At 67.0% G+C, this 54,158-nt stretch carries 58 protein-coding genes, 2 tRNA genes and 7 pseudogenes (2 of these 67 running past the window's edge); 12 read left to right on the top strand and 55 right to left on the bottom strand.

Translation table 11 applies throughout. The features are described 5' to 3' along the window. On the bottom strand, window positions 1-988 hold the 5' portion of the coding sequence (pyk, locus tag ACFJIX_RS04440) for a pyruvate kinase (protein ID WP_377158043.1). 443 nt of this gene lie to the left of the window's left edge; only the first 988 of its 1,431 coding nucleotides appear in the window; it begins with the start codon at window positions 986-988; its stop codon lies off the left edge, out of view. A 322-nt stretch (window positions 989-1,310) separates the two neighbouring features. Beyond that, window positions 1,311-3,629 (bottom strand): NADP-dependent malic enzyme, encoded by a 2,319-nt coding sequence (locus ACFJIX_RS04445; protein WP_377158045.1) that lies wholly within the window; start codon window positions 3,627-3,629, stop codon window positions 1,311-1,313. Between the two features lie 387 nt (window positions 3,630-4,016). Here ACFJIX_RS04445 and pstS point away from each other — a divergent pair, with 387 nt between their 5' ends. Continuing rightward, window positions 4,017-5,069, top strand: a complete 1,053-nt coding sequence (gene pstS / locus ACFJIX_RS04450) for a phosphate ABC transporter substrate-binding protein PstS (protein WP_377158046.1) — start codon at window positions 4,017-4,019, stop codon at window positions 5,067-5,069. 47 nt (window positions 5,070-5,116) lie between these two features. Here pstS and ACFJIX_RS04455 read toward each other — a convergent pair whose 3' ends face one another. The 9 genes and pseudogenes from ACFJIX_RS04455 to def form a co-directional block, all read right to left on the bottom strand. Beyond that, window positions 5,117-6,637 (bottom strand): M48 family metallopeptidase, encoded by a 1,521-nt coding sequence (locus ACFJIX_RS04455; RefSeq protein WP_377158047.1) that lies wholly within the window; start codon window positions 6,635-6,637, stop codon window positions 5,117-5,119. 93 nt (window positions 6,638-6,730) lie between these two features. Continuing rightward, a complete protein-coding gene (locus ACFJIX_RS04460) occupies window positions 6,731-7,936 on the bottom strand; it encodes a phosphoglycerate kinase (RefSeq protein WP_377158049.1) in 1,206 nt (401 codons plus the stop codon). Between the two features lie 176 nt (window positions 7,937-8,112). Further along, window positions 8,113-8,442, bottom strand: a complete 330-nt coding sequence (locus ACFJIX_RS04465) for an AzlD domain-containing protein (RefSeq protein WP_377161605.1) — start codon at window positions 8,440-8,442, stop codon at window positions 8,113-8,115. 87 nt (window positions 8,443-8,529) lie between these two features. Further along, a pseudogene (locus ACFJIX_RS04470) lies at window positions 8,530-9,213 on the bottom strand (AzlC family ABC transporter permease); the annotation flags it as partial. A 101-nt stretch (window positions 9,214-9,314) separates the two neighbouring features. Next, window positions 9,315-10,094 (bottom strand): head GIN domain-containing protein, encoded by a 780-nt coding sequence (locus ACFJIX_RS04475; protein WP_377158051.1) that lies wholly within the window; start codon window positions 10,092-10,094, stop codon window positions 9,315-9,317. A gap of 135 nt (window positions 10,095-10,229) precedes the next feature. Beyond that, window positions 10,230-10,658, bottom strand: coding sequence for a hypothetical protein (locus ACFJIX_RS04480; protein WP_377158053.1), 429 nt, complete (start codon window positions 10,656-10,658; stop codon window positions 10,230-10,232). 173 nt (window positions 10,659-10,831) lie between these two features. Further along, window positions 10,832-11,677, bottom strand: a complete 846-nt coding sequence (gene htpX / locus ACFJIX_RS04485; protein ID WP_377158055.1) for a zinc metalloprotease HtpX — start codon at window positions 11,675-11,677, stop codon at window positions 10,832-10,834. Between the two features lie 143 nt (window positions 11,678-11,820). After that, complete coding sequence (fmt, locus tag ACFJIX_RS04490) at window positions 11,821-12,777, bottom strand: methionyl-tRNA formyltransferase (protein WP_377161607.1); 957 nt, start codon at window positions 12,775-12,777, stop codon at window positions 11,821-11,823. 11 nt (window positions 12,778-12,788) lie between these two features. Then, the gene (gene def / locus ACFJIX_RS04495) at window positions 12,789-13,301 is read right to left on the bottom strand and encodes a peptide deformylase (RefSeq protein ID WP_377158056.1); all 513 of its coding nucleotides are present in this window, start codon (window positions 13,299-13,301) and stop codon (window positions 12,789-12,791) included. A 257-nt stretch (window positions 13,302-13,558) separates the two neighbouring features. Between def and ACFJIX_RS04500 the strand changes: the two genes are divergently transcribed. The 3 genes from ACFJIX_RS04500 to ACFJIX_RS04510 all read left to right on the top strand — a co-directional run bounded on the left by ACFJIX_RS04500 (window position 13,559) and on the right by ACFJIX_RS04510 (window position 16,427). Continuing rightward, window positions 13,559-14,689 (top strand): LysM peptidoglycan-binding domain-containing protein, encoded by a 1,131-nt coding sequence (locus ACFJIX_RS04500; protein WP_377158058.1) that lies wholly within the window; start codon window positions 13,559-13,561, stop codon window positions 14,687-14,689. Window positions 14,690-14,744: 55 nt separating this feature from the next. After that, window positions 14,745-15,863, top strand: a complete 1,119-nt coding sequence (dprA, locus tag ACFJIX_RS04505) for a DNA-processing protein DprA (protein ID WP_377158060.1) — start codon at window positions 14,745-14,747, stop codon at window positions 15,861-15,863. A gap of 111 nt (window positions 15,864-15,974) precedes the next feature. Further along, entirely contained in the window at window positions 15,975-16,427 is a 453-nt protein-coding gene (locus ACFJIX_RS04510) for a DUF494 family protein (RefSeq protein WP_377158062.1), read from the top strand. An 89-nt stretch (window positions 16,428-16,516) separates the two neighbouring features. Here the strand turns inward: ACFJIX_RS04510 and ACFJIX_RS04515 are convergent, their stop codons facing one another. From ACFJIX_RS04515 to yajC, 4 genes and pseudogenes are all read right to left on the bottom strand, one after another. Beyond that, window positions 16,517-18,895, bottom strand: a complete 2,379-nt coding sequence (locus ACFJIX_RS04515; protein ID WP_377158063.1) for a DUF1631 family protein — start codon at window positions 18,893-18,895, stop codon at window positions 16,517-16,519. 33 nt (window positions 18,896-18,928) lie between these two features. Continuing rightward, window positions 18,929-19,964 (bottom strand): annotated as a pseudogene (gene secF / locus ACFJIX_RS04520) (protein translocase subunit SecF). A 36-nt stretch (window positions 19,965-20,000) separates the two neighbouring features. Then, a pseudogene (gene secD, locus ACFJIX_RS04525) lies at window positions 20,001-21,909 on the bottom strand (protein translocase subunit SecD). 155 nt (window positions 21,910-22,064) lie between these two features. After that, window positions 22,065-22,394 carry a preprotein translocase subunit YajC gene (gene yajC, locus ACFJIX_RS04530; RefSeq protein WP_067278751.1) on the bottom strand — a complete coding sequence of 110 codons (330 nt, stop codon included), beginning with the start codon at window positions 22,392-22,394 and terminating at the stop codon, window positions 22,065-22,067. A 217-nt stretch (window positions 22,395-22,611) separates the two neighbouring features. Here yajC and ACFJIX_RS04535 point away from each other — a divergent pair, with 217 nt between their 5' ends. Continuing rightward, window positions 22,612-23,277 carry a GntR family transcriptional regulator gene (locus ACFJIX_RS04535; RefSeq protein ID WP_377158065.1) on the top strand — a complete coding sequence of 222 codons (666 nt, stop codon included), beginning with the start codon at window positions 22,612-22,614 and terminating at the stop codon, window positions 23,275-23,277. Between the two features lie 176 nt (window positions 23,278-23,453). On the opposite strand, the gene ACFJIX_RS04540 is transcribed toward ACFJIX_RS04535, so the two are convergent. Together ACFJIX_RS04540 and ACFJIX_RS04545 are read right to left on the bottom strand one after the other, a co-directional pair. Continuing rightward, window positions 23,454-24,044 (bottom strand): hypothetical protein, encoded by a 591-nt coding sequence (locus ACFJIX_RS04540; protein ID WP_377158067.1) that lies wholly within the window; start codon window positions 24,042-24,044, stop codon window positions 23,454-23,456. A 122-nt stretch (window positions 24,045-24,166) separates the two neighbouring features. After that, window positions 24,167-25,126 (bottom strand): DMT family transporter, encoded by a 960-nt coding sequence (locus ACFJIX_RS04545; RefSeq protein ID WP_377158069.1) that lies wholly within the window; start codon window positions 25,124-25,126, stop codon window positions 24,167-24,169. 99 nt (window positions 25,127-25,225) lie between these two features. Here ACFJIX_RS04545 and ACFJIX_RS04550 point away from each other — a divergent pair, with 99 nt between their 5' ends. The 3 genes and pseudogenes from ACFJIX_RS04550 (at window position 25,226) to ACFJIX_RS04560 (ending at window position 27,730) form a co-directional block, all read left to right on the top strand. Further along, the gene (locus tag ACFJIX_RS04550; RefSeq protein ID WP_377158071.1) at window positions 25,226-26,122 is read left to right on the top strand and encodes a LysR family transcriptional regulator; all 897 of its coding nucleotides are present in this window, start codon (window positions 25,226-25,228) and stop codon (window positions 26,120-26,122) included. Further along, a pseudogene (locus ACFJIX_RS04555) lies at window positions 26,122-27,122 on the top strand (glycine betaine ABC transporter substrate-binding protein). Before ACFJIX_RS04550 ends, ACFJIX_RS04555 begins: the two are co-directional and overlap by 1 nt. Then, window positions 27,119-27,730, top strand: coding sequence for an ABC transporter permease (locus tag ACFJIX_RS04560; RefSeq protein ID WP_377158072.1), 612 nt, complete (start codon window positions 27,119-27,121; stop codon window positions 27,728-27,730). The pseudogene ACFJIX_RS04555 and the gene ACFJIX_RS04560 overlap by 4 nt, the downstream one beginning before the upstream one ends. Window positions 27,731-27,764: 34 nt before the next feature. Here the strand turns inward: ACFJIX_RS04560 and ACFJIX_RS04565 are convergent, their stop codons facing one another. From ACFJIX_RS04565 to ACFJIX_RS04585, 5 genes and pseudogenes are all read right to left on the bottom strand, one after another. Continuing rightward, on the bottom strand, window positions 27,765-28,883 hold the full coding sequence (locus ACFJIX_RS04565; protein WP_377158074.1) for an HDOD domain-containing protein: 1,119 nt from the start codon (window positions 28,881-28,883) through the stop codon (window positions 27,765-27,767). Window positions 28,884-29,008: 125 nt separating this feature from the next. Further along, window positions 29,009-29,740, bottom strand: coding sequence for an ABC transporter ATP-binding protein (locus ACFJIX_RS04570; RefSeq protein ID WP_377158075.1), 732 nt, complete (start codon window positions 29,738-29,740; stop codon window positions 29,009-29,011). 1 nt (window position 29,741) lies between these two features. Continuing rightward, the gene (locus ACFJIX_RS04575) at window positions 29,742-31,568 is read right to left on the bottom strand and encodes an ATP-binding cassette domain-containing protein (protein ID WP_377161609.1); all 1,827 of its coding nucleotides are present in this window, start codon (window positions 31,566-31,568) and stop codon (window positions 29,742-29,744) included. A 25-nt stretch (window positions 31,569-31,593) separates the two neighbouring features. After that, a pseudogene (locus ACFJIX_RS04580) lies at window positions 31,594-32,629 on the bottom strand (branched-chain amino acid ABC transporter permease). A gap of 246 nt (window positions 32,630-32,875) precedes the next feature. Beyond that, on the bottom strand, window positions 32,876-33,433 hold the full coding sequence (locus tag ACFJIX_RS04585; RefSeq protein ID WP_377158077.1) for a GAF domain-containing protein: 558 nt from the start codon (window positions 33,431-33,433) through the stop codon (window positions 32,876-32,878). A 315-nt stretch (window positions 33,434-33,748) separates the two neighbouring features. On the opposite strand from ACFJIX_RS04585, the pseudogene ACFJIX_RS04590 reads away from it, so the two are divergent. Beyond that, window positions 33,749-33,986, top strand: a pseudogene (locus ACFJIX_RS04590) (hypothetical protein). A 21-nt stretch (window positions 33,987-34,007) separates the two neighbouring features. On the opposite strand, the gene ACFJIX_RS04595 reads toward ACFJIX_RS04590, so the two are convergent. Continuing rightward, a complete protein-coding gene (locus ACFJIX_RS04595) occupies window positions 34,008-34,679 on the bottom strand; it encodes a thymidine kinase (protein ID WP_377158078.1) in 672 nt (223 codons plus the stop codon). 425 nt (window positions 34,680-35,104) lie between these two features. On the opposite strand from ACFJIX_RS04595, the gene ACFJIX_RS04600 reads away from it, so the two are divergent. From ACFJIX_RS04600 to selD, 3 genes are read left to right on the top strand one after another with little or no spacing between them, the layout of a single operon-like run. Then, window positions 35,105-35,989: a ProQ/FINO family protein gene (locus ACFJIX_RS04600; RefSeq protein ID WP_377158080.1), complete on the top strand. Its 885-nt coding sequence runs from the start codon at window positions 35,105-35,107 to the stop codon at window positions 35,987-35,989. Window positions 35,990-35,997: 8 nt separating this feature from the next. Continuing rightward, on the top strand, window positions 35,998-36,621 hold the full coding sequence (locus ACFJIX_RS04605; RefSeq protein ID WP_377158082.1) for a tRNA-uridine aminocarboxypropyltransferase: 624 nt from the start codon (window positions 35,998-36,000) through the stop codon (window positions 36,619-36,621). 26 nt (window positions 36,622-36,647) lie between these two features. Next, entirely contained in the window at window positions 36,648-37,724 is a 1,077-nt protein-coding gene (gene selD / locus ACFJIX_RS04610) for a selenide, water dikinase SelD (protein WP_377158084.1), read from the top strand. Window positions 37,725-37,809: 85 nt separating this feature from the next. Here the strand turns inward: selD and ACFJIX_RS04615 are convergent. The 32 genes and pseudogenes from ACFJIX_RS04615 to rplD all read right to left on the bottom strand — a co-directional run. After that, window positions 37,810-37,886 (bottom strand) — tRNA-Met (locus tag ACFJIX_RS04615). A gap of 119 nt (window positions 37,887-38,005) precedes the next feature. Beyond that, window positions 38,006-38,082 (bottom strand) — tRNA-Met (locus ACFJIX_RS04620). Between the two features lie 67 nt (window positions 38,083-38,149). Further along, window positions 38,150-38,503, bottom strand: coding sequence for a thioredoxin family protein (locus ACFJIX_RS04625; protein WP_377158085.1), 354 nt, complete (start codon window positions 38,501-38,503; stop codon window positions 38,150-38,152). Further along, window positions 38,472-40,046, bottom strand: a complete 1,575-nt coding sequence (dsbD, locus tag ACFJIX_RS04630; RefSeq protein ID WP_377158087.1) for a protein-disulfide reductase DsbD — start codon at window positions 40,044-40,046, stop codon at window positions 38,472-38,474. Before dsbD ends, ACFJIX_RS04625 begins: the two co-directional genes overlap by 32 nt. A 195-nt stretch (window positions 40,047-40,241) precedes the next feature. Next, the gene (rplQ, locus tag ACFJIX_RS04635; protein WP_377158088.1) at window positions 40,242-40,631 is read right to left on the bottom strand and encodes a 50S ribosomal protein L17; all 390 of its coding nucleotides are present in this window, start codon (window positions 40,629-40,631) and stop codon (window positions 40,242-40,244) included. Window positions 40,632-40,723: 92 nt separating this feature from the next. Then, a complete protein-coding gene (locus ACFJIX_RS04640) occupies window positions 40,724-41,716 on the bottom strand; it encodes a DNA-directed RNA polymerase subunit alpha (protein WP_067278809.1) in 993 nt (330 codons plus the stop codon). Between the two features lie 141 nt (window positions 41,717-41,857). Continuing rightward, window positions 41,858-42,481, bottom strand: a complete 624-nt coding sequence (gene rpsD, locus ACFJIX_RS04645) for a 30S ribosomal protein S4 (protein ID WP_377158090.1) — start codon at window positions 42,479-42,481, stop codon at window positions 41,858-41,860. 260 nt (window positions 42,482-42,741) lie between these two features. Next, window positions 42,742-43,146 carry a 30S ribosomal protein S11 gene (rpsK, locus tag ACFJIX_RS04650; protein WP_056194196.1) on the bottom strand — a complete coding sequence of 135 codons (405 nt, stop codon included), beginning with the start codon at window positions 43,144-43,146 and terminating at the stop codon, window positions 42,742-42,744. A gap of 26 nt (window positions 43,147-43,172) precedes the next feature. Continuing rightward, window positions 43,173-43,538 (bottom strand): 30S ribosomal protein S13, encoded by a 366-nt coding sequence (rpsM, locus tag ACFJIX_RS04655; RefSeq protein WP_088404620.1) that lies wholly within the window; start codon window positions 43,536-43,538, stop codon window positions 43,173-43,175. Between the two features lie 36 nt (window positions 43,539-43,574). After that, complete coding sequence (gene rpmJ / locus ACFJIX_RS04660; protein ID WP_058933616.1) at window positions 43,575-43,688, bottom strand: 50S ribosomal protein L36; 114 nt, start codon at window positions 43,686-43,688, stop codon at window positions 43,575-43,577. Between the two features lie 62 nt (window positions 43,689-43,750). Then, window positions 43,751-43,969: a translation initiation factor IF-1 gene (gene infA, locus ACFJIX_RS04665; RefSeq protein ID WP_088404619.1), complete on the bottom strand. Its 219-nt coding sequence runs from the start codon at window positions 43,967-43,969 to the stop codon at window positions 43,751-43,753. Window positions 43,970-44,020: 51 nt separating this feature from the next. Beyond that, window positions 44,021-45,331, bottom strand: a complete 1,311-nt coding sequence (gene secY / locus ACFJIX_RS04670; protein WP_088404618.1) for a preprotein translocase subunit SecY — start codon at window positions 45,329-45,331, stop codon at window positions 44,021-44,023. A gap of 26 nt (window positions 45,332-45,357) precedes the next feature. Beyond that, window positions 45,358-45,789, bottom strand: coding sequence for a 50S ribosomal protein L15 (gene rplO / locus ACFJIX_RS04675; RefSeq protein WP_297524281.1), 432 nt, complete (start codon window positions 45,787-45,789; stop codon window positions 45,358-45,360). A 25-nt stretch (window positions 45,790-45,814) separates the two neighbouring features. Further along, entirely contained in the window at window positions 45,815-45,997 is a 183-nt protein-coding gene (rpmD, locus tag ACFJIX_RS04680; protein ID WP_088385516.1) for a 50S ribosomal protein L30, read from the bottom strand. A 16-nt stretch (window positions 45,998-46,013) separates the two neighbouring features. Continuing rightward, the gene (gene rpsE / locus ACFJIX_RS04685) at window positions 46,014-46,532 is read right to left on the bottom strand and encodes a 30S ribosomal protein S5 (protein ID WP_067278825.1); all 519 of its coding nucleotides are present in this window, start codon (window positions 46,530-46,532) and stop codon (window positions 46,014-46,016) included. A gap of 18 nt (window positions 46,533-46,550) precedes the next feature. Next, complete coding sequence (rplR, locus tag ACFJIX_RS04690) at window positions 46,551-46,910, bottom strand: 50S ribosomal protein L18 (protein WP_377158095.1); 360 nt, start codon at window positions 46,908-46,910, stop codon at window positions 46,551-46,553. An 11-nt stretch (window positions 46,911-46,921) separates the two neighbouring features. Next, on the bottom strand, window positions 46,922-47,455 hold the full coding sequence (gene rplF / locus ACFJIX_RS04695; RefSeq protein ID WP_377158097.1) for a 50S ribosomal protein L6: 534 nt from the start codon (window positions 47,453-47,455) through the stop codon (window positions 46,922-46,924). A gap of 18 nt (window positions 47,456-47,473) precedes the next feature. After that, a pseudogene (gene rpsH / locus ACFJIX_RS04700) lies at window positions 47,474-47,868 on the bottom strand (30S ribosomal protein S8). 23 nt (window positions 47,869-47,891) lie between these two features. Then, window positions 47,892-48,197, bottom strand: coding sequence for a 30S ribosomal protein S14 (rpsN, locus tag ACFJIX_RS04705; RefSeq protein WP_067065192.1), 306 nt, complete (start codon window positions 48,195-48,197; stop codon window positions 47,892-47,894). Between the two features lie 8 nt (window positions 48,198-48,205). Next, window positions 48,206-48,745 (bottom strand): 50S ribosomal protein L5, encoded by a 540-nt coding sequence (gene rplE / locus ACFJIX_RS04710; protein WP_067278833.1) that lies wholly within the window; start codon window positions 48,743-48,745, stop codon window positions 48,206-48,208. A gap of 10 nt (window positions 48,746-48,755) precedes the next feature. Next, window positions 48,756-49,073, bottom strand: a complete 318-nt coding sequence (gene rplX, locus ACFJIX_RS04715) for a 50S ribosomal protein L24 (protein ID WP_067278835.1) — start codon at window positions 49,071-49,073, stop codon at window positions 48,756-48,758. A 25-nt stretch (window positions 49,074-49,098) separates the two neighbouring features. Further along, window positions 49,099-49,467, bottom strand: a complete 369-nt coding sequence (gene rplN, locus ACFJIX_RS04720; RefSeq protein WP_058933605.1) for a 50S ribosomal protein L14 — start codon at window positions 49,465-49,467, stop codon at window positions 49,099-49,101. Between the two features lie 258 nt (window positions 49,468-49,725). Beyond that, window positions 49,726-50,235: a peroxiredoxin gene (locus ACFJIX_RS04725; RefSeq protein ID WP_377158100.1), complete on the bottom strand. Its 510-nt coding sequence runs from the start codon at window positions 50,233-50,235 to the stop codon at window positions 49,726-49,728. Window positions 50,236-50,397: 162 nt separating this feature from the next. Beyond that, window positions 50,398-50,667, bottom strand: coding sequence for a 30S ribosomal protein S17 (rpsQ, locus tag ACFJIX_RS04730; protein WP_067278841.1), 270 nt, complete (start codon window positions 50,665-50,667; stop codon window positions 50,398-50,400). Next, complete coding sequence (gene rpmC, locus ACFJIX_RS04735; protein ID WP_088404614.1) at window positions 50,664-50,861, bottom strand: 50S ribosomal protein L29; 198 nt, start codon at window positions 50,859-50,861, stop codon at window positions 50,664-50,666. Before rpmC ends, rpsQ begins: the two co-directional genes overlap by 4 nt. Before the next feature lie 14 nt (window positions 50,862-50,875). Then, window positions 50,876-51,292 carry a 50S ribosomal protein L16 gene (gene rplP / locus ACFJIX_RS04740; protein WP_297524278.1) on the bottom strand — a complete coding sequence of 139 codons (417 nt, stop codon included), beginning with the start codon at window positions 51,290-51,292 and terminating at the stop codon, window positions 50,876-50,878. Window positions 51,293-51,304: 12 nt separating this feature from the next. After that, window positions 51,305-52,114, bottom strand: coding sequence for a 30S ribosomal protein S3 (gene rpsC, locus ACFJIX_RS04745; protein ID WP_377158101.1), 810 nt, complete (start codon window positions 52,112-52,114; stop codon window positions 51,305-51,307). A 15-nt stretch (window positions 52,115-52,129) separates the two neighbouring features. Next, window positions 52,130-52,459, bottom strand: a complete 330-nt coding sequence (gene rplV, locus ACFJIX_RS04750; protein ID WP_067283213.1) for a 50S ribosomal protein L22 — start codon at window positions 52,457-52,459, stop codon at window positions 52,130-52,132. Between the two features lie 11 nt (window positions 52,460-52,470). After that, window positions 52,471-52,749: a 30S ribosomal protein S19 gene (gene rpsS, locus ACFJIX_RS04755; RefSeq protein WP_058933599.1), complete on the bottom strand. Its 279-nt coding sequence runs from the start codon at window positions 52,747-52,749 to the stop codon at window positions 52,471-52,473. Window positions 52,750-52,762: 13 nt separating this feature from the next. Beyond that, window positions 52,763-53,587 carry a 50S ribosomal protein L2 gene (gene rplB / locus ACFJIX_RS04760; RefSeq protein ID WP_377158102.1) on the bottom strand — a complete coding sequence of 275 codons (825 nt, stop codon included), beginning with the start codon at window positions 53,585-53,587 and terminating at the stop codon, window positions 52,763-52,765. Beyond that, complete coding sequence (gene rplW / locus ACFJIX_RS04765; RefSeq protein ID WP_377158104.1) at window positions 53,587-53,901, bottom strand: 50S ribosomal protein L23; 315 nt, start codon at window positions 53,899-53,901, stop codon at window positions 53,587-53,589. Before rplW ends, rplB begins: the two co-directional genes overlap by 1 nt. Continuing rightward, window positions 53,898-54,158, bottom strand: partial view of a 50S ribosomal protein L4 gene (gene rplD / locus ACFJIX_RS04770; RefSeq protein ID WP_377158106.1) — the 3' portion only. The gene runs 360 nt beyond the window's last position; 261 of the gene's 621 nt are visible here — the last part of the coding sequence; the start codon falls outside the window, past its right edge; the stop codon is at window positions 53,898-53,900. The genes rplW and rplD overlap by 4 nt, the downstream gene beginning before the upstream one ends.

Genomic DNA, 54,158 nt, shown 5'->3' on the forward strand with positions numbered 1-54,158 from the left:
GCTGGATGGTCTCGACGGGGAAGCGGCCGGCGGCCGTCTCGGCGCTCAGCATCACGGCATCGGTGCCGTCGAGCACGGCGTTGGCGACGTCGGACACCTCGGCGCGGGTCGGCACCGGGTTCACGATCATCGACTCCATCATCTGCGTCGCGGTGATGCAGACCTTGTCGAGCTCCAGCGCCATCTTGATCATGCGCTTCTGCAGCGCGGGCACGGCGGCGTTGCCGACTTCCACGGCCAGGTCGCCGCGGGCGACCATGATGCCGTCGGAGGCCTTCAGGATCGCTTCCAGGTGCGGGATCGCTTCGTAGCGCTCGATCTTGGCGATCATCCCCGGCTTGTGGCGGAAGGGCTCGCCGGCGACGTTGGCCAGCTGGCGGGCCATTTCCATGTCGGTGGCGTTCTTGGGGAAGCTCACCGCCAGGTACTCGCACTGGAAGGACATCGCGGTCTTGATGTCCTCCATGTCCTTGCCGGTCAGCGCAGGCGCCGTCAGGCCGCCGCCCTGCTTGTTGATGCCCTTGTTGTTGGACAGCTCGCCGCCCTGCTTGACGACGGTGTGCACCTGCGAGCCGCGCACCGCCTCGACCGTCAGCACCAGCAGGCCGTCGTTGAGCAGCAGCGTGTCGCCGGGCTTCACGTCGCGCGGCAGCTCCTTGTAGTCCAGGCCCACGACCATCTCGTTGCCAGGCTCGGTGCGGTCAGCGTCGAGCACGAAGGGCGTGCCGTTCACCAGCTCGATCTTGCCGTTCTCGAACTTGCCGACACGGATCTTCGGACCCTGCAGGTCGGCCATGATCGCGACCTGCCGGCCAGCCCGCGCCGCCACCTCGCGCACCATGCGGGCACGGTCGATGTGATCCTGCGCCTTGCCGTGCGAGAAGTTCAGCCGCACCACGTCGACGCCGGCCTGGATCATTTTTTCCAGGACCTCGGGAGACGACGAAGCAGGACCGAGGGTGGCGACGATCTTGGTGGCACGGGACATGTCTTGTCTCTGTCTGAAATTTAGTTACAGCGGTCGATTATGAGCCGCAAGAACGACGTCGGAACAGTTTCCACGAGTTACGACACAGTTTCCAACGGCATCGGTCGCTCAGACCGAGCCTCGGTCGCTGAGACCGAGCCTCGGTGGCATGACCACCCCCGGCGACTCGGTACTCGCGAGGGGGCGCCCAACTCGGTCCGCTCACCTTCGGCTCGCTGCCCTCAGACAGTCTGCGCCCAGTCAGTCATGGAAGCGCGCTCCGCGCGCCCTCGCTCGGCCTCCTCGCCGGGGGTGGCCATGCCACCTCCATGCAAGGATCAGATCAGGCCTTCGCGGCCTTGACGTCGGCCACCGCCAGCGCCGTCATGTTGACGATGCGGCGCACCGTGGCCGACGGGGTCAGGATGTGCACCGGACGCTTGGCGCCCAGCAGGATCGGACCCACCGTGACGCCCTGGCCGCCGACAACCTTCAGCACGTTGAACAGGATGTTCGCGGCGTCGAGCGTCGGCAGCACCAGCAGGTTGGCGGAGCCGGAGAGCGTCGATTCGGGCAGGAAGTTGTTGCGCACGTCCTCGGACAGCGCCGCGTCGCCGTGCATTTCGCCGTCGCATTCGATGTTCGGGTAGGCGGCGGCGAACAGGTCGCGGGCGCGACGCATCTTGACCGCCGACGCGCGCTTGCTGCTGCCGAACATCGAGTGCGACAGGAACGCCACCTTCGGCGGCAGGCCGAAGCGCTGCAGTTCCTCGGCGGCCTGCCAGGCGATGTCGGCAAGCTGCTCGGCGGTCGGATCCTCGTTGACGAAGGTGTCGGCGATGAAGAGCGTGCGCTGCTCCAGCATCAGCGCGTTCATCGTCGCGAAGTTGGAAACCTCCGGCTTCAGGCCGATCAGGTTCTGGATGTGCTCCAGGTGCGAGTCGAAGCGACCCACCGTGCCGCAGATCATGGCGTCGGCATCGCCGAGCTGGATCGCGAGTGCGCCGATCGTCGTGTTGGAGCGGCGCACCGCCGACTTGGCCATCTCCGGCGTGAAGCCGTTGCGGCCCATGACCTGGTGGTAGGCCTCCCAGTACTGGCGGAAGCGGTGGTCGTTCTCAGGGTCGATCACCAGGGCATCCTCGCCCAGCTTGATCCGCAGGCCGGCGCGCTTCAGGCGCATCGCGATGACTTCGGGGCGGCCGATCAGCGTGGGCTTGGCCAGGCCTTCGTCGAGCGCCACCTGCACGGCGCGCAGCACGCGTTCATCCTCGCCCTCGGCGTAGATGACGCGGGCCGGATGGGCCTTCGCCTCGGCGAAGACCGGGCGCATGAACATGCCGGTCTGGTAGACGAAGCGCGAGAGCTGCTCGCGGTAGGCGGCCATGTCCTTGATCGGACGCGTGGCGACGCCGGACTCCTCGGCCGCCTTGGCCACCGCCGGCGCGATGCGCAGGATCAGCCGGCTGTCGAAGGGCTTGGGGATGATGTAGTCGGGACCGAAGGCCAGGTCTTGCCCCGCGTAGGCGGCGGCGACCTCCGGCGGCGTCTCGGCCTTGGCCAGCTCGGCGATCTCGCGCACGCAGGCGAGCTTCATCGCCTCGGTGATCTTGGTCGCGCCACAGTCCAGCGCGCCGCGGAAGATGTACGGGAAGCACAGGACGTTGTTGACCTGGTTCGGATAGTCCGAGCGGCCGGTCGCGACGATGCAATCGGGGCGCGCTTCCTTCGCGAGCTCGGGACGGATCTCCGGCTCGGGGTTGGCCAGCGCCAGGATGATGGGCTGACGCGCCATGGTCTTGACCATCTCGGCGGTCAGCACGCCGGCGGCCGAGCAGCCCAGGAACACGTCCGCGTCCTTGACGACGTCGGCCAGCGTGCGCGCCGACGTGATCTGGCAGTAGCGGCGCTTGGACTCGTCGAGCTTGCCGGCGTCGGCGCGCTCGCTCTGGACCACGCCCTTGGAGTCGACGACGAAGACGTTCTCGCGCTTCACGCCCAGGCCGACCATCACGTCCAGGCAGGCGATGGCCGCGGCGCCGGCGCCCGACACCGCCACCTTCACCGCGCCGATGTCCTTGCCGACGAGCTCCAGGCCGTTCAGCAGCGCCGCGCTCGAGATGATCGCGGTGCCGTGCTGGTCGTCGTGGAAAACGGGGATGTTCATCCGCGCGCTCAGCTGCTTCTCGATGTAGAAGCACTCGGGCGCCTTGATGTCCTCGAGGTTGATGCCGCCCAGCGTGGGCTCCATCGCCGCGATGATCTCGACCAGCTTGTCCGGGTCGCGCTCGGCGAGCTCGATGTCGAAGACGTCGATGCCGGCAAACTTCTTGAACAGGCAGCCCTTGCCTTCCATCACCGGCTTGGCGGCCAGCGGGCCGATGTCGCCCAGGCCCAGCACCGCGGTGCCGTTGGTGATGACGCCCACCAGGTTGCCACGGGAGGTGAAGTCCGCGGCCAGCGACGGGTCGCGCTCGATGTCGAGGCAGGGATAGGCGACGCCCGGCGAGTAGGCCAGCGACAGGTCGCGCTGGTTCGCGAGCGGCTTGGTCGGCGTGACGGCGATCTTGCCGCGCGTCGGGAAGCGGTGGTAGTCCCGCGCCGCCTCGCGCAGTGCGGCCTCGGCCGGGCTCAGGTCGAGGTCGTCGTTCTTGTCGGTCATGCAAATCTCCGTCGCGATGAATGAGGCCCGGCGCCCTGTCGTCGTCGGTCTTCGCGGCGCGACATCGCGCCTTCGTAACCGCCCGGTAATGGGGCCTGGGGGGCGCAAAGCTTAATCCTCCGGCTCCGGCGGCGCGATGAATTCAGCTTTAACTCCCATGCAAAGATGGCAATCGCCGATGCGCGCAATGGAATCGGCATCGGGATTTGCCCGCAAGTGGGAACAATCTCCCCGGATCCGCCCGCAAGTGCCGCCACCGGGCATCGATCACGGCGTGCGAAGAACGTGCTCACTAGAATGCGCCCCGCTGTCGACTACCTCTTCCGAGCTTCCGCCGTGCCTGCCTCCCGTCCCGCCTTTGTTCGTCCCGCCCTTCCGCGTCGTGCCTTGCTGCGACTGACCGCCGCCCTCCCCGTCACCCTCGCCTTCGGCGCACCGCGGGTCCTGTTCGCGCAGACCGTTGCGCTGGCGGGGGCCGGGGCCTCGTTCCCCTCGCTGGTCTACGGCCGTTGGGCCTCGGCCTACGAGAAGGCCAAGGGTCAGGCCGTGAGCTACAAGCCGACCGGCTCGGGCGACGGCGTCAAGCAGATCACCGCGCGCGGCGTGGCCTTCGGCGGCAGCGACTCGCCACTGACCGCGGAGGAACTGGCCAAGCGCAAGCTCGTGCAGATCCCGATGCTGGTCGGCGGCATCGTGCCGGTGGTCAACCTGCCGGGCGTGCCGGAGGGCCGCCTGCAACTCACCGGAGACCTGCTCGCCGAGCTGATGATGGGCCGCGTCGCGAAGTGGAACGACGGCCGCATCGCCGCGCTGAATCCGGGTGTCGCGTTGCCGGCGCTGCCGGTCAAGCGCATCGTGCGGGCCGACAAGTCCGGCACGACCGAGGGCTACACGCGCTACCTGGCCGCCGTGTCGACGGCCTTCGCGAAAGACATCGGCGTGAACGCGCAGCCGAAGTGGCCCGGCGACGTCGAAGCCGCCGAAGGCAACGACGGCATGGCCAAGGCGCTGAAGGCGGCGCCCGGCACGATCGCGTACGTCAGCTACGACCGCGTGCAGCGCGACAAGCTGAACGGCGTGCGCCTGCGCAATGCCGCCGGCCAGTGGGTGGCGGCGGGCGAGAGCGGCTTCAAGTCGGCGATCGCCAACAGCGATCTCTCGCGCAAGGGCGACGACCTGGCTTCGCTGATGGACCGCGACGGCGCGGAGAGCTGGCCCATCACGATGACCAGCTTCATCCTGATCGACGCGACGCCCGCGACCAGCGCCGGCGCGGCGCCGGTGATGAGCTTCCTGTACTGGTGCTTCATGCACGGCGACGACCTGACACGCGGCACCGGCTTCGCGCCGCTGCCAGTGGCACTGCAGTCGAAGCTGGCCGCACGCTTCGCGGCCGTCAAGCCGGCCGACGGGAAGCTGCCGGCGTATCTGGGGATCTGAAGCCTCAACCCTTCAGGCGCGGCGTCACATCGACACGCGCCTGCAATTCAGGCGGCAGTCCCTCGGTCATGTAGCTGAAGCGCGGCATCCAGTCGCGTCCTGCGGGCAGCACGAATCCCATCGTCAATGCCAAGGTCGTCGCGACCTGCTCGAGAGTGAGCTTCATCGCGATCATCCGCTCGGGATCGACGCGCAACACGACGGCCACGGTCGGCGGCTCGACCGGCACGTCGAAGAGCCACGCCTGCACGATGGCCGGGTTGACCGACACCGCCCGACGGAGCGCCTCGATCTGCGACGGCGCGAGATCGCAAGGCCGAACCTGTCCGTGCTCGATCGCCGCCTGGGCCGCGGCCCGCCGGCGATGGAGACGACGCCAGGCTGCGTCGTCCGACGGCTCCGGCAACTCCGGCAGTTGCGGCAGCACGGGCCGGCTGTCCCGCGTCGAGCCCGACCAGCGCCTCGTGCGCCATCGCCCAGCTCAAGCGCTCGCCGACGCCCGCCCACGGCCCTCGAGCCTGGCAGAGTTCCGGCCAGACGCCGTCCAGCCATTGGGCGGCGGCGCTCTCTTCCCAGGCGGGAGGCCGCAACTCGATCGACTCTCCGACCACGCCGAGCGCCTCCATCCGTTGGCGGTGCGGCGGATGGCTTCCCTGCGGCTGGCGATGGCGCAGCGCTTCGGCGATTTCCTCTGGCGTCGGCGGATGCGCCAGCAGCTCCTGCGCTGCTTGGTCCGCCCACTGCGCGGGTGGCTCTGCGCTCGCGCGCAGCGCATCCACGTCCAGCGAGGTGGGCGCCTCGCCCTGGCGCATCACGGCAATCTCGATCAACAGCAGCGCACGCGCCAACGCCTCCGGCGACGCCCACTGCGCCGCGAGCGCGTCGGCTTCAAATTCGCAGCGTCGTGAATGCGCCTCGGAGGCGCGACTGAACCACGGAAGGAAGAGCTCCGCGAAGTTCGCGCCGGCGCGATCCCACGGGCTGCTGTCGTCCTCGTCCTCGCGAACGCTCGCGGCCCAGGCGGTCCAGGCCGCACGCGTGCGATAGAGCCAGTGCCCGAGCCGCCCATGCCGGCGCGAGAAGTGCCCCAGCTCATGCGCAATGACCGCCTCCGCCGCGGCGGTGTCCAGCAGGCGCAGCAGCGGCAGGCCGAGAATCAGCACGCGCCGGGTCGGCCGCAGCGAAACGCCGCGATGTTCCTCCAGCGCGCCCGCGTTGATGCTGTTGTCGATCGCGATGGCATGGAGACGCGGAGCCCCGATGGCATCGGTCATCTCGTCGACGCGGGCGTAGAGCCGCGGCGCCTGCTCGCGCGTCAGGCGGTGCGGCGACCCGTGCCAGCTCGGCTGCGCCAGCCAGGCCATCAGCACGAATGCCAAGACGCCAGCGCCCCAGAAGAGCCAGTTGTCGAACACGGCGGCCGGCGCCAGGGTCACCAGCGCCGCCGGCACCAGCAGCATCAGCTGGTGGAAGAACGAGGCCGCCAGCGCGATCAGCGCCAGCCAGACCGGCGCGATGCCGGTCTCCGCACCGCGCACCGCAGGCGTCGTGCCGTCGATGTCGCTCATGATCCTCCTCCCTCTGCGCCCGTGTCCTGCGTGGGACCGGGTCGAAGAAAAGGGCGCTCGACGGCGCCCTCGATGTTCAGCCGCCGCGCGGCTTCAGCCCTGCGCGCGCTTGGCCAGGATCTCGAACGCGGGCAGCGTCTTGCCTTCCAGCACTTCGAGGAAGGCGCCGCCACCCGTGGAGATGTAGCCCACCTGGTCTTCGATGCCGTACTTGGCGATCGCCGCGAGCGTGTCGCCGCCGCCGGCGATCGAGAACGCGTCCGACGCCGCGATGGCGCGGGCGATGGTCTCGGTGCCGTGGGCGAAGGCGTCGAACTCGAACACGCCGACCGGGCCGTTCCACACGACCGTGCCGGCCGCCTTCAGTTGCTCGGCCAGCAGGGCCGCCGTCTTCGGGCCGATGTCCAGGATCAGGTCGTCGTCGGCGACGTCGGTCGCGGCCTTCACCGTGGCCGGCGCATCGGCGGCGAAGGTCTTGGCCGTCACCACGTCCACCGGGATCGGCACCGCGGCGCCGCGCGCCTTCATCGACTCGATCACGGCCTTGGCTTCGCCGACCAGGTCGGGCTCGGCCAGCGACTTGCCGATCTTCAGGCCGGCCGCCAGCAGGAAGGTGTTGGCGATGCCGCCGCCGACGATCAGGCCGTCGACGTTCTTCGACAGCGACTGCAGGATGGTCAGCTTGGTCGACACCTTGGAGCCCGCCACGATCGCCACCAGCGGACGCTTCGGATTGGCCAGCGCCTTGCTGATCGCGTCGATCTCGGCCGCCAGCAGCGGGCCGGCGCAGGCGATCTTCGCGAACTGTGCGATGCCGTAGGTCGAGGCCTCCGCGCGATGCGCGGTGCCGAAGGCGTCGTGCACGAAGATGTCGCACAGCGCAGCCATCTTCTTGGCCAGCTCTTCGCTGTTCTTCTTCTCGCCCTTGTTGACGCGGCAGTTCTCGAGCAGCACGACCTGACCCGGTTTCACGTCGACGCCGTCGACCCAGTTCGCGACCAGCGGCACCTCGCGGCCAAGCAGTTCGCCCATCCGCTTGGCGACCGGCGCCAGCGAATCCTCGGGCTTGAATTCGCCCTCGGTCGGACGGCCCAGGTGAGAGGTGACCATCACCGCCGCGCCGGCCTTCAGCGCCATCTCGATCGCGGGGATCGAGGCGCGGACACGGGTGTCTTCGGTGATCTGGCCGGCATCGTTGAGCGGCACATTCAGGTCGGCGCGGATGAACACGCGCTGGTCGGCCACCTTGCCGGCGGCGATCAGATCGGCGAAACGCTGGACGTTCGGCAGGACGTTCATGGGATGAGCTTCGAGTAGTTAGAAAGCGGTGCGCCGAGGTGCTCGCGCGTCGTGGAGACGCAGCGGGAGAAGCCCGGCAAATCGGGCCGCAGCTTAACAGCCGCGTGACGGCACGCCCCCTCCGAGCGAGTTACGGAACGCCGCTGAAACCGGCGACCGCCCGCCCGGCCGGCCGCTCACCAGCCGAGCCCGATCCGCAGCGTCAGCATCACCGCGGTGCCGCTGATGATGGTCCCGAGGATGCCGCGCTTCCAGAAGAAGTAGGCCGTGCCGACCGCCGCGGCATAGAGCCGCGCGTCCTTCCAGGTGTGGATCAGCTCCCCTTGCGTCATGACGATCTCCGGCACGATCACCGCCGCGAGCGCCGCCAGCGGCGCATAACGCAGGCCGTCGCGGACCCACTGCGGCAGCGGGACCTCGCGATCCGGGATCATGAAGAAGCTGCGCGTGACCATGGTGATCACCGCCATGCCGAGGATGCCCAGCGCCGCCTCCCACACGCTCATGCCGGCCTCCCCGAGGAGGAACCGGACGAGCTGGTCGGTCCGGGTCCCGGTCCCGGCGACGCCGGCGGGAGCCACTTTTCCATCAGTCAGCCCCACGGCCACCGCGGCGGCGATCGCCACGAGGATGTTCAGCCGCAGCGGCAACGCGTACGCCGCCACCGCCGCGCAGCCGGCCACCGCGCCCGAGATCCAGGTGTTGCGGTCCTTCAGCAGCGAGTAGCTGAGCCCCAGCAGCGCCAGCACGCCGGCGAAGCCCAGGCCCCAGTTGGTCGGGATGCGGTCGGCGAGGAGGATGCCGGCGATGGCCGGGATCTGCCACGCGGGCCAGTTGGCCGCGACGCCGCCCCAGAAGTACGGGAGCTGGTTGTCCGGATCGGGCTTCAGGTCGGGGAAGCGCTTGAGGAAGGCGACGTAGTTGAGGTCGGCAGCGAAGTAGCCGATGACCAGCCGCTGCGTGCGCGGCAGCGGCCCGAAGTACAGGCGCCACTGGGCGCTGAAGATGACGAAGCGCAGGTTGACGCAGAAGGCCGTGGCCCACAGCACCCACAGCGGTGCGCCGCTGGCGAGCAGGGGCAGCGCGGCCAGCTGCGAGCTGCCGGCGAAGACCGTCAGGCTCATCAGCAGCGACAGGCCCACGCCCAGGCCGCTCTTGACCATGGCCACGCCGGTCACCAGCCCCCAGGCCGAGATGCCCAGCGTGATGCCGAGCATCTCCTTCGCGCCGCGCTTGAATTCCGGGTGGCGCACCAGCGCCGAGAGTCCTTCCGCCATGGGCGCGATTGTCGTCTGCGCGGTGCCCAAACGAATCGCCCCTCGCCCGCTGTCGCGTCGAGGGGCGTCCACACAGCGCCCGGGGGCGCCGCGTCAGGCGCTCACTTCAGCTTGCGCACCGAGCCCGAGCCCGCGTTGGACATGCTGATCTCCGGGCTGCCGACGTAACCGACGTCGCCCGAACCGGCGATGCGCACGTCCAGCTTGCGCGTCGGCGCCACGGTGACGTCGCCGCTGCCGGAGATGCTGACCTTGGCCTCGTCCACGATCAGTTCGCGGGTCTTGACGTCGCCGCTGCCGGCCACCGTCACCGACAGCGCGTTGGCCTTGCCGTTGAAGAGCATGTCGCCGCTGCCGGCGACGCGCAGCGTCACATGGTCGGCCTCCAGGCCCTGCACGCGCAGGTCGCCGCTGCCGGCGATGCTGGCGTCCAGGTTGCCGGTCTTCATCGGCTCGACGCGGATGTCACCCGAGCCCGAGATCGACAGGCCGCGCAGCTGGCGCATGTCCAGCGTGATCGTCGGCGTGCCCCGGGCGTTCAGGCTGAAGCCGCGCTTGGGCGAGATCTCCAGCGTGCGGCCCTTGCTGCCGTCGACGACCTTGGTCTCGATGTAGCTGAACAGGTTGCGGTCGGTCTTGACCTCGACCTTGTCGGCCGAGCCCTGGCGCACGAAGACCTTGAAATCGCCGGACAACGCCACCGCGTCGAATGCGCCGACGTCGCGGGCATCGGCGGCGACATCGCCATTGCCCTCGATGCGCTGCGAGCTGCCGAAGCTCAGCGACCAGGCCTGCGCGGTGCCGACGGCGCCCACGGACGCCAGGCTCAGCACGGTGATGGCGAACAGACGGCGGGTGGCGCGGAAGGACGGGGTGGTCATGGACGATCTCCTGATCTTTCGGATGATCGTATCTTCGCCGCGTCGCCCCCGCCCGGCGACCGGGCGATGACGAACTGCACCATCCACGGGATCAACTGCACGGCTGGGCGATGTGCCGAATGCAGCGGGCGACGCTCAATGGCCGCCCTTGCCCTTGTCCGAGGTCTTGTCGGCGGGCTTGTCCGCGGCCTTCTCGCTGACCTGCCCCTTGGCGGAGCGCGGCGATTCCTCCTCGTCGTCCGACGCGGCCGCGCCGGGCCGGCTGGCCTGCGGGTTCGCGACCAGCGGACGCGTGCCCTCGAGCTTGTTCTCGCGCATGTACTCGTCCATCTCCCGCCAGCCGTCGTAGACGGCCGCCTTCTGGGCCTTGGGGTTCAGGGCGTAGCAGTCCTCGATCGCGCGCAGCGCGTTGCGGCAGGCGCCGCCGATGGCCTTGCCCTCGGCCTGCTTGGCCGCCGCGACCTTGGCGGGATCCTCGATGCCGAGCTGATCGCAGCCGGCCAGCAGCGCGGCGGCGCCGAGCAGCGCCGCCAAGGCGGTCAGGGAACGGGAAGAGGCCTTCATGCTGTCCTTTGCGGCCGCCGGGGACAGGCGCTTGAAACAGGCGCACCAGCGGTATCGGGCCATTGTGCCGTCGACGCCATCACCCCCGATCCAATGAAAAACACCGCCCGGAGGCGGTGTTTCGTGGTTCCGGCGCCCGGGATCGCCATCGGCGTGCCCCGGCGTCGCGGTGCTCAGCGGCGGGCCATCGCCATCAGGCGCTCGATGCGCTCCTCGGTCGACGGGTGGGTGCTGAACAGCCCCCGGATGCCACCGCCCGAGAGCGGATTCATGATCATCATCTGCGCCGTTTCCGGGTGGCGCTCGGTGGTCTCCAGCGGGATGCCCTGGGCATAGCGGTGGATCTTGTCCAGCGCGGTCGCCAGCGCCTGCGGGTCGCCGGAGATCTCGGCACCGCCGCGGTCCGCCTCGAACTCGCGGGCGCGGCTGATCGCCATCTGGATCAGCGAGGCCGCGATCGGCGCCAGGATCGCCACCAGCAGGCCGACGATCGGGTTGGCCGGACGGCCTTCGCTGTCGCGCGGGCTGAAGAACATCGCGAAGTTCGCCAGCATCGAGATCGCGCCGGCCATGGTCGCGCTGATCGTCGAGATCAGGATGTCGCGGTGCTTCACGTGGGCCAGCTCGTGCGCCATCACGCCGCGCAGTTCGCGCTCGGACAGCACGCGCAGGATGCCGGTGGTCGCGGCGACCGCGGCATGCTCCGGATTGCGGCCGGTGGCGAACGCGTTGGGGGCGTTCTCCTCGATCAGGTAGACCTTGGGCATCGGCAGCTGAGCGCGCGCGGCCAGCTCCTTGACCATGTTGTAGAACTGCGGCGCGCTGCGCTCATCGACTTCCTGGGCGTTGTACATCTTCAGCACCAGCTTGTCGGAGAACCAGTAGCTGAAGAAGTTCATCCCCACCGCGACGACCAGTGCGATCAGCATGCCCGTCTGGCCACCCAGCAGGGAGCCGATCGCCATGAACAGCGCGGTGATGGCGGCCATCAGGATGGCGGTCTTCATCAGGTTGAACATTGCAATCACTCCTCGAAAACAGCGGCCGGAGCCGCGAAGGGAAACTCACCCCGGACAGTACACCGTCCCGATGTCCCATGTGACGGCAAGGCGGCCCGGTTCAAGCCGGGGCCGGTCCGGTTTGACCGACGATTCAGTCAGGGTTAAGCGAAGCGGGTACCGACCTGCAGCGGCCGCGCCTGCAGGAACGCGGCGGCGGGCAGGCGCTTACCGCCGGCACGCTGGAGTTCGGTCAGCCGGACGCCGCCCGCGCCGCAGGCGACGACCGGGCCGTCGGGCGAGACCGCCAGCACCTGGCCCGGCTCACCGAGCGCGCCTTGCGCCTCGACGACCTCGGCACGCCAGATCTTCACCGCCTCGCCGTCGAGCTGCGCGACGCCGCCCGGGAAAGGATCGAACGCCCGCAGCCGGCGAGCGATCTGCGCGGCGTCGTCGGTCCAGCGGATCTGGCTCTCGGCCTTCTCGATCTTGTGGGCGTAGGTGACGCCCGCCTCGGGCTGCTTCACCGGATGGAAGCCGCCGCAGGCGGCGAGTTCCAGCGCCTCGACGATCAGCCGGCCACCGAGCGTCGCCAGCTTGTCGTGCAGCGTCGCGGTCGTGTCCGCCGCGGCGATCGGCAGCCGCTCGAGCAGCAGCATGTCGCCGGTGTCCAGGCCCTCGTCCATCTGCATGATGGTGATGCCGGTCTCGGCGTCGCCGGCCTCGATGGCGCGGTGGATCGGCGCGGCGCCGCGCCAGCGCGGCAGGATCGAGCCGTGGATGTTCAGGCAGCCCAGTCGCGGCAGTTCCAGCACCCACGTCGGCAGGATCAGGCCGTAGGCGGCGACGATGAGCACGTCCGGGCGCGCGTCGGCCAGCGCCTGCCGGCCCGCCTCGGCCTCGTCGGGGAACTTGCCGTCGAGCCGCAGGCTGCGCGGCTGGGCCACGGCGATGCCGCGCGACACGGCCAGTTGCTTCACCGGCGAGGCCTGCAGCTTCATGCCCCGGCCGGCGGGGCGGTCGGGCTGGCTCAGCACCAGCGGGACCTCGAAGCCCGCGTCCAGCAGCGCCTGCAGCGCCACGGCGGCGAATTCGGGAGTGCCCGCGAAGGCGACGCGCAGAGCCGAGGCCATCAGTGCTTCGCGTCCTCGCGGGCCTTCTTTACCAGCTTGGTCTTGATGCGCTCGCGCTTGAGCGGGCTCAGGTACTCGACGAACACCTTGCCGGCGAGGTGGTCCATCTCATGCTGCACGCAGACGGCCAGCAGGCCTTCGGCATCGAACTGGAAGGTGTGGCCGTCGCGGTCCAGCGCCTGGACGGTGACCTTCTTGTGGCGCATGACCTTGTCGTAGATGGTCGGCACGGAGAGGCAGCCCTCCTCGCCTTCCATCATCTCCTCGCTGCGCGCGACGAGCTCCGGGTTGATCAGCACCAGCGGCTGGTTGCGCTCCTCGGAGACGTCCATCACCAGCAGGCGCTCGTGCACGTCCACCTGCGTGGCGGCCAGGCCGACGCCGTCGGCGTCGTACATCGTCTCCAGCATGTCGTCGGCCAGCGCGCGCAGGCGGTCGTCGACCGCGGCGATGGGCTTGGCCACCGTGTGCAGGCGTGGATCGGGGTATCGAAGAATGGAAAGTTTCGCCATGGTGAGGACGCGAGGCGCGGTGAGCCGCTGTGGACAGCGCACAACGCCGGTTTGTAAGGGCTTGCAAGGGAGGGCGGGCCGGTTCATTGCCGGGCCCCCTGAACCGGGGCAGAATCGCCGCCAGCGAGACGGTTGATTTTCGCCGATTTGGCGGTCAGTCTGGCCCTCGTCACAAAAGCGCCATTGGCCACGAGGGGCCTTCGATCTCGGCGCGCGGAGAACAAGTAATGACGCAAAGGCGGCCGCTGGGCTTGACGATGATTTCTGCAGCCCTGCTGGCGGGCACCTTTGCCGCCGCGCCGTCGTTCGCGGCGGGGGACTTCCCCATCACCCAGGGACAGCGCCAGACGGCGCAGCAGGTCGCCCAGGCCGGCGTGCCCCTGTCGGAGCTGGCGCCCAACGCCCCCGACACGTACACGGTCAAGGCAGGCGACACGCTCTGGGCCATCTCGGGCATCTTCCTGAAGAGCCCGTGGCGCTGGCCCGAGCTCTGGGGCATGAACAACGACCAGATCCGCAACCCCCACCTGATCTACCCCGGCCAGGTGCTGATGCTGATCAAGGCCGACGGCCGCGCCCGCCTCCAGCTGGGCCGCGACGTGGGCGCCGGCGGCCCCGGCGGCACGGTGAAGCTGTCGCCCCGCGTGCGCTCCGAGTCGCTGTACGACGGCTCCATCGCCGCGATCCCGCAACACCTGATCGAGCCCTTCCTCAATGAGGCGGTGGTGCTCAACAGCAACGATCTGGACGCCGCGCCGCGGATCTTCTCGGCGCAGGAGAACCGCGTCTGGATCAGCAAGGGCGACCTGGCTTACGCCCGCGGCAACCTGCCGGCCAACGTCGAGAACTTCCGCGTGTTCCGCGAGCCGCGCCCGCTGCGCGATCCGGTGACCAAGGAGGTGCTGGGTTATGAAGCCGTCTACGTCGGCACCGCCGACCTGACCCGCCCGGGCAGCGGCAATGGCACGAAGAACGAGGTCCCGGCGACGCTGACGATGACGCTGAACCGCATCGAGGCACAGCCGGGCGACCGCCTCGCTCCGGTACCGGAGCGCGGCTACACGAGCTACGTGCCCCATGCACCGCAAGGCCCCATCAGCGGCTCCATTATCTCGGTCTACGGCGATGCGATCACCGCCGGCCAGAATCAGATCGTGGCGCTGAACAAGGGCAAGCGCGACGGTCTCGAGCGCGGTCACGTGCTGGCGCTGTGGCACGCCGGTCGCGTCGTGCGCGACCCCACCACCGCGCGCCGCGAAGAGATCCGGCTGCCCGACGAGCGTCACGGCCAGCTGTTCGTCTTCCAGGTCTTCGACCGCGTGTCGTACGCGCTGATCCTGTCGGTCCAGGAACCGGTCGTCCCGGGCGACCGGTTCACGCAGCCGTAATCACGGCGGTCAGCGCGGCGGCTCTCCGGATCAGGTCGTCCCGAGGACCGCACGGATGAGCCACGACGAACTGCGCGACTGGCTTCATCTGCTGTCCTGCGTCTCGCGCGGCGCCGCCCGGCGGCTGCTCGCGCGCCACGGCGCACCGGGCGCCGTCCTCAGGGCCGGCCGCGCCGGCTGGGGCGCCGCACTTGCTCCGGAGGAAGCCACGCTGCTGGCGAAAGGCCCGGACCAGCTTGACCGGCTGGTCCGACGCACCGAAGACTGGCTGTCCAGCGGCGAGCGCCGCTCGATCCTGCTCCTGGGCGCACCGGACTACCCCCTGCCTCTGCTGCACACGGCCGATCCGCCGCTGATGCTCTATCTGGACGGCCGGCGCGAGCTGCTCAGCGAACGCTGCGTCGCGGTCGTCGGCAGTCGGCGTCCCAGCCCGCAAGGCGACGAGAACGCGCGGTACTTCGCCGCCGGCCTGGGCGAAGCGGGGTTCTGCGTCGTTTCCGGACTGGCCCAAGGCATCGACGGCGCCGCGCATGAGGCCGCGCTGAACACACGAGGCAGCACGATCGCGGTTCTCGGCACCGGGCCGGACCAGGTGTACCCGCTGGATCATGCGGATCTCTCCCGCCACGTCGCGCGACGCGGGCTGCTGGTGAGCGAGTACTTCGTCGGTACGCCTCCGATGGCGCCGAATTTTCCGCAACGCAACCGCATCATCGCGGGACTGTCGGAGGGTTGCCTGGTGGTCGAGGCCGCCCTGAAGTCGGGATCCCTGATCACCGCGCGGCAGGCGTCCGAGGCAGGCCGGGAGGTCTTTGCCGTCCCGGGCCCCATCCATGCGCCGCAATCCAAGGGGTGTCACTACCTGCTCAAGCAGGGCGCCTGCCTGGTCCAGGAGTTGGACGACCTGCTCAACGAACTCCCCACCGGCGGACTGCCGCGCACGGTGCCGCTCGACCTGGAACCCGACAGCTCGCCGGCGCCCGAGGCCGTGGAAGCGGACGTCGATCACCCCCTCCTTCGCGCGATCGGGCGGGACACGGTGTCCCTGGAGCAGCTCTCGCAGCGCAGCGGTTGGCCGCAGGACGAGCTCAACGCGACGCTGCTGGACCTGGAGTTGGACGGTCGCGTCGCACGGCTGCCCGGCGCGCTTTTCCAACGCCGCCGCACGACGTGAATCCCGATCCCGTCAAGAACGCGTTCCGGCGTTCTGGAAGGAGGAATTCCATGCGCCGGACCGTTCATTTCGGGAGGAAGGGCTTTCAGGGCGTCGGTTATCATCCCCGCCATGTTTGACGTCCTCGTCTACCTGTACGAAACCTATTGGCGGCCCGACGCCTGCCCGGATCACGCACAGCTGACCCGGAAACTGTCGGCGGTCGGGTTCGAAGACGACGAGATCCGCGACGCCCTGTCGTGGCTGGACGGCTTGGCCGGCGCTGCCGAATCCCATCACGGTGAGCCCGGCGAACGCAGCATGCGCGTCTACACGCGCGATGAGCAGGACCATCTGGGCGAGAGCTCGATGGGGTTCATCAGCTTCCTGGCCTCGGCCGGCGTGCTGCCGACCGCCATGCGAGAGATGGTGATCGATCGCGCGATGGCCATCCCCGGCGGCCCGCTCGACCTCGAAGACCTGAAGATCATCGTGCTGATGGTGTTCTGGAGCCTGGGCGAGGAGCCCGATGCGCTGATCCTCGACGAGTTGTTCGTCGCGCCGGAAGAGCGCCTGATCCACTGATCCGCCTGCTTCCAGCTGGCGTAGAAAGCAGAACCGGCCCCGCATCGCGGCGCCGGTTTTTTCATGGGCGCGTGGAACGCCGACCCGCCTCAGGCCAGCAGGCGGCTCGGGTCGACTTCCAGCTTCGCGAGCGCGTTGCGCGTCGCCTTCACGGTGAGCGATTCGTCCTGCGCCGGCAGCATCAGCCCGGCTTGCAGGAACGCGGCCAGCCGGCTCAGTTGGAACAGCACGCCCCGCCCTTGAGGCGAGACGAACAGGATCAGGTGATGGCGCAGCCCGCGCCAGACAAGCTGGACCGGCTCGACCCGGCCGCGGTAGTCGAGCATGTACCAGCTGCCGACCTGCAACTCGCGCGCCCACGCCAGCATCGCCGACGTCGGTGCCGCGCCGCCCTCGGCGACCACTTCCAGCCCGTCGCATTCATGGCTGGACAGGTCGCGCACCAGCGTCTCGTTGATCTCGCCGGACTCGGGCGACGGGAGCATCGCCTCCAGCGTCTCGAGCTGGCTCATCAGGTCGTCCAGCCGCTCGCGCGGGATCGCCGCGGTCTTGGCGGTGAACGCGGCGGCCAGTGCGTTGTTCAGCGACCGGATGTGTTCGTCCTGGCGCTCATGGCTGAGGCCCGCGTGGCCCATGCCGTCGCGCAGCGTCTTCAGCAGCGGCGGCAGGCGACGGATCACCTCGGCTCGGTCCTCGCGGGACACCTTCGCGCTCGCGGACCAGATCAGGTCGGCCGCGGCGCGCTTCATCGCCTTGGTCTGCTCGGCCTGGGGACCGTAACGCACGCCCGTCACCGCCAGCACATCCGCCCAGACCTGGAACAGGAAGTCGCGCACGCCGTCCTGCACCGGGACCTCGGACAGCATCTTGCGCAGTTCGATCGTGTACTGGATCGCCAGCGTCTCGCGCTGCTCGACCTGCTGCGCGAGCGACACGCCCTTCTTCGAGACCTCGTTCTCCTGCTCGAAGTAGTGATCGAGGAATTTCTCGAACTCGGTCAGCACCGTCTGGAAGACACGTCGGCCGGTGTCGGGGTAGGCCTCGACGACCTGCACCACGCGCTTGATCTCGCGCTCCAGCGCATCGCCGATCTCGGCGGTGGAGGTGCTGAAGCCCATCACGCACGAGCCCATCCGGTCGATCAGGCGGCGCGCGGGATGGTCGTCCGTGGCGAAGAAGTCGGGCTCGCCGACGGCCACGCGCAACACCGGCATCTGCAGCCGCGCGAACCAGACGCGGATCGCCGGCGGAATGCGTTCTTCCTGCAGGATGGCCTGGAACAGCAGCGCGACCAGTTCGATCGTGGCACGCTCGGCCGGCGTGTCGGCGGCGTTCTTCAGGACCTGCTTCAGCGCCTGGTTGCGGTGGCGGATCTCGTCGAGTGCCTGCGGGGCCGTCAGTTGCTGGTCGACCGTCGCGACCTTGTCCGCGCGCCGTTGCACCGCTTCCTGCGCGTGATTGATCGCGGCGGTCAGCCGTGGCGAACCGGTCCGCGTCGCCGGACCGGCCGGATGACCGGACATCGTCGCCGGGCCGGCCGGTGCGGCGGGCAATCCGCTGCGCGTCGCCGGCCCCGCCGCCGGCATGCCGGAACGCGACGGCGCCTGGGCCTGCGGCTGCGCCAGCTCCGGCACATGCCGCGCGAGCACGCGCTGCAATTGCGCCATCACCTGCTGGGCCGACTGGCTGGCCGGCGTCCCCGCCGGACCCGCCGGGACGGCCACCTGCGCCGCCTGCGGCGCGATGCCGCCGTGCGCCTGGCCCGGACCCTGCGCCGGCCCCAGCGGCGCGGCCTGCGTCATCCCCCCCGCCGGCGCGTTGCGACGGATGAAGGGGCGCAGGTCCACCTCGGGCATCACGCCCTGCTGGATCAGCCAGTGGTTGGCCTCGTGATAGGCCTCGTTCAGGAGCTGCGAGAACTCATGGTGCAACCAGCGCTGCAGCATCTGCCAGACGGAGCTGCTCAGGCCGGCCTCGAACCAGGCATCGAGCACCAGTCGCGCCAGCACCTGCGCGCGCAGCAGATCCTGCTGCTGGAGGTCCTCGACGCGCTCCAGCGACTGCATCCGGTTGCGCAGGTCGCTGAATTCCCAGCTGGCCTTGTCCATCATCGCCAGCGCCAGGCGGGAGGCAATGATCTCGCGCTCGATCGTGTCGTCGCTGACGAGGGTCAGGTTCTGCGGGCGCGACGACAGCGAGGCCGATCGCGAATCGCCCGCACCGTGGTGGTAGGCGTGCCGCAACGACTTGCCCAGCCGCGCGTGCCAGGGGGTCGAGGCGCGCTGCCACGCCTCGAAGGCGTCGCGGCGGGCCATCTGCAGCGCGTGCTCGGCCGGCTGCGCGAGCTGGTCCTGCACCGCCGTGGTCAGGACCGCCACCATGGCGGGCAGCCCTCGCAGCAGCACCTCCGTGTGGACGCGCCGCGCTTGCGAAGCCAGGGCCTGGGATCTTGCGTCGGCGGCGGTCATCGAGCTCGAGTTTGAGGAGTGCGGATGACTCTACTACACCACCGCGCCCGCGTTGGGGTCATCCGGGTCGCCTTGCTTGGCGGGGCCGGTCTTGACCAGGTCCTCGCGCTTGACGCCCAGCCACATCGCGATCGCCGCGGCCACGAAGACCGACGAGTAGATGCCGAACAGGATGCCGATCGTCAGCGCCACCGCGAAGTAGTGCAGCGTCGGGCCGCCGAACAGCAGCATCGACAGCACCATCATCTGCGTCGAGCCGTGCGTGATGATCGTGCGGCTGATCGTGGACGTGATCGCGTGGTCGATGACCTCGTGGGTGTTGAGCTTGCGGTATTTCCGGAAGGCCTCGCGGATCCGGTCGAAGATGACCACCGACTCGTTCACCGAGTAGCCCAGCACCGCCAGGATCGCCGCCAGCACCGCCAGCGAGAACTCCCACTGGAAGTAGGCGAAGAAGCCCAGGATGATGACCACGTCGTGCAGGTTGGCGATGATGCCGGCCACGGCGAACTTCCACTCGAAGCGGAAGGCCAGGTACAGCATGATGCCGATGACGGTGAAGCCCAGCGCGTAGGCAGCGTCGTGCGCCAGCTCGGCGCCGACCGACGGGCCGACCACCTCGCTGCGGGTCAGCTTCAGCGGTTCGGCGGTGCCGACCGCGCAGGCCTGGCGGGTCACCGCCTCGCCCTGCGGCGTGACCTCCTGGTGCTCGACGACATTGCCGTTCTCGGACTTGCACAGCTCGGTGAACACGCGGCTGACCAGCACGTCCTGCTTGACGTCGGGCTTGACCGGCAGCCGGATCGATGACGTCGCGCGAAGTGCCGAAGTTGGTCACCTGGATCTCGCCGAAGCCCATCTGCTCGACGGTGTGACGCGTCTTGTTGATGTCGGCGGCCTGCGCGTACTGGACCTCGACCACCGTGCCGCCGGTGAACTCGATCGAGAAGTGCAGGCCCTTCGTGACCAGGAAGAACACCGCGGCGACGAAGGTGAGGAAGGACACGGCGTTGAGGATCAACGCGCGTTTCATGAACGGGATGTCCCGTTTGATTCGGAAGAATTCCATGGCGTTGTGCGCTCGCTAAGGGGGCCGCAGCCGTTGTTACTTGGCCTCGACGGCTTCGGCCGCCGATTCAGCCGGGACCGCGGTCGTGCCGGGTTTCCAGACGGTGCCGATGGACACGGACTTCAGCCGCTTGCGGCCGCCGTACCAGAGGTTGACCAGCGCGCGCGAGAACATCACCGACGAGATCATCGAGGTGATGATGCCCAGGCAGTGCACCACCGCGAAGCCCTTGATCGGACCCGAGCCGAAGGCCAGCAGCGCCAGGCCCGCGATCAGCGTCGTCACGTTGGAGTCCAGGATGGTCGCCCAGGCGCGTTCGTAGCCGGCATGGATCGCCTGCTGCGGCGCGAGGCCGGCGCGCAGTTCCTCGCGCACCCGCTCGTTGATCAGCACGTTGGCGTCGATGGCCATGCCCAGCACCAGCGCGATCGCCGCGATGCCCGGCAGGCTCAGCGTGGCTTGCAGCATCGACAGCACCGCCAGCAGGAGCAGCAGGTTGAAGCCCAGCGCCACCGCGGAGAACACGCCGAACATCATGTAGTACAGGCACATGAAGACGGCCACCGCGACGAAGCCCCAGGTCACCGACGCGATGCCCTTGTCGATGTTGTCCTTGCCCAGCGACGGGCCGATGGTGCGTTCCTCGATGATCTCCATCGGCGCGGCCAGCGAGCCGGCGCGCAGCAGCAGCGCGGTGTCGCTGGCTTCCTGCGTGGACATGGCGCCGCCGGTGATCGAGAAGCTGTTGCCCAGCTCCCCGCGGATGACCGGCGCGGTCACGACCTGACCCTTGCCCTTCTCGAACAGCAGGATCGCCAGGCGCTTGCCGATGTTCTCGCGCGAGACGTCCTTGATGATGCGGGCGCCCTTGGCGTCCATCTTCAGCGTCACGGAGGGCTGGTGGTTCTCGTCGAAGCTCGGCTGCGCGTCGTTCAGGTTGTCGCCGGTGACGACGACCTGGCGCTTGACGATGATCGGCGTGACGCCGTCCTTCTCGGTGAAGCGCTCGGTGCCGAACGGCACGGGACCGGTGCCCGCCAGCGCGGCCTGGGCCTCGGCACTGTCGTCCACCATGCGCATCTCCAGCGTCGCGGTGCGGCCGATGATGTCCTTGGCCTTGGCCGTGTCCTGCACTCCCGGCAGCTGGACGACGACGCGGTCGCGGCCCTGCTGCAGGATCACCGGCTCGGCGACGCCCAGCTCGTTGACGCGGTTGTGCAGCGTGGTGATGTTCTGCTTGATCGCGGCGTCCTGGACGGCGATCACCGCCTTGGGCGTCAGCGAGCCGGTCAGGCGCAGCTCGGTGCCGGCGCCCGGACGGCACCCAGGCGAAGTCGGGCACCTGGTCGCGCAGCAGGTTCTGCGCCTGCGTGCGGGTGGCCTCGTCGCGGAAGTTGATGGCGACGTCGTTGCCCTCGCGGGTGACGCCGGCATGGCGGATGGTCTTGTCGCGCAGCATCGTGCGGACGTCGGAGGCCATCGACTCGGCCTTCTTCGTCAGCGCCGACTTCATGTCGACCTGCATCAGGAAGTGCACGCCGCCGCGCAGGTCCAGGCCCAGGTACATCGGGAACGCGTGCAGCGCGGTCAGCCAGGCCGGCGAGCGCGACACCAGGTTCAACGCGACGATGTAGGTGGGGTCGGACGTCTCGCTGCCGTTCAGGGCCTTCGCGATCGCGTCCTTGGCCTTGATCTGCGCGTCGGTGTCATGGAAGCGGGCGCGGATCGAGCTGCCTTCCAGATGCACGAAGTCGGGCGTGACGCCGGCCTGCGTGATCGCCTGCTCGACGCGCTGGCGGACGGTGTCGTCGATCTTGACGACGACCTTGGCGCTGGACACCTGCACCGCCGGCGCTTCGCCGAACAGGTTGGGCAGCGTGTAGATCAGGCCGACCAGCAACGCCACGACGAGCAGCGCGTACTTCCACAGCGGATAACGGTTCATGAGGAGATCCTCTGCAAACCAGGCGCCGCGTCGGCCGATGCGGGGCATCGGGTCCGCGGGCGCCTCTGAAAACCGACCCGGCGCGTGCGTCGCACGGGCCGGGTCGTCAGGGAGCGGTCACGCCGGACGCGGCCGCCCCAGGTCGGGGTTTCGAATTATTTCGAGACGGTGCCCTTGGGCAGGACCTGCACGACGGACGTGCGCTGGACCTGGATCTCGACGCCCGAGGCGATCTCGACGGTCAGGTACTGCTCGCCGATCTTGACGACCTTGCCGAGCATGCCGCCGCCGGTGATGACCTCGTCGCCCTTGGCCAGGGCCTCGACCATCGTCTTGTGCTCCTTCTGGCGCTTCATCTGGGGACGGATCATCACGAAGTACATGACGACGAAGACGGCCACCAGGGGCAGCATCTGCAGGAAGCCGCCCGTGGGGTCGGACGAGGCAGCAGGCGCGGCCTGGGCGAAAGCGTTGGAAATAAACACGTCGATATCCCTCAGGAATTGCGTTGGCGCCGGCCAGGGGCCGGAGCGCCGCCGGACACGAGGTCCTGGCGTACGGAAGAACCGGTGATTGTATGCGGCCCATCCGGCCGGCCCGGCACCTGCCGGACGCGGATTTAACTGGGGTTGACCTGCGCAAACTCAATCCGGTCCGGACCAGGGATTGCCCGTAGGCCAGACCCTGCGATGATCCGCGCCCATGACTTCAGACACCCTTGAGCTGCAGGACGTCGACAAACGCCGCCAGGCGGACCAGGCTTACGACGCGATCGAGACGCTGATCGCGACCTTGCAGTTGCGCCCGGGCGCGCCGGTGGTGGAGACGGAACTGATCGCGCGGATCGGGCTGGGTCGGACACCGACGCGCGAAGCGCTGATGCGGCTGGTCGCCAGCGGCCTCATCGCGCAGCAGCCGCGGCGCGGCCTGCTGGTCAGCGACATGCCGCTGGCGGAACACCTGGATCTGCTGGAAGCACGCCGGCCGCTGGAGCGGTTGATCGCCTGCTGCTCCGCCCGCCGGGCGTCGCCGGCGCAGCGCTCGGAACTGCTGGCCTGCTCGGCCCTCATGGGCGAAGCCGCCGAGCGGCACGACCTGGAAGCCTACATGCGGGTGGACCAGGCGTTGGACCGGGTCAACCACGCGGCCTGCCGCAACCGCTATGCGGTGGCCGCGGTGCTGCCGATGATCATCCAGTGCCGGCGCTTCTGGTACGCGTACCGGCATCTGGGCGACGTCGCCATCGGCGCTCGCGCGCATCAGCGCCTCGCGGAAGCCATCGCGGGCGGAGACGGAGAAGCGGCAGCGGCGGCCTCGGACGTCCTGATGGATCACCTGCGCGCGTTCACGCAGCAGGTGATTGCTTGAGGGGCCCGACCGTCACGACCCGCTGGATCGACGCGCGGACGGCGCGCTGAGAGGCGGCCTGCCGGAATCCTCGTCGCCAGCCGCCGCGGCGGTCGGTGGCGATGGCGCCGGCCGGGGCTTGACCCGCTTGCGAAGCAGGCCCGGTCCGCGCCTCACGGCGGTCCTGCCGGGGCTGCTCACCGGAAGCGGACGCGCGCGACGCTGATCTGCGTCGTGCCGTCCGGCAGCGGCTTCACCGACACCACGCGGAAGTTCTTCGGCAGTCCGACCTTGTAGAGCTGCCCGCCCGCATCGGGCTTGTCGTCGTCGCAGGTCAGCGGACCGCCGTCCTTCGGCTTGCCGCGCGGGGCATCGGCGGCGCCGCAATCCAACGGCGTGCCGTAGCGCGACAGCGCGCGGCGATAGAACCTGCCGACGCGATCGACCTCGTCCTTGCTCTGGAACTTGCCGGCCGCCAACTGCAAGCCGAACAGCCCGCCCCAGAGGCTCATCTGCACGCTCGACTTGTCCTCGTCGCGATCCTTGTAGGGCACGGCGCCGGGATAGAGCGGCGTGTCGAGGTCGACGCCGTCGGCCTTGGCGTCGACGGTGATGCCGGCGCTGAAGCCCTCCTGAGCGGGCGGCGGCGGCGCGGACTGGGCACAGGCCCCCAGCGCCAGCGTGACGGCACCGACCAGCAGTGCCGCACGCGACATCCGCGCGCACGGACGGTGGGTCAAGGACGAGGTCGGCGGGGAAGACAACGAGGAGATCGAAGGCTGGATCACGGGACGCTCCCTGGTTCGAGGTGCGATGCACTGTACGAACCGGTGCATCGCGCAGCGCCCGCGCGGCGACCAACTGCATCCCCGGAGGGACAGACCGCATCCATCGCGGAGCGGGCGCTTCCTCAGGCGCGGCGCCGCAAGGTCCACAGCGCAGCACCGATCAGGCCCACGCCAACGATCTGCGTGAGACTGAGCGCCCGGCCGTAGACCGCCCAGTCGACCAGCACGGCCGTCCCGGGATAGACGAACTGCAACACCGCGATGCGCCCGGTGCCGAGCCGCGCCATGCCGGCGTACAGCACGACATACGCCAGCCCGGTGTGCAGCACGCCGAGTCCCGCCAACCAGCTCCAGGAGGCGCCGAACGCCGGCAGCCCGTGCATCAGCGGCCAGGGCAGCAGCACGACGGCGCCCACGACGCACTGTCCCGCCGACAGCGCGAACGATCCAGCGCGTTCAGCCTCGAGCTTGGCGAGGAAGCTCGCCGCCGCGTAAGTCACCGACCCGAGCAGGCACATCCCCACCCCGAGGGCATAACCCGGCAACCGCATGGCGCCGCCCGCGCCGCCGCCGGGCGCGAACACCTCATACGCGATGCCGGTGGCCAACGCGAGGCCACACAACGCAATGGCGGCTGCCAGCCACTGCGCGCGCGTCACGTGTTCGCGCAGCCAGAAGGCGCCCATCGCCATCAGCCAGAAGGGTTGCACATGAAAGACGACCGTCGACACGGCGATCGAGCAGCGCGGGATCGCCGCGAAGAACAGTCCCCAGTTCAAGACCGTGAGCAGTCCCACGGCGAGCACCACGCCCAGCGCGCGACCGCGCAGCCGGACGAGCTCGCCGATCTGGCCGCGCGCGGCGCCCCAGGCGAGCAGCGCCGCGAGCCCGAACACGCAACGGAACCACACGGTCGTGGCGGGGTCCTGGGCCGCTTCCTCGACGAACACGCCGATCGTGCCGAGCAGCAGTCCGCCGCCCACCATGAGCCCCTGACCTTCCCGCAGGCGCCGGGCCGCGCCGGCTGCGGTCGCCGAAGACGGGGAAGAGGATTCTGGCGAGGAGGCGAGCGACGTGGACATGGGAAGAGTCTGGGCCGCTGCCCGCATTCGGCAAAGCGAATCCTCTTCACGCTTAGCATCACGGAATCGAATGGATGCCCCCGAGGGGCGGAGGACCTGATGCCCTCGACCGACCTTCAACTGGACTGGCTCCGCGCCTTCGTGGCGGCGGTGGACGGCGGCTCGCTGACGGCGGCGGGCGCCCTGGTGCATCGCTCGCAGTCGGCATTGAGCATGCAGATCGCCAAGCTGGAACGGGCTGTGGGTCAGCCGGTGCTGGTGCGCACGCCGCGACGGCTGGATCTGACGCCGGCGGGACGCGAGTTGCTCGGACACGCGCGCCGCCTGATCGCGCAGCACGACGAAGCGGTCCAGGCGCTCAAGCGCGAGACGCTGCACGGCCGCCTCACCATCGGCGTGCCGGAGGATTACGCGCTGCCCTACCTCACCCCGGTCTTGCGCGACTTCGCGGGACGGCACACGGCGGTGGAGCTGACCCTCGTCTGCCAGCAGTCGACGGTGCTCATCCCCCGGGTGTCGCGCGGCGAAGTCGACGTGGCGGTCGTCACGCGCGATCGAGCCGGTCGCGGGCAGCCGCTGTTCGACGAACCGCTGGCCTGGTTCGGCGCGCCGCGCTTCGAGGCGTGGCGGCAGACGCCCTTGCCCGTCGCGGTCTACGAATCGGGCAGTCTTGCGCGCAAGGCGGCACTGTCGGCGCTGGCGGCATTGAAGCGGCCTCACCGCATCGTCTGCGACAGTGCCAGCCCGGCCGGCATGCTGGCGGCCGTCGAGAGCGGCCTGGCGATCGCGCTGTTCACACGCTGCAGCGTGCCCGAGGGCATGGAACTGCTCGACGAGCGTCACGGCATGCCGCCGGCGACCTCGCTGCCGGCGATGTCGGTGGTGCTGATGCGCAGCAAGGCCTCGGCAGGCTCCGCGGCGGCCGACGCCTTCGCGGGCCAGGTCTTGCGCACGCTGGCGCGCAGCCGGACGGGCTCGACTATGCTGCGCCGATGATGCTGCTCCGCCGGCTGTGGCCCCTCCTTCTCCTGCTGGTCTGCGCGGCACTCACGGGCGCGCCGCACGCCCAGGCCGCCGAGCCGCTGCGCATCGGCTCCAAGCGGTTCACGGAGAGCTACATCCTCGCCGAGGTGCTCGCACAGACCGTGCGCGCCGACGATCCGTCCGCCGAGGTGGAGGTCCGCCAGGGCCTGGGCAACACCGCCATCGTCCACGCGGCGCTGAAGGCCGGCAGCATCGACGTCTATCCCGAGTACCTCGGCACGATCGAGCGGGAGATCCTCGGCCACGCGACCACCGGCGCGCCGCTCGATCAACTGCAGGCGGAACTGCGCCCGCTCGGGCTGGCGATCGGTGTGCCGCTCGGTTTCAACAACGGCTACGCACTGGCAATGCGGTCGGCGCAGGCGCGCGAACTCGGTCTCCATGCGCTGTCACAGCTGAAAGGGCGGCCGACGTTGAAGCTCGGCCTCAGCAACGAATTCCTGGGCCGCGCGGACGGCTGGCCCGGCTTGTCGAAGCGCTATGCGCTGCCGCAGACCCCGACGGGGCTCGATCACGGGCTCGCTTACCGCGCGCTTGCCGAAGCCCAGATCGATGTCACCGACGTGTACACGACCGACGCGCAGATCGCGGCGCTTGATCTCACGGTGCTGGCCGACGACGCGCACTTCTTCCGCGGTATGACGCGGTGTTGCTGTATCGAGTCGATCTGCCGCAGCGCCATCCGCGCGCCTGGGCGGCGCTGCAGGCGCTGCGCGGCAGGATCGACGAGACCGCGATGATCGCGATGAATGCGCGGGCCGAAGTGCAGCGGCAACCGTTCGACGCGATCGCTCGAGCGTTCGTGGCGACCCGTGGCCCCGCCTCCTCGGCCGCGGCCGCCTCCGCCCCTTCCGCCTCTTCCTCCGCCTTTTCCATCGGCTCCACGACATCGGCCCCTGCGTCTTCCCCGGTCCGGCCGAGCCGGCCAAGTCGGACCTCTGGTCGAGATTGAGCGGTCCGGATCTCGGTCGACTCACGGTGCAGCACCTGGCGCTGGTCCTGGGATCCGTCGCGCTGGCCACGCTGATCGGCGTGCCGCTGGCGGTCGCGCTGCACCCGTGGCCGCGCTGGCGCGAAGCGCTGCTGGCCGTCTGCGCGCTGCTGCAGACCGTGCCCTCGCTGGCGATGCTGGCGCTCCTGATCTGGGCGACGAACCGGATCGGGCCGGTGCCGGCGCTGGTCGCGCTCACGCTCTATGCGTTGTTGCCGGTGCTGCGCAACTGCACGGTCGGTCTCAGCGAAGTGTCCGAGGGCCTGACCACCGCCGCGAAGGCGCTGGGCCTCACGCGGGGCCAGGTGTTGCGTTCAGTGCAGTTGCCGCTGGCCTTGCCGGTCATGCTCGCGGGCCTGCGCACGGCCACCAGCCTGTCCGTCGGGGCCGCCACCATGGCGGCCTTCATCGGCGCCGGAGGCTACGGGGAACGCATCGTCACCGGGCTCGCGCTGAACGATCAGACCCTGCTGCTTGCGGGCGCCTTGCCGGCCGCGGCGCTGGCCTTGCTCTTCGAAGGCGCGTTCGGACTGATGGCGTGGAAACTGGCGAGAAGCCGCGGGGCCTGAGGTCTCGCGGAGAGCGCCCGCGACGTCGGGCAGCTCAAGGCTCGCCGGCGGGGAACTCGTGCTCCAGCTCGGCGTAGCAGCGCTGCTGTGCTGGGGACCAGTCCCCCAACTGCGCGGGCTGCAGCCCCGGCTGCATGAGCTGGCGCAGCGCAACCGCCTGCGCCTGCCGCACCAGGTGCGCGAGCACGACGGACTCGGCGCCACGGCCCGGGCGCGGTGCCAGCGCTTCGGCGACCTGGGGCGGGAAGCCCCAGTGCTCGACGATCTGCGCCGACCATGCGGCCGTCAACGGCAGCAATTGGCGATGCAGGCCTTCGCGGTCCAGCGGCGGCACCGAGGGCGCGGACATCCCGTCCAGCGCGCGCAGCAGCGCCATCAGGCCGAGTTGTGAGCTGAGGCCGGCCAGATAGGCGGAGAACTCGTCGTCGCCCGCATTGGCCAGACGCGCCGTGGCGAACGCGGTGCGTTCGCTGAGATCCCACAGCAGCGTCCCCGAGCGGCTGCCGTAGCGTCCCTTGCCGTGATGGAAGATGGGTCGCATCGCGACGCTCATCACCAACTGGTCCAGGCCCTGCTGGCCCAGCACCATCACCGCGCCGGCGAGATCCGTGATGTCGCGCTCGGTGCGATAACGCGGCGAGTTGGCCAGCCGCATCAGCTCTCCGACCAGGCTGGGATCGCGCGACATCAGCTGCACCAGCTCCGTCGAGGACACGTTGCTGCGTCGCACGAGTCGCATCAACTGCGGCAGCACGGCGGGCAGGCGTGGCAGCAGGTCGGCCCATTGCGAGCCGCGCTGCGCCTGCAGGCGTTGCATCAGCCCCTGCTCGCCGGCCGACGGCGGTACGTCCTTCAGCCGAGACAAGCCGAACAGCCGGGTGCTGAAGTGCAGCCACTCCGGCGAGGCATCGAGCGTGGGGAAGACGATGTCGCCGCCGCTGTAGACCGCGGTCTGGGTCGAGACCATGCCGGGGCCCTGCGAGTGCGAGGACGCCGACGACAGCACGGGCGGGATCGGGATGTCGACGGCTCGGACCGGCGACGTCGCGGGCGGCGCCCCCTTCGATACTCCGCCCTTGGCGGCGGCTCCGCCGGCCGACCTGGTGTCGGCAGAGCCGGTGAGCAGTTTGCGGAGGGAGGACAGGAGAGCCATGGCGCGAGTTCGCCGAATTATGGTCGGCCGGTTCCGCGCGGGTGTTTCGCGGGCGTCACGCTTCTCCCCCCGATTCGGGGTGTGAGCGTCGACCGTACGGCGTTTCCTTCACGCCGCGGCGCGACTCACTGCGCCTGGCGACTCGCTCCGAGGTAGGTCTCGATCACCCGGGGATCCTTCGCCAGATCGGCGGCCTGGCCTTCGAGCGCGATCTCGCCAGTCTCCAGCACGTAGCCGTAGTCGGCGACTTCGAGCGCGGCGCGCGCGTTCTGCTCGATCAGCAGGATGGAGACGCCCGCCTCGCGCAACTGCGAGACGATGCGGAACACCTCTTTCACGATCAGTGGCGCCAGGCCGAGGCTGGGCTCGTCGAGCATCAGCAGCTTGGGCCGCGCCATCAGCGCGCGGCCGACCGCGAGCATCTGGCGCTCGCCGCCGGACAGCGTCCCCGCGAGCTGGGCGCGGCGTTCCTTCAAGCGCGGGAACAGCGTGTAGACGCGCTCCAACTCGTCGCGCCAGCCCTTCACGCCCAGGCGCATCGGGCGGAAGCCGCCGAGCACCAGGTTGTCCTCGACGGACATCGTCGTGAACAGCTCCCGCTTCTCGGGCACCAGCGCCAGGCCCTTCATCACCCGGTCCTCGAGGCTCAGGCCCTGGATGTCCTCGCCGTCGAAGACGATCTGCCCGCGCGCGGGCAGCACGCCCATCAGCGCGTTCAGCGTCGTGCTCTTGCCGGCCCCGTTCGGACCGATGACGGTGACCACCTCGCCTTCCCGCAGCCGCAGGTCCAGGCCCGTCAGCACCTCGGCGCGGCCGTAGCCCGCATGCAATCCGCTGACCTTCAGCAACTCGCTCATGTCAGTGTTCCGTTCCCAGGTAGGCCGCACGCACCTCGGGGCTGGCCTGCACCTCGGCGGGCGTGCCCTCGATCAGCTTGGTGCCGAACTCCATCACGACGATCCGGTCCGTCAGCCCCATGACGAAGTCCATGTCGTGCTCGACCAGCAGGATGCTCATGCCTTCGGCGCGCAACTGGCGCAGCACGGCGGCCAAGGCCTGCTTCTCCTTGTGGCGCAGGCCCGCGGCCGGCTCGTCGAGCAGCAGCAGCGACGGGTCGCTGCACAGCGCCCGCGCGATCTCCATCAGGCGCTGCGGTCCGAGCGCCAGGTTGCCGGCGAGTTCGTGCAGGTGGTCCTGCATGCCGATGCGGCGCAACTGGTTCTCGGCCTCGGCGAAGAGGCGCTTCTCTTCCGCGCGGTCGAGGCGCAGCATCGCGTGCGCCGTGCCGCTGTGCGAGCGCAGATAGCCGCCGAGCGCGACGTTCTCCAGCACCGTCATGTCCGCGATCATCTTCACGTGCTGGAAGGTCCGCGACATGCCGCGACGCGCGATCTGACGGGCGGGCAGGCCGGTGATGGGCTCGCCGGCAAAGCGCAGGTCGCCGCTGGTCGCGGACAGCACGCCGGAAACCAGGTTGAAGGTCGTCGACTTGCCGGCGCCGTTCGGGCCGATCAGGCCCATGATCTCGCCCGCGCGCAACTCGAAGCTGACGTCGTTCACCGCGACCAGTCCGCCGAACTGCTTGCGCAGCTTGTCAACCTTGAGCAGCACCGAACCGGCCTGCGGCTTCGCGCGCGATTCGAGCGCGGGCGCGCCCTCCCAGTTCCGCTCGCGTGGCCGCGCCGGCCACCAGCGCGACAGCGCCTTCTGCAGCGACGGCCACAGTCCCTTGGGCGCGTACTTCAGCATCAGCACCAGCACGACGCCGAGCACGATGATCTCGAAGTTGCCGTTGCTGCCCAGCAGCGCCGGCAACAGCTCCTTGAGCTGGTCCTCGATGATCTTGAACACGCCCGCGCCGACGAAGGCGCCCCACACGCTCGACACCCCGCCGACGACGGCCATGAACAGGTACTCGATGCCCATCTTCAGGCCGAAGGGGCTCGGGTTCACGGTGCGCTGGACATGCGCGAACAGCCAGCCCGAGATCGACGCGAGCACCGCGGCGATCAGGAAGACGACGACCTTGTAGCGGAAGGTCGAGACGCCCATCGACTCGGCCATCACCGTCGCACCGCCGAGCGCCCGGATCGCGCGACCGGGGCGGGAGTCCAGCAGATTGCGCACGGCGATCGCGCCCAGGAGCGCGAACAGCCAGATCAGGTAGTAGATCGCGCGGCCGTCGGCCAGGCTGACGCCGAACAGTTCGATCGCCGGCACGCCGAGCAGGCCGTCGTACTTGCCGAGCGACTCCATGTTGGCGATCGTGAAGTTCAGGCTGAGCGCCCAGGCGATCGTCGCCAGCGGCAGGTAATGGCCCGACATCCGCAGCGTGATCAGGGCCAGCACCAGCGCGATGACCAGCGTGATCGCGACGCCGGCGGCGAGTCCGATCCACGGCGACAGTCCGTAGCGCGCGCTCAGCAGCGCGGTCGTGTACGCACCGACACCGACGAAGGCGGCCTGTCCGAACGACGTCAGCCCACCGACGCCGGTCAGCAGCACCAGCCCCAACGCGACGAGCGCGAACATGCCGATGTAGTTCAGTTGGGTGATCCAGAACTCGGGCACCGGCAGCAGCGGCAACAGCGCGAGCGCGGCGAACAGCAACGCGGGCACGATGCGGCGCTTCCACGGCCTGGACTTGTCGGTCGAGTCCGTGGCGGGGGCCGCGGCGGCCTTCATGGCAGCGGATCGATCGGAGGTCACGTCAATGCTCCTCATGGTGCGGATCGCGCCAGCTGCGCCACAGCAGCACCGGCAGGATGGAAGTGAAGACGATGACCTCCTTGAAGGCGCTGGCCCAGAAGGAACTGAACGACTCGATCAGGCCGACCAGCAGCGCGCCCAGCGCGGCGCCCGGATAGCTCGACAGGCCTGCGAAGACGGCGGCGACGAAGCCCTTCAGGCCGATGAGGAAGCCGCTGTCGTAGAAGATCGTCGTGGTGGGGCTGATCAGGATGCCCGACAGCGCGCCGATGAAGGCGGCCAGCGTGAACGACAACCGGCCCGCGGACGTGCTGGAGATCCCCATCAACCGGGCGCCGAGCCGGTTCACCGCGGTCGCGCGCAGCGCCTTCCCGTAGAGGCTCTTCTCGAAGAACAGCCACAACGCGACGATGAGCGCCGCCGAGGCCATCACGATGATGAGCGTCTGTCCCGAGAACATGAGCGGCCCGGCCGAGTAGCTCGCCTCCCAGAAGCTCGGGTTGCGCGAGCCCTCGGCGCCGAAGAACACCAGGCCCAGCCCCGTCAACGCGAAGTGCACGCCGACCGAGACGATCAGCAGCACCAGCACCGACGCGTCCGCCAGCGACTCGGTACGCAAGCCGGTAGAGCAACCCGCCCATCGGCGTGACAATCGCCAGCGTCAGCAACGCCTGCGCCACCAGCGGCAGCTTCATCGGCGCGAGCCACAGCGCGCAGAGCCCGATCGCAACGCCTGGCAGCGCTCGCAGCGCGATCGACACCCACGCCGCTCCGAGGCGTCCCGCGCGCGCGGCCGCAATGAGGTCCAGCACCGCCGTCAGCAGCGCCATCGCGATCAGGAAGTGGATCGTGAGCGGCGTGTGCCCGAGTTGCAGTCCCGCCAGGGTCAACGCGCCGAAGGCGACGAATTCCCCCTGAGGAATGAAGATCACCCGCGTGACCGCGAAGACCAGGACGAGGGCCAGTGCCAGCAGCGCGTAGATCGCGCCGTTGGTCACCCCGTCCAGCACCAGGATGCTTGCAATCGCCCCGTCCACCTTGTCTCCTGTCGTGGTGCCGGGCAAGGCCGTTGACCGCGCGTCGCCGATGCGTGCCGGCGCCGTCGCGACCGCTCCGAAGGCCATCGCCCGGGGGTTGGTCGTCCATGGGACGTGTGGCGACCGACTCTAGCGGGAAGCCTTCAGCCGTCCGTCAGTGGATGCCGCATTGACATTTCGCAAGATATTAATCCGACCGGTCGGTCGAAGTTGAATCACGCGCTGCGCAGACCTTGCGGCCGGCAGTCAGACCGTCTCGAGTTCGTTCCGCAGCGCGTGCAGGTGGAGGCAGGCTTTCGCGGTGGCGCGGCGCAGGTCCAGTTCTTCGCGCTTCGTCCAGACACGGGCGGTGTCGCGCTGTCCGAGCGCGATGACGCCAAAGGTCTTCCCGTTGATCTGCCCGGACACGTCCAGCATCGCGCGCCAGGTTGGCGGCGGTTGCAGTGCGCTCAGCCGCGGATCGGCCTGGGCGTCTGCGCAGTTGAAGACGCCCTCGGACAGCAGAGCGTCGAAGTAGCCGGGATAGGCACGTTGCTCGCAGAGCGTGCGCTGACGGCTCACGCCGTCGATCGCGTGCGCGCCAAGGCAACGCAGGCGGTAATCCCCAGGCTCGCCATCCAGCAGCCAGAGGCTGGCGTGCGAACTCCGGAAGTGGCCGCACAGGGCCTCGCTGACGGCCAGCGCGTATCGCTCGGCCAGCTCGCCGGCCGTTTCCAGGCCGCTGTCGCGGGCCTCGGTCGCCGGCCATTCCATTTCCTGACTGGCCGCCCGCATGGCGGCAAACAGCCCTTCGATCCTTTCCATCGCCGCGCTCGCTCCCTGTGTGTCCTTGTTGTTGACGCCACGGTGAAACGGCGCGGCCGGATTCTTAAGTGTTTTCCCTAAAACGCGCCACGCGCCTTCGGGCGGGCGTCCGCCAGAGAGGGAACGCAGCCGGCGCCTGCGGCAACGAATGTCTCTTGCAACCGATTCGGGCGACCTTCGCGCGAGGTCATTAGCGATGCCCCGGTACGGGGAAGCCCCGGCTTATAGGAAAATACGGGTTTCGCCGTCTGTCCCTGGGGGGAACTTGGGACCGTCGGCGCGGCATTTCAAACTCTTATCAGGATCAGGAACAGCGTGGCCAAGGATACGACCAAGACGACCATCGAAGCCGATGGTCTGCGCTATCGCTCTAAAGCTCCAGGTTCGCCGTTCGCGGCGACCTCCTCGTTTGGCGCGGCAACCATGTCGTGCTTCCTCTGCGGCAAGCATCGCCCTCGTGCGCTGCTGAAGTCCCGGCAAGCTGCTGGGCAAGTCCCAGCCAGTCTGCGCTCCTTCCTGCAAGGAACTGGAAGAGCAGCTGACGAAGAAGTAAGCCCAGGCTTACCGGGCATCTTCAGGATGCCCTGAAGCAGCGTCCACAGACCGCGCGGTAACGGGAGTTGCCGCCGATCTCGACCTGCGCGCCTTCGGTCTGTTTGCGACCGGTGGCGTCGACACGCATGTTCATCGTGGCCTTGCGGCCGCAGTCGCAGATGGTCTTCATCTCGTCCATCTCGTCGGCGAGCGCCAGCAGGGCTGCCGAGCCGGTGAACAGCTCGCCGCGGAAGTCCGTCCGCAGGCCGTAGCAGATGACGGGCACGTGGCGCATGTGCGCGATCTCATGCAGCGCCCAGACCTGGTCTTTCGTCAGGAACTGGGCCTCGTCGACGAGGATGCAGGCGATGCCCGGCGACTGCGTGATCAGCGCGCGGAAATCCGTCTCGCCGTTGAACACTTCCGCCACCCGCTGCGGCCCCAGCCGCGACGTGACCATTCCCTTGCCGTAGCGGTCGTCGACCCCTGCGGTGAACAGGCGCACCGCATGGCCGCGCTCCTCGTAGTTGTGTGCCACCTGCAGCAGGGCGGTGGACTTGCCGGCATTCATCGCCGCGTAGCGGAAAAACAGTTTGGCCATGGTTCTCGAACGCCCGGGCTGCCGGGCAAGCGGGCGATTGTCGGCGTAAAACCCGCCGTTCGTCGGGACAGCGCTTTTCACCCCCGGGCAAGCGATGTAGCGGGGCGTCACACGCCCCACCTACTATTGATCACGAGGGAATCGATGCGCCGACGGGACACGAACCCGCCGGCGCGAACAAGAGCGCCAAGCGAAGCGAGACCATGAGCAAAGACACCTGCACCGCCGTTCGGGATGACGGCCTGCGCTATGCCTCCAAGCTGGGGGGGTCGCCGTTCCAGGGTAGCGGTCAAACCCGCTCCTGCTTCAAATGCGGGCGTCATCGCCCCCCAAGCAGCCTCCAGTCCAAGCGGATCCTGGGTCGGACCGAGCTGGTGTGCAAGCCCGCCTGCGAACCGAAGACCTGATTTCTCCCACGGAAGGCGTCCCCAAGGCAGGACGGGCGCGCTCCGTCGATCGGCGCGAATTGCCACGCCCGCGCGGCTATGGGCACAATCCCCCTTTTTCCCGAAGGCCGGCCCCGCGCCGCTTGATGCATGTCCTCCAGCACCACGCCGCAAGGCGAAGTGACCTCCTCCGAGTTCCCCGATCAGAAGGCCCCCGCCACCGAGACGACTGAGGCCGTGCTGACGGCACCGGTGTCGGAGGCCGAAGAGCCCGTGCCGGAAGCAGATGAATCCTCCAGCGAGGCCACCGCAGACGCCGAGACGAGCGATGCCGCCCCCGCGGCGGCGACGCCCGGCCAGGCGAAGGCTGCCGAGGGCGGTCGCGTCGATGTCCAGGCCGTCGCCGCCAAGCTCAAGGAGCTCTTCCCGGCCTTGTTCGCCGGCGGCGCCAAGCCGCTGAAGCTGCGCGTTCAGTCCGACATCCAGCAACGCGCGCCGGGCCAGTTCACCAAGGCACAGCTGTCCGCATTCCTGCGCCGCTACACGGGTGGCACCGGCTACCTGATCGCGCTGACCCGCGCGAAGACGCGGTTCGATCTCGACGGGCAACCCGCTGGGGAACTCAGCGACGAACACAGAGTCGCCGCTCAGGAAGAGTTGACGCGTCGCCGCGGCATCACCGAGGCGCGTCGCGTCGAGGAAGATCGCGGCCGCCTGGAGCGTGCGCAGTTGCTGCGGGACTTCTCGCGCACGACGCTGACGCCGTCGAACTTCTGCGCGCTCAAGGGCCTGACGCAGGAACAGCTGGACGCCCAACTGAAGTTGGCACGAGAGGAAGAGGCGCAGCAGCCGCCGCGTCCGGAACGCAACGACCGCCCACCCCGCGGCGGCGAGCATCGCCGTGGTGGTCCACGGGGAGAGGGCCATCCCGGCAGTCCGGGCCAAGGCCCGCGCGGCGATCGGGGCGACCGCCCTCGCCGTGACGGTCAGGCTCGTCCGAACGACGCTCGCAAGCCCCCGCGCCCACCGCGCTGATCCTTCCCGTGTCCGCCGCCGATGGTGGCCTGAGCGGCCGACGCCCCCTCTGCGAGGGATGCGGACGGCCGCTCGTCGCTTGTTGGTGCGCATGCGTGCATCACGTCGACAACCGCTCCGCGCTGCTCATCCTTCAAGACCCCGGCGAGGTGGGGCAGGCGAAAGGCACCGCCGCACTGCTGGCACGGTGCTTGTCACGTGTCGAGCTGCGTGTCGGCGAGCGCTTCCGGCCACCCCGATCCGTCGAGGGCCTTGTCCTGCTGTATCCAAGGACTCCCGACCACGTGCCCGCGGGCTCGCCGACGCAAGGTTCAGCATCGATAACTGCGGACGCCGCTTCAACCACGCTCGTGGCGCTGGACGGCACCTGGCGCCGCAGTCGAAGACTGCTTGCCTTGAACCCGTGGCTGCAGACGCTACCGCGACTCGCTCTTGAGGCGCCTCCACCGTCGCGCTACAGGATCCGCCGTGCTCATGCGGATTCGCAGCGCAGCACGCTGGAGGCTTGCGCATTGGCACTGGCGGCACTCGACGATGACGAGGGCCGCTATGCGCCGCTATGGCAGGCCATGGATGCCTTTGTCGCGCTGCAGTGGCGCTTGGCGGGCAACGCCCCTCCTCCACAGGCCTGAGGCGCTGCGCGGTAAGCTGCGATGCCATGAACCCCATCACCGCCGCCCCTACCCCGGCCTCCGAGCCGCGATTGACCTCGCTGTCGCACGGCGGCGGCTGCGGCTGCAAGATCGCGCCAGGCGTGCTATCGGAGATCCTCAAGGGTACGGGCGCGTTTCCCGTGCCCAAGGAGTTGCTCGTCGGCATCGAAACCTCGGACGACGCAGCGGTCTATCGCCTCAACGACGAACAGGCTCTGGTGGCCACGACCGACTTCTTCATGCCGATCGTCGATGACCCCCATGACTTCGGCCGTATCGCCGCCACCAATGCGATCAGTGACGTCTACGCGATGGGCGCCCGCCCCATCATGGCGTTGGCACTCGTCGGGATGCCAGTCGCGGTGCTGAGCGCAGCGACGATCGGGCGCATTCTCGAAGGCGGCGCCTCGGTCTGTCGCCAGGCGGGTATCCCGATCGCCGGCGGACACACGATCGACTCCGTCGAGCCGATCTACGGGCTGGTCGCATTGGGGCTGGTTCATCCTTCCCGCGTGAAGCGCAATGCGGACGCCAAGGTCGGTGATGTGCTCGTGCTGGGCAAGGCACTCGGCGTGGGCGTGATGTCGGCGGCGCTGAAGAAAGGCCGACTCGATGACGCGTCATACAGGCGGATGCTGGACACGGCCACCTTGTTGAACACGCCGGGGCCGGAACTCGCGGCGCTCGCTGGCGTCCATGCGTTGACCGACGTGACAGGGTTCGGACTCGCCGGACATGCCCTCGAAATCGCTCGTGGGTCGCGCTGCGCGATCGAGATCGATTGGGCCGCAGTACCGCTGCTCGAGGGCGTCCGCTCGCTGGCCGCCGAGGGCCTGATCACGGGAGCGTCGGGGAGGAATTGGGCGGCCTATGGCGCCGAGATCGCGCTGGATGCCTCAGTGCCGGCGGAGACGCAGGCGCTGTTGAGCGATCCCCAGACCAGTGGCGGCTTGCTGGTGTCGTGTTCACCCGCAGCCGTCGATCAGGTGTTGGCGGTCTTCGCTCGGCACGGCTTCGGCGCCGCCAGCGTCGTTGGACGCGTCGTCGCTGAGGGCGATGGCTCGCGTCTACGCGTTGCTTGATGGGATCCGAGATCCTTTGAAATTCCCGGCGTTCCGCGCCGTGACCAAAAAACAAAGGGCCCTCGCATGAGGGCCCTTGTTCGATTGGTTGCGGGGGCAGGATTTGAACCTACGACCTTTGGGTTATGAGCCCAACGAGCTACCAGACTGCTCCACCCCGCGGCTGTACCGCTTGGCAATCAGCGCCGACGCTGATCTGCCGTTTCGTCAATCGGATCGAACCAGCCCTGACGGCTGCCGTTCCGATCAACAACGCTGTCCTGCGACAGCGTTCAATGTTCTGGTTGCGGGGGCAGGATTTGAACCTACGACCTTTGGGTTATGAGCCCAACGAGCTACCAGACTGCTCCACCCCGCGACTGAAGAAAGAGAGTGTAGCACGAAAAGGACCGCCACTTCAACTTTCGGCGACAGTCCTTCCAGAGTCACAGCCCTGCGGCCTGGAGCGATTGCAGGAAGCGATCCGCGTCCTGGAATCCGATCACGCGCACGCCCGTCAGTTCCTCGCCCTTCGCGTCGAAGAAGATCGTGCCGGGCGGGCCGAAGAGCTTGAACCGCTTCAGCAGCTCGCGATCCCCGGCGTTGTTCGCGGTGACGTCGGCTTTCAACAGCAGCGCGCCCGCCAACTTGGCTTGCACGCGCGTGTCGGTGAAGGTGAAGCGCTCCATCTCCTTGCACGAGACGCACCAGTCCGCATAGAAGTCGAGCATCACAGGCCTGCCGGCACTGCGCAGCGCGTCGTCGAGTTCAGTGACCGTCGAGATCTTGCGGAAGCTCACCGCGGACGACTCCGCAGCCACCGTGCCGCCCGGGGCCTTGCTCGCGCCGCTGATGCCGGCGAGCGGTTTCAGCGTGTCGGTCCCGCCCGCGGCAACGCCGATGAACTGCGCGACTCCGAACACCATCGCTGCCACGGCTGCGCTCTTTTCGCAGCCACACGCGAGGCGTATTGGACTCGCTACGTTGGAAGAGTCCCAGCAAGGCCGCGACGGCAACCAGCAAGGCGCCCCACAGGAGCTGTGCGATCACTGGCGACAGCACTGGCTGCACGATCCACAGCGCCACGGAAAGCAGCAGCAAGCCGAAGAAGTACTTGACCGTCTCCATCCATGCACCGGCGCGAGGGAGTAGCGTGCCGGCCGAAAGACCCAGGAGCAGGAGCGGGACACTCATGCCCCAGGCAAGCGCAAACAGGGCGAGTCCCCCGATCGCGACGTTGCCGGTCTGGCTGATGTAGAGCAGCGCGCCAGCCAACGGTGCGGCTACGCAGGGACTGACGATCAGCGCGGACAGCCCGCCCATGACGAACACGCTGACAAACTTGCCGGCCGGCAAGCGCTGCGTGGCGTCGGACACGCCTCCGGTGAAGCGGCTGGGCAACTGAATCTCGTAGACACCGAACATCGACAGCGAGAAGCCGACCAGCAGCAACGCAAACAGCGCGAGCACCCACGGCTTCTGCAGATACGCGGCCAACCCACCACCGGCCAGGCCAGCCGCGACCCCCAGTGCCGTGTAGAGCAGCGCCATGCCCAACGAGTAGCTGAACGCGAGGAAGAAGCCGCGTGCGCGCGATGGCGCTTCACCCTGGCCGACGATGATCGACGACAGGATCGGCAGCATCGGCAGAACACAGGGCGTGAGCGACAGCAGGACACCGGCGGCGAAGAACGCGCCGACGATCAACCACAGGCGGCCGGACGCGAGCGCATCGTCGAGCGGCGATCCCGCCGACTTGTCGGAGGATGCCTGCCGCCCTTCTGCCACCTTCGCCGGAGACGCGTCGGCAGGAGTGGACGCCACCGCGCTCGAAACGCCGAAGCCACTCAGCGCATCCGGGGCCGCACCGATCTTCACCGCGCCGTCGCCACCGAAGCCTTTCAGCCCCAAGGTCAACTGGCTCTTCATCGGCGGGTAGCACAAGCCTTTGTCCGCGCAGCCCTGGCCCGTCAGCACGAGCTTCAACGGGCCTTCCGACAGCGCCTCCACCGGCACCTTGATGCTCAGGCGATCGCGATAGGTCTCGACCTCCTTTTGGAAGGTCTCATCGAACTTGCGCTTCGGCGCCGGCCACGCGATGTCGCCGAACTTCGCGTCGGCGGCGTCCAGCTTGAACTGGTCGCGGTACATGTAATAGCCGGGCGCGATCGTGAAGTTGACTTGGAACTCGCGGTCCCCGGTCAGTTGCACATCGATCTTGAAGGCCTGTTCGGGATCGAGGAAATCGTCGGCGCGCGCCGGACTGGCGAGCAAGGCCGAGGCCAGCGTCACCAGCAGGAACAGCGCCGGTAGCAGGCGTCGCATCAGGGCAATGGGAGTCATGAACGCGGGGCGTACGCGAACGGGTCGGGCCCGCGTCGCCGGTGAGGTCGGAAAGGCGCGAAGCTTAGCGCCAAGCGGGCTCGCATGACGTTGGACACGCGCCATGCCCTGCCCACGTTGCGCGTATCGCGGACACACAAGAAAAAAAGGCCAGCATTCCTGCTGGCCTTTGGCGCACGGTGGCGTAGTCGCTGCTTATTCAGCAGAGCCTTCGCCTTCGGCGGCGTCAGGACGATCCACGAGTTCGACGTACGCCATCGGAGCGTTGTCGCCGACGCGGAAGCCCATCTTCAGGATACGGGTGTAGCCGCCCGGACGGGTGGCGAAACGCGGGCCCAGCTCGTTGAACAGCTTCACGACGATGTCACGGTCGCGCAGACGGTCGAACGCCAGGCGGCGGTTCGCGACAGTCGCTTCCTTGGCCAGGGTGATCAGCGGCTCGACGATGCGGCGCAGTTCCTTCGCCTTGGGCAGCGTGGTCTTGATCGCTTCGTGTTGCAGCAGCGAGACCGCCATGTTGCGGAACATCGCGGCGCGGTGTTCGCTGGTGCGGTTCAGTTTACGGAGGCCGTTACGGTGGCGCATGGTGCTTTCCTTCCTTCAGTTATTGCCAGCAGCCGGATCAGGTACTGCCGGGGGCACCGGACGGATCGATGGACCCGTCCTCTTTCAAAAAATCAACGCTTGTCGAGACCTTGAGGCGGCCAGTTCTCGAGACGCGAACCCAGGGTCAGGCCGCGCGAGGCGAGCACTTCCTTGATTTCGTTCAGCGACTTGCGACCCAGGTTCGGGGTCTTCAGCAGCTCGGTCTCGGTACGCTGGATCAGGTCACCGATGTAATAGATGTTCTCGGCCTTCAGGCAGTTGGCCGAGCGCACGGTCAGCTCGAGCTCGTCGACCGGACGCAGCAGGATCGGATCGAAGCTGCTGGAACGGGCGGCCGGGGCCTGGTCGAACACGTCGACCAGATCGGTACCCTGCAGCTGCGCGAAGACGGCCATCTGCTCGACCAGGATCTTGGCCGACGCACGGATCGCTTCCTCGGGCGAGATGGCGCCGTTGGTTTCGATTTCCATGACCAGCTTGTCCAGGTCGGTACGCTGCTCGACGCGGGCGTTCTCGACGGCGTAGCTGACGCGCTTCACCGGGCTGAACGACGCGTCCAGCACGATGCGGCCGATGGCCTTGGTCGGCTCGTCGCCGTAGCGGCGCATGTTGCCGGGGACATAGCCACGGCCCTTCTCGACCTTGATCTGCATGTCCAGCTTGCCGCCTTGCGACAGGTGGGCGATGACGTGATCAGGGTTGATGATCTCGACGTCGTGCGGGGTCTGGATGTCGGCGGCCGTGACCGGGCCCTCGCCTTCCTTGCGCAGGACCAGCGTCACTTCCTCACGGTTGTGCAGACGGAACACCACGCCCTTCAGGTTCAGCATGATGTGGACCACATCTTCCTGCACGCCGTCGATGGCGGAGTACTCATGCAGCACACCCGCGATCGTCACTTCCGTCGGCGCATAACCCACCATCGAGGACAGCAGCACGCGACGCAGGGCGTTGCCCAGCGTGTGGCCATAGCCGCGTTCGAACGGCTCCAGGATCACCTTGGCGCGATGACCGCCCAGGGGTTCCACAGTGATGGATTTGGGTTTGAGCAAATTCGTTTGCATGAGGTCTTTCTATCAATACCCTCGGTTCGTTACACCGATAAGGCTGAGGGACCAACCAGGTCCGCCCACAACAACTGGCGATACCCGGACGAGGAAAAGCCGAGCAGGCCCTTGCAGGGCCGCTCGGCAGGCACGAAAGAATTAACGCGAGTACAACTCAACGATCAGCGACTCGTTGATCTCGGCGCCAAACTCGTCGCGGTCCGGCGTCTTCTTGAAAATGCCTTCCAGCTTCGTGGCATCGACCGCCACCCAGGCCGGCAGACCGATCGACTCGGCCAGCTTCAGGCTGTCGATGATGCGCAGCTGCTTCTTGGCCTTTTCACGCACAGCGACAACATCACCAGCCTTCACCAGGTAGGAAGCGATGTTCACGACTTCGCCGTTCACGGTGATGCCCTTGTGCGAGACCAACTGGCGGGCTTCCGCGCGGGTCGAGCCGAAGCCCATGCGGTAGACGACGTTGTCCAGGCGCGATTCCAGCAGCACCAGCAGGTTGACACCGGTCGAACCCTTGCGGCGCTCGGCTTCAGCGAAGTAGCGGCGGAACTGACGCTCCAGCACGCCATACATGCGCTTGACCTTCTGCTTCTCGCGCAGCTGCAGACCGAAGTCGGACGTACGCTGACCCGACGTGCGGCCGTGCTGACCAGGCTTGGTGTCGAACTTGGCCTTGTCGCTGATGGCGCGGCGAGCGCTCTTCAGGAACAGGTCGGTGCCTTCACGGCGGGAAAGTTTGGCCTTCGGGCCGAGGTAACGTGCCACTTTGCGTGTCCTTCATCAATCTGACGCGAGCTCGGAGACATTCCGGGCACCGCGCGAGTCCGGCCAGTGTTTTTGTAGGCTCGGACGGTGGGCTTCAAGAAGTCAGTGACTTCTACCGGGCCGACGTCGCCGTCGGCCCCTGCTAAGGAGGCTTTTTCGCCCACCTCAGCAAAACGGCCGGCTGGCACTCGCGCGCCAGCCGGCATGTTCTGAACGAACCGGAGATTATCGCACTAATCGCGACCGTTCAGCACCACCGCTTAGATGCGGCGACGCTTCTGCGGACGGCAACCGTTGTGCGGCACCGGCGTCACGTCAGAGATCGAGTTGATGCGGATGCCGAGCGCAGCCAAAGCGCGCACCGACGATTCGCGACCGGGGCCCGGGCCCTTGATCTTGACGTCCAGGTTCTTGATGCCTTGCTCTTGAGCAGCGCGGCCAGCCACTTCGGCAGCCACCTGGGCCGCGAAGGGGGTCGACTTGCGCGAGCCCTTGAAGCCTTGGCCACCCGACGATGCCCAAGACAGCGCACCACCTTGGCGATCAGTGATCGTGATGATGGTGTTGTTGAACGAAGCGTGGACGTGGGCGATACCGTCGGCAACGTTCTTCCGAACCTTCTTGCGAACGCGCTGGGCAGCCGAGTTATTGGGTGCTTTTGCCATGGTTAGCTTTCTTCAGTTGCCGCGGATTACTTCTTGCCGGTCGCCGCCGACTTGCGCGGACCCTTGCGGGTACGGGCATTCGTGCGGGTACGCTGGCCGCGCACCGGCAGGCCGCGGCGATGGCGGAAGCCACGATAGCAACCCAGGTCCATCAGGCGCTTGATGTTGATGGACATCTCGCGACGCAGGTCGCCCTCGATGGTCAGACGGCCGACTTCCTCACGGATCTTTTCCAGATCGGAGTCGTTCAGGTCCTTGACCTTCTTGTCCAGCGGAATGCCGCAGCTGTTGCAGATCTTCTGCGCGGTCGTACGGCCAATGCCGTAGATCGAGGTCAGACCGATCTCGGTGTGCTTGTGCGGCGGAATGTTGATACCAGCAATACGTGCCATGTGCGTCCTCTAATTCGCTTGCAGTCGTTAGGCCAATCAGCCTTGGCGCTGCTTGTGCCGCGGATCGGTACAGATCACACGCACCACGCCATTACGACGGATGATCTTGCAATTGCGGCACATCTTCTTGACAGATGCCGAAACTTTCATGGTCTGCTCCTTGACCTACTCTGTTCGCTCAATCAGCGTTGATCCGGGGGTTGCTAAAAAGCTCACTTCGCCCGGAACACGATGCGAGCACGACTCAAATCGTACGGCGTCAATTCAACGGTCACCTTGTCGCCGGGGAGGATGCGGATGTAGTGCATCCGCATTTTCCCGGAGATATGACCGAGAACGACGTGACTGTTCTCCAGCTTGACTCGGAAGGTTGCGTTGGGGAGGTTCTCCAGAATCTCCCCCTGCATTTGAATGACGTCATCTTTCGCCATACCTTCGCAATTGCCAAATTGGATCCAATATTCTGTTTGCCTGGTGCGCCTTCAGTTGGCCTTGAAACTGGCCTTCTTCAGCAGCGACTCGTACTGCTGGCTCATCACGTAGGACTGGACCTGGGCCCAGAAGTCCATCGTGACGACCACGATGATCAACAGCGAGGTGCCACCGAAGTAGAACGGGACGTTGTACTTCAGCGTCAGGAACTCAGGCAGCAGACACACGCCGGTGATGTACACCGCACCCGCCAGCGTCAGCCGGGACAGGATCTTGTCAATGTGTCGAGCCGTCTGGTCACCGGGACGGATCCCGGGGATGAACGCACCGCTCTTCTTCAGGTTGTCTGCGGTCTCACGGCTGTTGAACACCAGCGCCGTATAGAAGAAGCAGAAGAACACGATCGCGGCTGAATAAAGCAGCACATAGATCGGTTGTCCCGGACGCAGCGCATCCGAGATGTCCTTCAACCAGCGCATGCTGTCACCGGTCGCAAACCAGCTCACCAGCGTGGTGGGCAGCAGGATGATCGACGACGCGAAGATCGGCGGGATCACACCCGACATGTTCAGCTTCAGCGGCAGATGCGAGCTCTGGCCGCCGTAGACCTTGTTGCCGACCTGCCGCTTGGCATAGTTGACCAAGATCTTGCGCTGACCACGCTCAACGAACACGACCAGGTAGGTCACGCCGATGACGATCGCGATCACGAGCAGGCAAGAGATCACGCTCATCGCGCCGGTGCGAACCAGCTCGAGCAGACCACCAATGGCGCCCGGCAGACCCGCAGCGATGCCGCCGAAGATCAGGATCGAGATGCCATTGCCGAGGCCACGCTCGGTGATCTGCTCACCCAGCCACATCAGGAACATGGTGCCAGCCACCAGGCTCGTCACCGCAGTGATGCGGAAACCAAAGCCAGGGCTCAACACCAGACCAGGCGAACTCTCCAGCGCGAAAGCAATGCTCAAGCTCTGGAAGATTGCCAGGCCCAGCGTGCCGTAGCGGGTGTATTGCGTGATCTTGCGACGACCAGCCTCGCCCTCCTTCTTCAGCGCTTCCAGACTCGGCACCACGTACGTCATCAACTGCATGACGATCGAGGCCGAGATGTAGGGCATGATGCCCAGCGCGAAGACGGTGAAGCGCGACAGCGCACCGCCCGAGAACATGTTGAACAGGCTCAGGATCCCGCCCTGCTGACCCTTGAACAGCTGCTGGAGCTGCGTCGGATCGATGCCGGGCACGGGGATATGAGCCCCGACGCGGTAGACGACCAGCGCGAGCACCAGGAACACAAGGCGGCGACGCAGGTCGCCGAACTTGCCGCTCTTGGCCAACTGTGATGCGTTGCTTGCCACTGCTGCCTAGTCCTGTGCTTGGCTGATCAAGCGACCGAGCCGCCGGCGGCTTCGATCGCCGCCTTCGCGCCCGCCGTCACGCCCAGACCCTTGATGCTCACCTTGCGGGTGATTTCGCCGGACTTGATGACCTTGACAGACTTGGCCAGCTCGGACACCAGGCCCACAGCCTTCAGCGTCAGCAGGTCGATCTCTTCGCTGGTCAGCAGGTTCAGTTCCGACAGCGTCACTTCCGCATTGAACGGACGAGCCAGCGACTTGAAACCACGCTTGGGCAGGCGACGTTGCAGCGGCATTTGACCGCCTTCGAAGCCGACCTTGTGGAAGCCACCGGCACGCGACTTCTGCCCCTTGTGGCCACGGCCAGCGGTCTTACCCAGACCGGAGCCGATGCCACGGCCCACGCGACGCTTGGCGTGCTTGGCACCAGCGGCGGGCTTGATGGTATTGAGTTGCATCTTGTGTTCCTCGTCGATGCCGTGCTTACAGCACCTGCACCAGGTAGGCGATCTTGTTGATCATGCCGCGGACCGCCGGCGTGTCTTCCAGCGTCTTCGTGCTGTTCAGCTTGCGAAGACCCAGGCCGACCACCGTCGCGCGGTGATCCGCGCGGCAGCCGATCGGGCTGCGGACCAGCTTGACCGTGAGCGTTTTCTTTTCAGACATCTCGATCTCCTGGCGCTCAGTTGAAGATTTCTTCAACCGTCTTGCCGCGCTTGGCCGCCACTTGGGCAGGCGTGGAGCAGCGCTTGAGCGCGTCCAGCGTGGCACGAACCATGTTGTAGGGGTTGGTCGAACCGTGGCTCTTGGTCACGATGTCGGTCACACCCATCACTTCGAAGACAGCGCGCATCGGGCCGCCGGCAATGACGCCAGTACCAGCCGGAGCCGGAGCCATGATCACGTGCGCTGCACCGTGCTCACCCACCACGTTGTGCTGGATGGTGCCGTTGCGCAGCTGAACCTTGACCATGTTGCGGCGGGCCGATTCCATCGCCTTTTGCACGGCGACCGGAACTTCCTTGGCCTTGCCCTTGCCCATGCCGATGCGGCCATCGCCGTCACCGACCACGGTCAGCGCAGCGAAGGACAGCGTGCGGCCGCCCTTCACAACCTTCGTGACGCGGTTGACCGCAATCATCTTTTCCTTCAGGCCGTCGTCGTTGCCTTCGGTCTGAGCGCGGGGTTGAAACTTTGCCATTTCCTAATCCTTTGAGCGTCAGAACTGCAGGCCGGCTTCGCGAGCGGCTTCAGCCAGGGCCTTGACACGGCCGTGGTAAGCGAAGCCCGAACGGTCGAAAGCCACCTTCTCGACGCCAGCGGCCTTCGCCTTCTCGGCGATGCGCTTGCCGATCAGGCTTGCGGCGGCCACGTTGCCACCCTTGCCGGACAGCTGCGTGCGCACTTCCTTCTCGGCGGTCGAAGCGGCAGCCAGCACGCGCTGGCCGTCTTCGGAAATCACCGAGGCGTAGATATGCAGGTTCGAGCGGAAGACCGTCAGACGGGCCACGCGCTGCAGGGCGATGCGAGCACGCGTTTGACGCGAACGACGCAGGCGTTGTTCCTTCTTGTTCAGCATGGCGCGGCTCCTTACTTCTTCTTGGTCTCTTTGAGGGAGACCTTTTCGTCGGCGTAGCGGATGCCCTTGCCCTTGTAGGGCTCCGGCGGACGGATCGCGCGCACTTCAGCGGCGATCTGACCGACGACCTGGCGATCGGCACCCTTGATCAGGATTTCCGTCTGGGTCGGGCATTCGACCTTGATGCCAGCCGGCATGTCCTTGACGACCGGGTGGGAGAACCCGATCTGCAGGTTCAGCTTCTGGCCCTGGGCTTGGGCGCGGAAACCCACGCCGACCAGGTTCAGCTTCTTTTCGAAGCCCTTGCTGACGCCGTTGACCATGTTGGCCAGCAAAGCGCGCATCGTGCCGCTCATCGCATCGGCTTCCGCCGATTCGTTGACGGAGACGAACGTCAGCTTGCCGCCTTCGAGCTTGACCGTAACCAGCGGGTTCACGGCCACGAACAGGGTGCCTTGGGCTCCCTTGACGCTGATCTTCTCAGCGCTGATCGTCACTTCCACGCCTTGCGGGAGGACGACCGGCATTTTTCCAACGCGGGACATTGTCTGTCTCTCCTTGGCTTATGCGACGTAGCAGAGCACTTCGCCGCCGACACCGGCTTGACGTGCTTTGCGGTCGGTCATCACGCCCTTCGGGGTGGTGACGATCGCCACACCCAGGCCATTCATGACCTGGGAATATCGTGGCGGCCCTTGTAGATGCGCAGGCCGGGACGGCTCACGCGCTCGATGCGCTCGATCACCGGACGGCCGGCGTAATACTTCAGCGCGATCTCGAGCTCGGGACGGGCAGCGTCGCCGCGCACCGCGAAATCGTCGATATAGCCTTCATCCTTCAGGACCTTGGCGATCGCGACCTTCAGCTTCGAAGAAGGCATCACGACGCTGGCCTTCTCAACGCTCTGGGCGTTGCGAATGCGGGTCAGCATATCGGCGATAGGATCACTCATGCTCATACGAAATCTCCTAAACCTGCCGATTACCAGCTGGCCTTGACGACACCGGGGATGTCGCCCTTGAAGGCCAGCTCACGAATCTTGTTACGTGCCAGGCCGAACTTGCGGAACGTGCCACGGGGGCGGCCGGTCAGCTCGCAGCGGTTACGCTGGCGGGTCGGGTTGGCGTTGCGGGGCAGCTTCTGCAGCTCCAGACGGGCCAGATAGCGCTCTTCGTCCGACTTCTTGCTGTCGTCGATGATGGCCTTCAGTTCCGCGTACTTCTTCGCGTACTTGGCGACCAGTTGGGCGCGCTTCAGCTCACGTTGCTTGATCGAGAGTTTTGCCACGGGTCACCTCAGTTCTTGAACGGGAACTTGAACGCAGCCAGGAGTGCCTTGGCTTCGTCGTCCGTCTTGGCCGTCGTCGTGATGCTGATGTTCAGACCACGCAGAGCATCCACCTTGTCGTATTCGATTTCGGGGAAGATGATCTGTTCCTTGACGCCGATGTTGTAGTTGCCGCGACCGTCGAACGAGCGACCCGAGATACCGCGGAAGTCACGCACGCGCGGCAGGGCCACGGTCACGAAACGATCCAGGAATTCGTACATCGTGGCGCCACGCAGGGTCACCATGCAGCCGATAGGCACGCCGTCACGAATCTTGAAGCCGGCGATCGCCTTCTTCGACTTCGTCACCACGGGCTTCTGGCCAGCGATCTTGGTCAGGTCGCCCACGGCGTGGTCCATGACCTTCTTGTCAGCGACCGCCTCGCTCACGCCCATGTTCAGCGTGATCTTGGTGATGCGCGGCACTTCCATCACGGACTTGTAGCCGAACTTCTCGGTCAGACCGGGGACGACCTTCTCGCGATAGAACTCTTGCAAACGAGCCATGTCTTACCCCTTAGGCCTTGATCTCTTCGCCGGTCGACTTGAACACGCGCACCCGCTTGCCGTCGGCGCCGAGCTTGATGCCCACGCGATCGGCCTTGCCGGAAGCGGCGTTGAAGATCGCCACGTTGGATTGATGGATGGGCATGGACTTGTCGACGATGCCGCCAGTCGTGCCCTTCAGCGGGTTCGGCTTAACGTGCTTCTTGACGACGTTGATGCCGTCGATCACGACGTGGTCAGCGTCCACGCGCAGCGTCACGGTGCCGCGCTTACCCTTGTCGCGGCCGGTCAGGACGATGATCTCGTCGCCTGTGCGAATCTTGTTCATGGCAATACCTTTGTCTGAGCGGGGCTTAGAGCACCTCAGGCGCCAGCGACACGATCTTCATGAAGCGCTCGGTACGCAGTTCACGCGTGACCGGGCCGAAGATGCGGGTGCCGATGGGCTCCAGCTTGGCGTTCAGCAGCACGGCGGCATTGCCGTCGAACTTGACCAGGGAGCCGTCTTGGCGGCGCACACCCTTGGCAGTGCGCACGACCACCGCGTTGTAAACCTCGCCCTTTTTGACGCGGCCACGCGGCGCAGCTTCCTTGATGCTGACCTTGATGATGTCGCCAATATGGGCATAACGACGCTTGGAACCACCAAGCACCTTGATGCACATGACGGACTTGGCGCCAGTGTTGTCCGCGACGTCGAGTCGCGATTGCATTTGGATCATGTCTGTCCCCCAACTTTTCCCGCTCAGGCAACTGCGACCATCGCAGCCATCCAGAGAGCGGTCAGTCTCGGGCCCGTAAGCCAATCACCTGTCACCTTGCGGCGACCCGCGTCTGGCCTAAATGGGCAAGAAACCTAGAACCGAAGGCGGCTGCCCTGTGAGCTGGCCACAGAACCCGTCGAGCGACGGAGCCACCATTCGGCGAAGCTGCGGATTATGCAGCAAGCACAATCCGACTGTCAACTGCTGTTGCTCTACTCAGAGCGACTGCGCCTGCTTGAGCAACGTTCCGGCGTCACTGACTTCGAACTTGCCAGGGGCCTCGATGTTGAGGCTCTTCACCACGCCGTCCCGGACCAGCATCGAGTAGCGCTGCGAGCGAAGACCCATGCCTCGAGCGGCCAGATCCAGCGTCAAACCAGTGGCCTGAGTGAACGTGGCACTGCCGTCGGCCATCATGCGCACCTTGCCAGCGGTCTTCTGCTCACGGCCCCAGGCGCCCATCACGAACGCATCGTTGACAGACACGCACCAGATCTCGTCCACGCCAGCTGCCTTGAGCGCTTCAGCTTGAGCGACGTAGCCCGGGACATGCTGCGCGGAACAGGTCGGCGTGAACGCGCCAGGCAGCGCGAAGATCGCCACGGTCTTCCCCGCAGTCAGCTTCTCGATGTCGAAGCTGTTCGGGCCAAGCGAGCACCCCCCACCCTCCACCTCAATGAATTCCTGCAGATTGCCAGTTGGCAGTCGATCGCCCACTTTCAGCATGTCGCACTCCTGATTCTGTTGTCGGTTGATGAATGCGGCAGAGTGTGCCGCGAAAAATGAAAAATGGCTGGACACCGGGAATACCGATGTTCCAGCCATTTGCGCACACGGAGCGGTCACCCGCTCCAGGCACACGTCGCGCTCAGCGCGCGACATCGGCGATCAGACCAACTGAGCCTTCTGGACCAAGCGGGTCACAACCCAGCTCTTGGTCTTCGACAGCGGACGGCCTTCGGCGATCTCGACCACGTCGCCCATCTTGTACTCGCCATTTTCGTCATGGGCGTGGTACTTGCGGGAACGGGCCACGATCTTGCCGTAGAGCTCGTGCTTCGCACGGCGCTCAACCAGCACGGTGATCGTCTTGGCGCGCTTGTCGCTGACGACGCGACCGATCAGGGTGCGGGTGTTCTTCTCTTGAGCTTGCGTCATTTCGCGGCTCCCTTCTTCTCGGCCAGAATGGTCTTGGCGCGGGCGATGTCACGACGCGTGTTGCCCAGCACCGAGGTGTTGGTCAGTTGTTGCGTCGCCTTTTGCATGCGCAGACCAAAGTGGGCCTTCAGCAGATCAGTGACTTCCTTCTTCAGGGCAGCCACGTCTTTCGCGCGCAGTTCAGATGCTTTCATGGGGTGTTCTCCAATCAGGCGCCGAGCTGGCGGGCCACGAAGGTGCAGCGCAGGGGCAGCTTGGCAGCGGCCAGCGTGAACGCCTCGCGCGCCAGAGCCTCGGGCACGCCGTTGATCTCGTAGAGCACCTTGCCGGGCTGGATCTCAGCCACGTAGTACTCCGGGTTACCCTTACCGTTACCCATACGGACTTCGGCAGGCTTTTGCGAGATCGGCTTGTCCGGGAAGATGCGGATGAAGATCCGGCCACCGCGCTTGATGTGACGCGAGATGGCGCGGCGAGCCGCTTCGATCTGACGAGCCGTGATACGGCCACGCTCGGTGGCCTTCAGGCCGAAGTCACCGAAAGCGACGGTCGCGCCGCGGGTAGCAACACCAGTGTTGCGGCCCTTTTGCTCCTTGCGGTATTTGCGACGAGCGGGTTGCAGCATGTTCAGTTCTCCTTACGCCTGGCCGCCGTCAGCGGCGGGCTTGCGCACCACACGCTTCGCAGCAGGCTTGTCGCCGCCTTCGGCAGGCTTGTCGCCACGACCACGGCCACCCGGCGCGCCCGGACGGGCATTGCGACGGGGACGACGATCATCTTCGGCACCCGGGGGGGTGTTGATCACGGGGGCCTCGCCATTGGCCAGGCGGTCACCGCGGTACACCCACACCTTGACGCCGATCACGCCGTAGGTGGTCTTGGCTTCGGAGAAGCCGTAATCGATGTCAGCCTTCAGGGTGTGCAGAGGCACACGACCTTCGCGATACCACTCGGTACGAGCGATTTCGATGCCGTTCAGACGGCCAGCGGACATGATCTTGATGCCCTGCGCGCCGAGGCGCATCGCGTTCTGCATCGCGCGCTTCATGGCGCGACGGAACATGATGCGCTTTTCCAGCTGCTGGGTGATCGAGTCGGCGATCAGTTGGGCATCGATTTCGGGCTTGCGCACTTCTTCGATGTTGACCGCGACAGGCACGCCCAGACGCTTGGTCAGTTCGGCCTTCAGGTTCTCGATGTCCTCGCCCTTCTTGCCGATCACCACGCCCGGACGGGCCGAGAAGATCGTGATGCGAGCGTTCTTCGCAGGACGCTCGATCAGAATGCGCGAAACGGCGGCGTTCTTCAGCTTGGCCTTCAGGAACTCGCGGACTTGCAGATCTTCGGCCAGCATGCTGGCGAAGTTCTGGTTGTTCGCGTACCAGCGCGACGCCCAGTTACGGGTGACGGGCAGGCGGAAGCCAGTCGGATGAATTTTCTGTCCCATAGTCTTCCTTCAGGCTCAGTGGCCGACGGTCACGTAGATATGGCAGGTCGGCTTGCTGATGCGATTGCCGCGGCCCTTGGCGCGCGCGGAGAACCGCTTCAGCGTGGTGCCCTGCTCCACGTAGATCGAAGTGACCTTCAGCTCGTCAATGTCGGCACCGTCGTTGTGCTCGGCATTGGCGATCGCCGATTCCAGCGCCTTCTTGATGATCAGCGCGGCCTTCTTCTGGGTGAACTCGAGGATGTTCAGCGCTTGATCCACCTTCTTGCCGCGGATCAGGTCCGCCACGAGGCGGCCCTTATCAAACGACAGGCGGACGCCACGAACGATTGCTTTGGTTTCCATCGTCGTCATCCTTACTTCTTGCCGGCCTTCTTGTCGGCCGGGTGGCCTTTGAAGGTGCGGGTCAGAGCGAACTCACCCAGCTTGTGACCGACCATCTGGTCCGACACATAGACCGGCACGTGCTGCTTGCCGTTGTGCACGGCGATCGTCAGACCGATGAACTCGGGCAGGATCGTCGAGCGACGCGACCAGGTCTTGATGGGCTTCTTGTCCTTGATGGCAACGGCCTTGTCGACCTTGGCCATCAGGTGATGGTCCACGAAGGGACCCTTCTTGAGGGAACGAGCCATGTTGGTCTACCCCTTACTTCTTGCGACGCGAGACGATGAAAGTCTGCGTGCGCTTGTTGTTGCGAGTGCGGTAGCCCTTCGTCAGGGTGTTCCACGGCGACACAGGGGCCTGACCTTCACCCGTACGACCCTCACCACCACCGTGCGGGTGGTCGACCGGGTTCATGGCGGTACCACGCACGGTCGGGCGGATACCCTTCCAGCGGATGGCGCCGGCCTTGCCGTACTGGCGCAGGCTGTGCTCTTCGTTGCTCACTTCACCGATGGTGGCGCGGCAATCGATGTGCACGCGGCGGACTTCGCCGGAACGCAGACGGATCTGAGCGTACGAACCATCACGCGCCATCAGCACCACGGAGGTACCGGCGGAGCGGGCGATCTGGGCACCCTTGCTCGGCAGCAGTTCCACGCAATGGATCGTCGAACCCACGGGGATGTTGCGGATCGGCAGGGTGTTGCCAACCTTGATCGGAGCTTCAGCGCCGCTCAGGATCGTCGAACCGACTTCCAGATTGCGCGGAGCGATGATGTAGCGACGCTCACCATCGGCATAGCACACCAGGGCGATATGGGCCGTGCGGTTCGGGTCGTACTCGATGCGCTCGACCTTCGCCGGGATGCCATCCTTGTTGCGACGGAAGTCGACCACGCGGTAGTGGTGCTTGTGACCACCACCCTTGTGGCGCACCGTGATGTGACCGTTGTTGTTACGGCCAGAGTTCTGCTTCTGGGGCTCGAGCAGCGAAGCCTCGGGAGCGCCCTTGTGCAGGTGCTTGTGCACCACCTTCACCACGCCACGACGGCCAGGCGAAGTCGGCTTGACTTTAACGACGGCCATTACGCAGCCTCCCCGGAGAAGTTGAGCTCCTGGCCAGCCTTCAGCGACACATACGCCTTCTTGACGTGGTCGCGACGGCCTTGACGACCGCCGAAGCGCTTGGTCTTGCCCTTGACGTTGACGACGTTCACCGCATCGACCTCGACCTTGAACATCAGTTCAACAGCGGCCTTGATCTCGAGCTTCGTCGCGTCGCGCAAGACCTTGAACAGGACTTGGTTGTGCTTTTCACCAGCCATCGTGGCCTTCTCGGACACGATCGGAGCGAGCAGCACCTTGGCCAGACGGCCATCAGCAAACTTGGGCGCGCTCATGCCAGCATCTCCTTCAGTTGCTCGATCGCAGCCTTCGTCACCAGGACCTTCTTGTAGAAGACCAGCGACAGCGGATCGACGTAACGCGGCTCAACGACCAGCACGTTCGGCAGATTGCGCGAAGCGAGCAGCAGGTTGTCGTCCACCTGGTCGGAGATCACCATGACGTGATTCAGACCCATGCCCTTGAGCTTGGCGGCCAGCAGCTTGGTCTTCGGGGCTTCGATCGAGATCGAGTCCACCACAGCCAGACGACC

The organism is Roseateles sp. UC29_93 (assembly GCF_042695725.1).
GTDB classification, from domain to species: domain Bacteria; phylum Pseudomonadota; class Gammaproteobacteria; order Burkholderiales; family Burkholderiaceae_C; genus Roseateles; species Roseateles noduli_A.

Excerpts from the sequence above, each read along its gene's own strand:
- rpmJ (WP_058933616.1), bottom strand. The coding sequence starts at position 43,688 with ATGAAAGTTTCGGCATCTGTCAAGAAGATGTGCCGCAATTGCAAGATC.
- rpsQ (WP_067278841.1), bottom strand. The coding sequence starts at position 50,667 with ATGACGCAAGCTCAAGAGAAGAACACCCGCACCCTGATCGGTCGCGTC.
- rplN (WP_058933605.1), bottom strand. The coding sequence starts at position 49,467 with ATGATCCAAATGCAATCGCGACTCGACGTCGCGGACAACACTGGCGCC.
- selD (WP_377158084.1), top strand. The coding sequence starts at position 36,648 with ATGAACCCCATCACCGCCGCCCCTACCCCGGCCTCCGAGCCGCGATTG.
- rplQ (WP_377158088.1), bottom strand. The coding sequence starts at position 40,631 with ATGCGCCACCGTAACGGCCTCCGTAAACTGAACCGCACCAGCGAACAC.
- rplV (WP_067283213.1), bottom strand. The coding sequence starts at position 52,459 with ATGGAAACCAAAGCAATCGTTCGTGGCGTCCGCCTGTCGTTTGATAAG.
- ACFJIX_RS04550 (WP_377158071.1), top strand. The coding sequence starts at position 25,226 with ATGCCCTCGACCGACCTTCAACTGGACTGGCTCCGCGCCTTCGTGGCG.
- rpsE (WP_067278825.1), bottom strand. The coding sequence starts at position 46,532 with ATGGCAAAGTTTCAACCCCGCGCTCAGACCGAAGGCAACGACGACGGC.
- rplE (WP_067278833.1), bottom strand. The coding sequence starts at position 48,745 with ATGGCTCGTTTGCAAGAGTTCTATCGCGAGAAGGTCGTCCCCGGTCTG.
- ACFJIX_RS04475 (WP_377158051.1), bottom strand. The coding sequence starts at position 10,094 with ATGACCACCCCGTCCTTCCGCGCCACCCGCCGTCTGTTCGCCATCACC.
- ACFJIX_RS04535 (WP_377158065.1), top strand. The coding sequence starts at position 22,612 with ATGACTTCAGACACCCTTGAGCTGCAGGACGTCGACAAACGCCGCCAG.
- rpmC (WP_088404614.1), bottom strand. The coding sequence starts at position 50,861 with ATGAAAGCATCTGAACTGCGCGCGAAAGACGTGGCTGCCCTGAAGAAG.
- ACFJIX_RS04585 (WP_377158077.1), bottom strand. The coding sequence starts at position 33,433 with ATGGAAAGGATCGAAGGGCTGTTTGCCGCCATGCGGGCGGCCAGTCAG.
- rpsM (WP_088404620.1), bottom strand. The coding sequence starts at position 43,538 with ATGGCACGTATTGCTGGTATCAACATTCCGCCGCACAAGCACACCGAG.
- rplW (WP_377158104.1), bottom strand. The coding sequence starts at position 53,901 with ATGAGCGCGCCCAAGTTTGCTGATGGCCGTCTGGCCAAGGTGCTGCTC.
- ACFJIX_RS04640 (WP_067278809.1), bottom strand. The coding sequence starts at position 41,716 with ATGCAAACGAATTTGCTCAAACCCAAATCCATCACTGTGGAACCCCTG.
- ACFJIX_RS04565 (WP_377158074.1), bottom strand. The coding sequence starts at position 28,883 with ATGGCTCTCCTGTCCTCCCTCCGCAAACTGCTCACCGGCTCTGCCGAC.
- ACFJIX_RS04725 (WP_377158100.1), bottom strand. The coding sequence starts at position 50,235 with ATGCTGAAAGTGGGCGATCGACTGCCAACTGGCAATCTGCAGGAATTC.
- infA (WP_088404619.1), bottom strand. The coding sequence starts at position 43,969 with ATGGCGAAAGATGACGTCATTCAAATGCAGGGGGAGATTCTGGAGAAC.
- ACFJIX_RS04600 (WP_377158080.1), top strand. The coding sequence starts at position 35,105 with ATGTCCTCCAGCACCACGCCGCAAGGCGAAGTGACCTCCTCCGAGTTC.
- ACFJIX_RS04480 (WP_377158053.1), bottom strand. The coding sequence starts at position 10,658 with ATGAAGGCCTCTTCCCGTTCCCTGACCGCCTTGGCGGCGCTGCTCGGC.
- def (WP_377158056.1), bottom strand. The coding sequence starts at position 13,301 with ATGGCGAAACTTTCCATTCTTCGATACCCCGATCCACGCCTGCACACG.
- rpsK (WP_056194196.1), bottom strand. The coding sequence starts at position 43,146 with ATGGCAAAAGCACCCAATAACTCGGCTGCCCAGCGCGTTCGCAAGAAG.
- ACFJIX_RS04500 (WP_377158058.1), top strand. The coding sequence starts at position 13,559 with ATGATTTCTGCAGCCCTGCTGGCGGGCACCTTTGCCGCCGCGCCGTCG.
- htpX (WP_377158055.1), bottom strand. The coding sequence starts at position 11,677 with ATGTTCAACCTGATGAAGACCGCCATCCTGATGGCCGCCATCACCGCG.
- rplR (WP_377158095.1), bottom strand. The coding sequence starts at position 46,910 with ATGCTGAACAAGAAGGAACAACGCCTGCGTCGTTCGCGTCAAACGCGT.
- ACFJIX_RS04455 (WP_377158047.1), bottom strand. The coding sequence starts at position 6,637 with ATGAGCGACATCGACGGCACGACGCCTGCGGTGCGCGGTGCGGAGACC.
- ACFJIX_RS04465 (WP_377161605.1), bottom strand. The coding sequence starts at position 8,442 with ATGAGCGTGTGGGAGGCGGCGCTGGGCATCCTCGGCATGGCGGTGATC.
- dprA (WP_377158060.1), top strand. The coding sequence starts at position 14,745 with ATGAGCCACGACGAACTGCGCGACTGGCTTCATCTGCTGTCCTGCGTC.
- dsbD (WP_377158087.1), bottom strand. The coding sequence starts at position 40,046 with ATGACTCCCATTGCCCTGATGCGACGCCTGCTACCGGCGCTGTTCCTG.
- ACFJIX_RS04460 (WP_377158049.1), bottom strand. The coding sequence starts at position 7,936 with ATGAACGTCCTGCCGAACGTCCAGCGTTTCGCCGATCTGATCGCCGCC.
- rplP (WP_297524278.1), bottom strand. The coding sequence starts at position 51,292 with ATGCTGCAACCCGCTCGTCGCAAATACCGCAAGGAGCAAAAGGGCCGC.
- rpsC (WP_377158101.1), bottom strand. The coding sequence starts at position 52,114 with ATGGGACAGAAAATTCATCCGACTGGCTTCCGCCTGCCCGTCACCCGT.
- rplX (WP_067278835.1), bottom strand. The coding sequence starts at position 49,073 with ATGAACAAGATTCGCACAGGCGACGAGATCATCGTCCTGACCGGCCGC.
- ACFJIX_RS04515 (WP_377158063.1), bottom strand. The coding sequence starts at position 18,895 with ATGACCGCCGCCGACGCAAGATCCCAGGCCCTGGCTTCGCAAGCGCGG.
- rplO (WP_297524281.1), bottom strand. The coding sequence starts at position 45,789 with ATGCAACTCAATACCATCAAGCCCGCCGCTGGTGCCAAGCACGCCAAG.
- ACFJIX_RS04545 (WP_377158069.1), bottom strand. The coding sequence starts at position 25,126 with ATGTCCACGTCGCTCGCCTCCTCGCCAGAATCCTCTTCCCCGTCTTCG.
- rplF (WP_377158097.1), bottom strand. The coding sequence starts at position 47,455 with ATGTCCCGCGTTGGAAAAATGCCGGTCGTCCTCCCGCAAGGCGTGGAA.
- ACFJIX_RS04445 (WP_377158045.1), bottom strand. The coding sequence starts at position 3,629 with ATGACCGACAAGAACGACGACCTCGACCTGAGCCCGGCCGAGGCCGCA.
- rplB (WP_377158102.1), bottom strand. The coding sequence starts at position 53,587 with ATGGCCGTCGTTAAAGTCAAGCCGACTTCGCCTGGCCGTCGTGGCGTG.
- ACFJIX_RS04575 (WP_377161609.1), bottom strand. The coding sequence starts at position 31,568 with ATGAAGGCCGCCGCGGCCCCCGCCACGGACTCGACCGACAAGTCCAGG.
- rpsS (WP_058933599.1), bottom strand. The coding sequence starts at position 52,749 with ATGGCTCGTTCCCTCAAGAAGGGTCCCTTCGTGGACCATCACCTGATG.
- ACFJIX_RS04510 (WP_377158062.1), top strand. The coding sequence starts at position 15,975 with ATGTTTGACGTCCTCGTCTACCTGTACGAAACCTATTGGCGGCCCGAC.
- ACFJIX_RS04570 (WP_377158075.1), bottom strand. The coding sequence starts at position 29,740 with ATGAGCGAGTTGCTGAAGGTCAGCGGATTGCATGCGGGCTACGGCCGC.
- rpmD (WP_088385516.1), bottom strand. The coding sequence starts at position 45,997 with ATGTCTGAAAAGAAAACGCTCACGGTCAAGCTGGTCCGCAGCCCGATC.